Here is a 57671-nt window from a genome sequence, read left to right on the forward strand (position 1 = left end):
GAAAAGAATATCTGGTCGTCGGCATCACGCCGACACAGATCTCCCTTCTCGCCCGGCTGGAGGAGCCGCCCCTTCCGTCGGCGCCGATCGAAACAAACGCGGGGCCGCGAACATGACGCATCGGCTTCTCCTACGCGCCGGGATTGTATGCGCCCTCTTTGTGATCTGTGTCGTGGCGCCGGTTTCAGCGGCGGAGACCCCCAACGGGGCTCCCTCCTTGACGATCAACCTGGGAGACGGCACACCCCAGCAGATGTCGGTGGTCGTTCAGATTCTCCTCCTCCTGACGGTCCTCTCTCTGGCCCCGGCCCTGATCATGATGGTCACCTCGTTTACGCGGATCGTGGTCGTCCTCTCCTTTTTGCGGCATGCACTGGGAACGCAGCAAAGCCCTCCCAACCAGGTCCTCATCAGCTTGGCCCTTTTTTTAACGCTCTTTGTGATGTCGCCGGTCTGGCAAAAAGTCAATGCGGAGGCGCTTCAACCCTACCTGGAGCAGAAGGCGTCGCAATCGGAGGCGCTCGAGCGGGCGGCCGACTCGGCGAGGGGTTTTATGCTCAAGCAGGTTCGCGAGAAAGACCTCGCCCTTTTCGTCGATATCGCGAAGCTGCCGGCGCCGAATACCCCCTCCGAGCTCCCGATTCACGTGGTGATTCCGGCCTTCATGATCAGCGAGCTCCGGACCGCTTTTCAGATCGGTTTCCTGATCTTCTTGCCCTTTCTCATCATCGATATCGTCGTGGCGAGCATTTTGATGTCGATGGGGATGATGATGCTTCCCCCCGTCATGGTCTCCCTTCCGTTCAAGCTGATTCTTTTTGTTTTGGCCGACGGGTGGTTTCTCGTCGTGGGGTCTCTGGTCAAGAGCTTTGCGTAACAGTCTAAAAAGGGATTTAAAAATGACGATGGAATTTGTGGTTGAGATGGGTCAGCGGACCATCGAAACGGCGCTCCTTCTGGCCGCCCCGGCGCTTCTTTTCAGCTTGGCGGCGGGATTGCTCGTGAGCCTCTTTCAGGCGGTCACCCAAATCAACGAAGCGACCTTGACGTTTCTGCCGAAGATTCTGGCGGTGGCGCTCGCTCTGTTGATCTTCTTTCCCTGGATGCTCTCGCTCCTTATCGAGTTTACGAGCCGTCTGCTGATCAATCTTCCGAATTACGTCCATTAGGAGAGCGTAATGGAGTGGGTGCAGCCTCTTTTCCGGTATGAGACCGCTTTTGTGCTGATTCTCTTTCGGGTGGCGAGCTTTCTCGCCGTGCTCCCGATCATGAGCGGGCGCAGTATTCCCGGATTGGTCAAGGTGTCGTTGGCGCTGGCGGTCTCGCTCATCCTCGTGCCGATCATCCCGATTCAGCCGGCCCCGCCGACGGTCTCCGCCTGGGTGGTCGGTCTGGCGGGAGAGATGATGATCGGGTGGGTCATCGGGCTCGGGTCCCGTCTCATTTTTGCCGCGGTGGAACTCGGCGGAGAACTCGCGGGCCTTCAGATGGGGTTCGGCATTGCCAATGTCATTGATCCGAGCTCCAATCAACCGGTTCCATTGATCGAACAGTTTTATACCCTTTTGGCGGTCCTCGTTTTCTTCGGGATCCATGCAGACCATCTGGTCCTTCGGGCGCTGGTTCAAAGCTTCACCATTCTTCCTCCGATGACCTTCAATCCCGGGGGAGCGCCGATCGGGCAACTCGTTCAAGCGGCCGGCCAGCTTTTTGTCATGGGAATGCGGATCGCGATTCCGGTCACCATCGCCCTTTTGCTGGCGAACGTCGCCCTGGGGATCATCTCGCGCGTCGTTCCACAGATGAATGTGTGGCTGATGAGTTACCCGATCACGATCAGCCTCGGTCTTCTGATCATGGGAGCGACCCTCTCTCTCTACGTCGCGTTGCTGCAGAACCAGATGGCCGGCCTGGAAGGAACGATCGGGGGGCTTTTGTTGGAGATGAAAAATCCGTAAAGAGTGAAGACATCTACTCCTCACGTCTCACGCATTTGAGTTGATAAATGGCATCGGACGATCAGGAAAAAAGCGAAAAAGCGAGTCCAAAACGGCGGGAGGAGGCCCGGAAGAAAGGGCAGGTCCCCAAAAGCCGGGAGATCCATTCCGCCGCGTTGATTCTCGGCGGCGTCCTCGGTTTTTCGATCACCGCTCCGATAGTGATGTCGCAGATGCGGAAAGTGATGGTTCAGACCTGGAGCGGCTTTTCCTCCACGCCGATGACGGAGACCTCTTTTTATCATTTGGCGATGACGCAACTTTCAGGGACGTTGTCGGTTCTTATTCCGGTCATGGGAATGCTCGGCGCGATCGTGGTCGCCGCCTCCTTCGGGCAGCATGGATGGGTTTGGTCGACGGAAGCGTTGGCCCCCGATTGGTCTCGGCTCAATCCGATGAAGGGGGCGAAGAAGTTCTTTTCGCTCCAGGCGGCCGCGGAGTTGATCAAGACGCTGATCAAATTTATCGCCGTCGGCGGACTTTCATACGTTGTCATTCGCCAAGCGATTCCGGCGATCTCCACGGCGATGCAGGCGGAGCCTTCTCAAATGCTGGCGATTGCAGGGGAGAAGATCTCCAAGTTGGCCCTGACGACCGGTCTCCTGATCGCCTTTCTCGGAGCGGCTGATTATCTCTTTCAGTGGTGGAACCTGGAGCGGAGCCTCCGGATGACGAAACAGGAGATGAAGGAGGAGATGCGGCAGAGCGAAGGGGATCCGATGATCCGGGCGCGTGTGCGGAGCGCTCAGAAGGAGATGGCCCGCAAGCGGATGATGGCCGACGTGCCGAAGGCCGACGTGGTCCTGACCAACCCGACGACCCTGGCGGTGGCCCTCCTGTATCAACACGGGAAAATGAAGGCGCCGAAAGTGGTGGCGAAAGGGGCCGGCTTTATCGCGGAGCGGATACGGGAGATCGCCCGTCAACACGGGGTTCCGGTGATCGAGAACAAACCGCTCGCCCGCGCCCTCTTCAAGGGGGTCAAAATCGGCGATCCGATCCCGTCAAAGCTCTACCGCGCCGTCGCGGAAATTTTGGCGTATGTGTATCGGTTGCGCCGAACGTAGGGGCGGTCCGATGTGACCGCCTTGGGCAGACACACCGGTCTGCCCCTACAAAGAAAATGTGATGCATCGAGTTTAGGGAGAGAATGGCGGAAGCCGTCACACAAGAAGCGCCGACCGGATCGTGGCTGAAGAACGGGGACATCGTTCTGAGCCTCGGGGTGGTGGGGATTTTAATGCTGATGATCCTCCCCTTGCCGAGGGTGCTCGTCGATCTTCTCCTCGCCTTTAATCTGAGTCTGGCGCTGATCGTTCTCTTTGTTTCGATGTATACCCTTCGGCCGATGGAGTTTTCCGCTTTCCCCTCGGTCCTCCTTCTCGTGACCCTCTTCCGCCTTGCGCTCAACATCGCCACGACGCGGCTGATCCTCCTGCACGGAAGCGAAGGGATCGACGCGGCGGGGCAGGTGATCAAGACCTTCGGAAACTTCGTCGTCGGCGGCAACTATACCGTCGGGCTCGTCGTCTTCGCCATCCTCGTCGTCATCAACTTTGTCGTCATCACGAAAGGCGCCGGACGGATCGCCGAGGTCGCCGCGCGTTTCATGTTGGATGCGATGCCGGGGAAGCAGATGAGCATCGACGCCGATCTGAACGCCGGATTGATCGATGAAAAAGAGGCGCGCCGGCGGCGGAAAGCGGTCTCACAGGAGGCCGACTTTTACGGCGCCATGGACGGGGCGAGCAAATTCGTCCGCGGCGACGCGATCGCCGCCATCTTGATCATTTTCGTCAACATCATCGGCGGATTGATCATCGGGGTTCTGCAACAGGGGATGAGCTTCATGGCGGCGGCGCAAAATTACACCTTGCTGACGATCGGCGAGGGATTGATCACGCAGATTCCGGCGCTGATCATCTCGACCTCGGCCGGTATCGTGGTCAGCCGCGCCGCGGCGGAATCGAATCTGGGAGCGGAGGTGACGCGGCAGATCTTGGTCCATCCCCGGGCGATCATGGGGGCGGCGTCGATCATCTTCCTCTTCGGTTTGATGCCGGGGCTGCCGCACCTCGCTTTTCTGACGCTTGCGGCGGGGATCGGTTATTTGGGCTATACCGCGCAAAAAGTGAAGGATGAAGCGGCCGCGGCCGAGGCCAAGCCGGCGGCGAAGGAGACCGCCGCCCCGATGATTCCTGAAAAACAGGAGTGGATCGTTCCGCTCGATTTGATGGAGTTGAACGTCGGCTACGGGCTGATCTCGTTTGTCGACGAGGCGCAGGGGGGGGAACTGCTGAAGCGGATCACGGCGATTCGAAAACAGCTTGCCTTGGAGCTCGGCTTTGTCGTTCCGCCGATTCATATCCGGGATAATCTTCAGATCAAACCGAATGAATATCTGATTTTGATCAAAGGGGTGGAGGTCGCCCGCGGCGATCTGCTGCCGGGCCATTATCTGGCGATGAACCCGAGCGGGGTCGATCGCGGAATCGGCGGGATCGAAACCAAAGAGCCTTGCTTCGGCCTGCCGGCGCTCTGGATCACGGAAAAGGAGAAGGAGCGCGCGCAGACCGCCGGTTATACCGTGGTCGATGCGCCGTCGATCGTCGCGACCCATCTGACCGAGATCCTCCGGGGCCATGCGCATGAACTCCTCGGACGCCAAGAGGTCCAGCAGCTGATCGAGCGCTTCGGGAAAGAAGCGCCGAAGGTGGTCGAGGAGTTGATCCCGACGCTCCTTCCCCTCGGCGGGGTCGTCAAAGTCCTCAGCAACCTCCTCCGGGAGCGGGTGCCGATCCGGGATCTGCGGACCATCTTGGAGACGCTGGCCGATACGGCCCCCACGACCAAAGACCCCGACCTGTTGACCGAATCGGTCCGTCAGGCGCTGGGCCGGACGATCACCCGGCAGCACCAGACCTCCGACCGGACGCTGCCGGTCATCGGGATCGATCCGCTTCTCGACCAGCGGATTGCGTCGAGCATACAGCAGACCGCTCAGGGATCGGTCCTGACGCTTGATCCTCTCTTGGCGCAGAAGATCCTCCTCCGGATCCGGCAGGCGGTCGAGCAGGTCTCGATGAAGGGAACCCCCCCCGTTGTCCTCTGCTCCCCGATGATCCGGCCGCACCTGCGCAAGCTGGTCGAGCGGTTTATTCCCAATTTGGTGATCCTTTCCTCCAGTGAAGTGGTCTCTCCGATCCGAATTCAATCGATCGAAACCGTAAAGGTGACCGATGCAGATTAAAAAGTACGAGGTGTTTGAGATCGCGGAAGCGCTCCAGGCGATCAAGAAGGAGATGGGGCCGGACGCCGTTATTTTGTCGACGCGCGAGATCCGGAAGGGGGACTTCGGCCTCCTCGGCCGTCCGGTGATCGAGGTGACCGCCGCCGTCGATCCGCCGAGCCCGATGCAGCAACAGCGGGACCGGAGGCAGACGGAAGAGCGGTCCGATCCGGTCAGGGGAGAGACGTCCCGCAGGGACGTTTCCACGGGCGAATCGAAGGCATTCGGTGATCTCTTGGAAGAAGCCGGCCGGACAGGGGGCGCCGATCCGGCCATCGGATCGCTCTTGGAAGAGCTTCGCGCGGTCAAGGAGTCGATGGAGGCTCTTCGGAAATCGAACCTGGGGATAAGAGAGGAATTATCGGCGATGAAAAGCCGATCCCGTTTTCCCATTCCGCAATCCGCGATCCGCGATCCGCAATTGAATGATCTTCATCCGACGCTGGCGTCCATTTACCGGCGGTTGGTCTTAAACGGGGTCGATCAAACGATCGCGTCCGACCTGCTCCAGATCATGAAGCGGAAACTCGGGCCGGAGGATCTCTGGAAAGAAGATTTTGTCGAGAACTATCTCAAGGAGATGATCAAGGGGATGGCTCAGGCGGCGGTGGCGATGGAGCGGCCGAAGCAAGGAGGGAAGGTCGTCGCATTGATCGGCCCGACCGGCGTCGGAAAAACCACCACCGTCGCAAAGCTGGCGGCGCATCATTTTCGAAAGAAAGGGAAGGTGACTTTGGCGACGCTCGATACCTATCGCATCGGCGCGGTGGAGCAGCTGAAGATCTACGCAAAAATCATCGGGGCGCCGGTCGTGGTTTCGGAGGACCGGCTCAAAGAGGCGGTGGCCCGCCGTCAGGAGGGAGAACTGATCCTCATCGACACCGCCGGGCGAAGCCATCTGAACGCTTCGCAGTTGGAATCGCTGGGGGTCCTCTCCCGGATCGAGGCGCCGGTCGAGACCCATCTGGTCCTCTCCTCCAACACCCGGGAGCGCGATCTGGAAGAGATCATCGATCGTTTCTCCGCCGTTCCGATCAACTATTTTCTCTTTACCAAAACGGATGAAACCCGAAACTACGGATCCCTTTTAACCGCGATGCGAAGAAAAGGAAAGCCGCTTTCGTATTTGACCATGGGACAGCGGGTTCCGGAAGATATCGAGGTCGCAACCCCCAAACGGATCGCCGATTTAGTATTGAATTGATTGTAGGGGCGGACCTGCGTGTCTGCCCCAAGGCGGTCACATCGGACCGCCCCCTACGGAAAAGGACAACAAATGGATCAAGCAAGGACGTTAAGAAAATGGGCGGAGGGTCCTTCCGGAGCGCCCCGGCAGCCGAGGGTCATCGCCGTCACGAGCGGAAAGGGAGGGGTCGGCAAGACGAACGTCGTCGCGAACCTCGCCGTGGCCTTTTCCCAACTGGGGCAACGGGTTCTGATCTTGGATGCCGATCTGGCCCTGGGAAATGTCGATGTCCTGTTCGGCATTGTGCCGCCCTACACGTTGGAGCATGTTCTTCTGGGGGAGAAGTCGATCTCGGAGATCATGGTCCAGGGGCCGGCGGGGATTCGGATCCTTCCGACCAGCTCGGGAACGGAGGAAATGACCCAATTGACCGCGGAGCAGAAGCTGATTCTCCTCTCCGCGCTCGAACGGCTCGAAGAGGAGGTCGATATCTTTTTGATCGATACCGCGGCGGGCATCTCGTCCAACGTCATTTACTTCAACACCGTCGCGCAGGAGATTGTGGTGGTGGCGACCCCCGAGCCGACGTCGATCACCGACGCCTACGCAGTGATGAAGGTATTGTCCCGGCAGCATGATGAAAAACGATTCAATCTCCTGGTCAACATGGTTCGGGGAGCGCAGGAGGGAAAAGAGATCTTCAAAAAACTCAGCAGAGTCGCCGATCAGTTCCTGGGGGTCGCCGTCGACTATGTCGGCGCCATTCCTTACGATGATTATCTCCGGATGGCGGTCTGCGAGCAGAAGACGGTCATGGAGCGATATCCGAGCGCCCGGTCGAGTCTTCGATTTTCCGAATTGGCCCGGGAGATCCTCCAGCGTCCGGTCAGCCCGATTCCGAAGGGAAACGTTCAATTTCTCTGGAAGGCATTTTTATTCCAGAACGCGGAGCGTCCGCGGGCCCCGTCCGGCGGCGGGATGAAGGAGTAGGGGAGAGGGATGCCAAATGGGCCCGGATAAAGAGGCGGCCACCCGACGCAGCCCACCCCCCTCCATCGACGCGGCGGCCGCCGAAAAGCTGATTTCGGAATTTGCGCCGATCATTCGATACCTGGCGCAACGGCTGGCGTTTCGCCTCCCTCCTTCGTTGGATGTGGAGGATTTGATTCACGCGGGAGTGATCGGGCTGATGGACGCCATCGGCAAGTATGATCCGTCGCGAGAGGCGCGCTTTCGAACCTACGCGGAGTTTCGGATCCGCGGCGCCATGCTGGATGAAATTCGATCGCTCGACTGGATGCCGCGGTCGGTCCGCGAGAAGATCGCGTTGTTTCAAAGAACCACCGAGCAGCTGTCGAAAGACCTGGGGCGCGCCCCCTCCGAGGAAGAGCTGGCCGCGGCCCTCAAGATGGATGCCGACCAGTATGAGGCGTTTCTTTTTCAGGCGAAGGGAATCAGCCTGCTTCATCTTGAAGATTTCGGGCTGGAAGCGGGAGATGAGCGGCGTTTCATCGAGTCGCTGGCCGATCTCAACGCGGAAAATCCGCTCCTCTCTCTTCTCTCGCAAGGGCTTCGAAGAAGATTGATTGAAGCGATCGATCGGCTTTCAGAGAAAGAGCGGCAGATGATTTCGCTCTATTACTTCGAGGAGCTGACGATGAAAGAGATCGGACAGATCATGAAAGTGACCGAGTCACGCATCTGTCAGCTCCACGCTCAGGCGATCGCCAAATTAAAAGGTCTGATGAAGGACCGTGAAAAAGAGTCGTTTTAAACGATAAAGAGATCAGAATTCAGGAGAGAGGAAGGGGCCGGTTTTCTTTTTGATTTTCGGATTCTGTCCTGTCGCTGTCGGTCGGGGAAGGCTGCATGGATATCGCAACCATTATCGGATTGATTTCCGCGTTTTCGCTTGTTCTTCTCGGTATTTTTTCGGGAGGGTCCCTTCTCATTTTTTGGGACGCCGCATCGATGATGATTGTCGTCGGGGGAACCATCGGAACGACCTTGATCAATTACCCGCTCCGGGACGTCTTCGGCGTGGTGATGGTGGTCAAGAATGTTTTTTTATACAAGCTGGAACCGCCGAGAGAGCTGATCACCCAGATGATCGAATTGTCGGGAAAAATGAGAAAAAACGGTGTCCTCTCGATTGAGCCGATGATTAAACAGGTTCGTAGCGCTTTCTTCGCCAAGGGATTGCAGATGCTGGTCGACGGCACCGAGGCCAAAGACATCCGAAGCGTTTTGGAGAAGGAGATGGAATATCTCGCGGAGCGGCACCGACTCGGTTCCGAAATCTTCACGACCCTCGCCACCTTCGCCCCCGCGCTCGGAATGATCGGCACCCTCATCGGACTGGTTCAAATGCTGCAGCGACTCGACGATCCGAGCAAGATCGGCCCGGCCATGGCCGTCGCCCTGATCACCACCTTTTACGGCGCATGCATCGCGAACCTCCTCTGTTTGCCGATTGCGGGGAAGCTCAAGACGAGGAGTAAACAGGAGATGCTGGTCAAGGAGATGATTTTGGAAGCGGTCCTCTCGATGTCGGCGGGCGAAAATCCGAGAACGCTGGAGCAAAAGCTGCAGGCGTTTTTATCCCCAAAAGAGCAGAAAGCAAGCCAAAAGAAATAGCCCCGCGGCGGATCGCTCCGCCGCGGGCCAGATGCGAGGTGCAGGAAGGGAGATGGCCAGAAAGACAGCGACCGAAGGGGGCTCCGCAAGCGGCGCATCCCTGGTGATGAGCGTTTCGTTAAACCTGATCCTGCTGGTCTTTTTCGTTTATATCAACACGATCGGGGTCAACGATGAGGAAAAGATCAAGAAAGCGCTCGGCTCTCTCGTCGGCAGATTCGGGATCCTCCCCGGGGGCGCTCATTTGTCGGAGGGGGACGAAACCCTTCCTCCGGGCCCACCGATCGTCTCCATTGATGAAGCCCCGGTGAACATGATGGAGCATTTCAGAAACCTGATGAAACAAGAACAACTCAGCGATACCGTTATCATCTCGGCGAAGGGCGCCGACGTGATCCTCAATCTTCCCGAGGAGCTCTTATTCCCGCCCGGGAGCGCGGATCTGCGCCCGGGCGTGACGCCGGTTCTGGTCGGTATTGCGGAGATCCTTCAAAGATCAAGCCTTCCGGTGCGGGTCGAAGGTCATACCGACGATGTCCCAATACGAACGGCCCGGTTTCCCTCCAACTGGGAGTTGTCGGCGACGCGCGCGGTCTCGGTGCTGAAAGTCCTTGAGGGACCGGGAGGAATTCCGAAGGAGCGGCTGAGCGCGATGGGTTTCGCGGAACATCGCCCGTTGGTGGAGAACGACTCGCCGGAGAAGAGGGCAAGAAACCGCCGCGTCCATCTTGTCCTGGTGGGGGAGAAGGATGGGCAAAAGAAATAAAGAGGAAGCATCCGGCCCGGATCCCAACGCCTGGATGGTGACCTTCTCGGACTTGCTGAGTCTATTATTGACCTTTTTCGTTCTCTTGTTCGCCATGAAGTCGCTTGACAAGGGAAAGTTGCGAGAGGCGCTGAGCCATTTTTCCGTGGAAGGGATCGCGATCCTCGAGTCCGGCGTGAAGATGCCGTTGGTGAAACCCAACGAGATCGAGCTGGATTTTCCCCTCGCCCATCGTCCTTTATCGCCCGCGGATTTTCGCAGGCTGTTGCAGATAGGAGAGATTGACGCGGACGTTCAGGTCTCCGCCGATAAAAGGGGGCTGGTTCTAACGCTCCCCGGCGCCGTTTTTAATTCCGGTTCGTCCGAATTGAAACCGAAGGCGAAGGCGGTTTTGGATGAAATGTCGGAGATCCTATACGAAATCGACGCCTGGATCTGGGTCGAAGGTCACACCGACGATCTTCCGATCTTCGGCGCGCGTTATCCTTCGAATTGGGATCTGTCGATCGGGAGGGCGGGGGAGGTCGTGAGATATCTGTTGGGCCGCGGGTTGCGTCCCGAGCAATTTTCGCTGACCGGCTATGCCGATACCAGGCCGATTCGGCCCAACGACACTCCGGAGAACAGGACCGCCAACAGAAGGGTTGAATTGATCCTGCACCATTGATGTCGCCGGTGCCTGCGAACGGAAAGGAAAGCGGGAGGACCCGGTTTTAGCTTTTCATGAGGAACGTTCCATGGTGAGGCCGCTGAGGGTGTTGGTTGTTGAAGATTCGGTGGAAGACACCGAGCTGTTGATCGGTGCCTTGCGCCGAGGCAACTATGACCCGACCTATGAACGTGTGGAGACGCCGGAAGCGATGGCGGCGGCGTTGGATCGGCAGAGTTGGGACATTGCTTTCGGCGATTACTCCATGCCGCACTTCAACGGGGTGGCCGCTTTGAACTTGCTGAGAAAAAAGGGGCTGGATATTCCTTTCATTTTCGTCTCCGGAACGATCGGCGAGGACGTCGCGGTGGAGGCGATGAAGAATGGGGCGAACGACTACGTCATGAAAGGAAATTTGAAACGATTGGTCCCCGCCGTCGATCGGGAGTTGCGTGAAGCGGCCGAGCGGCGGGAGCGGAGGTGGGCCGAGGCGGCGCTGCGGCAAAATGAGGACTACTTCCAGTCGCTGATCGAGCATTCGTCGGACATTATCACGGTGATCGATGTGATGGGGGGGATTCTTTACGACAGCCCCTCCGTGGAGCGGGTGCTGGGGTATCGGCAGGGAGCGTTGGTCGGACAGAACATTTTTCAGTGCGTTCATCCGGACGACATCCCCCCTCTGATGGAGGCCGTCAGAAAGGGTTCCCAGGAGCTTGAGAAGGCTTTTTTGGTTGAGTTCCGATTTCGGCACCGGGACGGCTCATGGCGCTTGCTCGAATCGATGGGAAGGGGCCACCGAAACCATTCCGGCGCCGTGATCGGCATTATCAATTCCCGCGATATTACCAGGCGCCGACGGGCGGAAGAAGAGCTACATGCCGCCCAAGCCCATCTGCTTCAGTCGGAGAAGATGGCCTCGCTCGGTCAACTGGCGGCGGGGGTGGCCCACGAGATCAACAATCCGGTCGGCTTCGTCAGCAGCAATCTGAGGACACTCGAGGAGTATATGGCCGAATTGATCCAATTGATTTCAGGTTATGGGTCGCTCCTCGCCGTGATGGAGCGGGGAGAGGGTGACGCCGTTGAAGGCGAGCGGAAGCGGGTTCGATCGCTCGAGAAAGAGGTGAATGTCGGCTTTCTCCTCGAAGACCTCTCCCGGCTGGTCGGGCAGTCCCTCGACGGGATGGAACGGATTCGTCAAATCATCAAGGACCTGAAAGAGTTCTCGCACGTCGACCAGGGGGAGCGGATGCGGATAAACCTCAACCAGGGGATCGAGAGCACCCTGAACATCGTCTGGAACGAGCTGAAGTACAAAGCCGAGGTGATCAAAGAGCTGGGGGAGATTCCGGAGATTCTCTGCTATCCGCAGCAGATCAATCAGGTTTTCATGAACCTGCTGGTGAACGCCGCGCATGCGATCAGCGAGCGGGGAAAGATCTGGATCCGCAGCCGAGTCGAAGGGGATTGGATCGTCATCGAGATCGAGGATACCGGCTGCGGGATTTCGGAAGAACATGTCAAGAAGATCTTCGATCCTTTCTTCACCACCAAGCCGGTGGGAAAGGGGACCGGGCTGGGACTGTCGGTGTCCTATCGGATCGTTCAGAAGCACAACGGAAAGATCGAGGTCGAGAGCACCGTCGGCAAGGGAACCAAATTCCGTCTTCTCCTGCCGATGACAGCGGCTTGAAACGGATGAGGAAATAAAGAGAATCCTCGGAACGGAATGGAATGGATCAACGGCGTATCGAAAAAGCGATTGCGGCGATTGTAAGAGAAATCGGAGTCGATGGCGCAGAGGCGGATCGACGAAGGGATTACTTAAAGCTGGGAGATCGCGATTTGGCGTTGCTGAAGGAGTTTCACGAACAGCAAGCGGGAAAGCAGGTCCTGGCGGATGCCTTTTACGACCACCTCCTCTCTTACGATGAGACACGCGCGCTCCTTCCTGATGCCGATACATTCATGCGCCTCAAGCAGGCATTGGCCTCGTACTTCGACCGACTCACCGCAGGCGATTACGGCGACGCTTACGTTCAAAATCGCCTTCGAATCGGGCTGACCCACCAACGCATCGGCTTGGCCCCGAAGTGGTACTTCGGCACCTACGCGCAGTATCTTTCAGAGCTTCTGCCGAAGGCCCGGCAAGCTTCCGGAGAAGATGTCCCGAAATTCATCGAGACGTATCGCGCCCTGTTGAAGGTCGTCTTCTTCGATATGGGATTGGCGATCGACGCCTACCGGCACGCCGATCAGCAAGCGATCCGCGCCGCCAAGGATCACCTCCAAAACGTCATCTCCAGCGTGCCGCTCGGAATGCTCCTGCTTTCCGGGGATCTACAAATCATTTCAGCGAATCTGGCGTTCCGAGAGATGATGGGAGATCCCGAGAAAGAGTTTCGAGGAAGGTCTCTTTTCGAGGTGTTGCCGACTTCCGATCTGGCGGAATGGGCGACGCAGGTGCTGGGAGGGGGCGTTCATCAATGCCAGACGATCGTCGATGTTAATGATCTCAAGGGCGACCGTCGGCTTCAGATGATCACGATGCGGGGTGTCCGATACACCGAGGGAGACAGGGCGAGACTTCTTCTTGTCGTTGAAGACATTACCGAGCGGCAAAAGGCGGAGCAGGCCGTTCGTGAGAGCAGAGACCTCATGCTCGATTTTCTGGAAAACGCAAACGACCTGATTCAGAGCGTGACCCCGGACGGCCGTTTCCAATATGTCAACCGCGCTTGGCTTGAAGCGCTCGGCTATGAACTGGAAGATCTTCCCCATCTCACCTTATCGGATCTCTTTCATCCCGACAACCAGACCCATTGCGAAGCGCTTTTCGAGCGGATCAAGAAAGGGGAATCGCTCCGAAGCGCGCAGATGGTTTTCGTGACGAAAAGCGGCCGGCCGATCGCCGTGGAGGGAAACATCAACTCTCGGATTGAAAATGGAAAGACGGTCATCACCCGGGCGATCTTCCGAGACGTGACGGAGCGGAAACAAGCGGAAGAGGAGTTGCGGAGCACCGAGGCGTTCCTCAACTCGATCATCGAGAACATTCCGAACATGCTTTTCGTCAAGGAGGTCCGGGAGCTTCGGTTCGTGCGGTTCAACAAGGCGGGGGAAGCGCTGCTCGGCTATCCCCGAGAAGAGCTGATCGGAAAAAACGATTATGACCTCTTCCCGGAAGCGCAGGCCGATTTCTTCACTTCCAAAGACCGGCAGGTGCTTGGCGAGGGGAAACTCCTCGATATTCCGGAGGAGCCGATCCAGACCCGGGACCGGGGGACGCGGATTCTGCATACGCGGAAGATACCGCTCTACGACAAGGAGGGGAGACCGCTTTATCTGCTCGGCATCTCGGAGGACATCACCGAGCGAAAACGGGCGGAGGATGCGCTTCGAGAAAGCAAAGAGCGGTTCCAACTTGCCACCCGCGCCACCAACGACGTCATCTGGGATTGGGATCTGATCACGAATGCCCTTTGGTGGAGCGAGAATTTCGGCCCCCTCCTCGGTTTGCGCCTCGAAGAGATTCCGCCGGGGGCCGATTCTTGGACGGACCGAATTCATCCCGACGACAAGCGGCGAATTCTCTCGGACGTTCATGAAGCGATCGACCGCGGCGGCCAGTTTTGGTCGGGCGAGTACCGCTTCCGGCGCGGCGACGGAACCTATGCAACCGTCCTCGACCGGGGTTATATCATTCGCGATGAAGCCGGCGCGCCGGTCCGAATGATCGGGGCGATGATGGACATTACCGAGCGGAGGCGCGCCGAAGAGAAGCTGCGGCAGAGCGAAGAGCGTTTCAGGCAGGTGGCCGAGAGCATCCGCGAGGTTTTCTGGATGACCTCGACCGACAAGAACGAAATGATCTACGTCAGCCCCGCCTATCAGGAGATCTGGGGAATTTCTCCCAAGAAACTTTATGAGGAGCCGCGCGCGTGGCTCGATACAATTCATCCCGAGGACCGGGCGCGGGTGATCGCGGCGTTTCCGAAGCAGGCGACCGGCGAATACGATTTGCAATATCGGATCATTCGTCCCGACGGATCGATCCGGTGGATACGGGACCGCGCCTTCCCGATTCGCAACGCGGCGGGAGCGGTGTATCGCGTCGCCGGAATTGCGGAAGACATCACCGAGCGCAAACAGGATGAAGAGGCCCTTCAGCGGGCCTATAAAGATCTGAAGGAGACCCAAGCCTACCTCCTCCAGTCGGAGAAGATGGCTTCGCTCGGGCAGATGGCGGCGGGTGTGGCGCACGAGATCAACAATCCGATCGGCTTCGTCAGTAGCAACCTCAGGACCCTGGAGGAGTACATGACCGACCTTCTAAAGTTGGTCGGCGGCTACGAGTCGCTCCTCACCGCGGTGGAGGGGGGAGAATCCGATGCGATTGAAGGGGAGAAGCGGCGGGTCCGATCCCTTTCGAAGCAGGTGAATGTCGGTTTTCTCCTCGAAGACCTCTCCCGGCTGGTCGGGCAGTCCCTCGACGGGATGGAGCGGGTCCGGCGGATCGTACAGGATCTGAAGGAGTTCTCGCACGTCGGCCGGGCGGAGCGGATGCGGATAAACCTCAACCAGGGGATCGAGAGCACCCTGAACATCGTCTGGAACGAGCTGAAGTACAAAGCCGAGGTGATCAAAGAGCTGGGGGAGATTCCGGAGATTCTCTGCTATCCGCAGCAGATCAATCAGGTTTTCATGAACCTGCTGGTGAACGCCGCGCATGCGATCAGCGAGCGGGGAAAGATCTGGATCCGCAGCCGAGTCGAAGGGGATTGGATCGTCATCGAGATCGAGGATACCGGCTGCGGGATTTCGGAAGAACATGTCAAGAAGATCTTCGATCCTTTCTTCACCACCAAGCCGGTGGGAAAGGGGACCGGGCTGGGACTGTCGGTGTCCTATCGGATCGTTCAGAAGCACAACGGAAAGATCGAGGTCGAGAGCACCGTCGGCAAGGGAACCAAATTCCGTCTTCTCCTGCCGATCGATGAATCGGCCTGAGCATCGGGATGAATTTGATGAACCAGCGGGAAAGGTCGGTATGAACCAGCCAAGCGAAGAGGGGTCCGGAGGGGGGGGAAAGCACCTTCTTCTTTTTGTCGATGACGAGGAGAATATTCTCCATGCGCTTCGCCGGCTCTTTCGAAAAGAGCCGTACGAAATTCTCACCGCCGTCAGCGCAAAAGAGGGATTGAGCCTCATCGCGTCCAAACCGGTATCGTTGATCGTCTCCGACCATCGAATGCCGGAGATGGAGGGAACGGAATTTCTCGCAAAGGTCCGTGAGAGAAACCCCGATATCATGCGAATCATGCTGACCGGGTATACCGATATGAAGGCGGCGGTCGAAGCGATCAACCAGAGTCAGGTCTACCGGTATATCTCCAAGCCGTGGAACGACGATGACTTGCGCCTGACGGTCCGAGAGGCGCTCCGTCACTATGATCTGGTCCAATCAAACCGGAATCTGAACGAATTGGTCAAGGAGCAGAACAAAGAGCTCTACGACATCAACCGGAGCCTTGAATCGAAGGTCCGGGAGCGGACCAAAGCGTTAGAGATGAAGAATCTGGAATTGGAAGCCGGCTTTCAGGACATGCTCGAGCTGTTTATGGGTTTGATGGAGATGAAAAACCCGGCGCTGGTCGGACATGCGCGACGGGCGGCCGTTTTGTCCAAAGCGATTGCCGCGCATCTTTCCCTTCCGGAAGAGGAGCAACGGATCTGCGAGGCGGCCGCGTTGCTAATGGACAGCGGCATCCTCGGTTATCCCGACTCCCTCGCGAAAAAGAAAATAGAGGAAATGGATGCCGTCGAGCAAGCGCTCTGGCAAAAGCATCCCCTTCTGGGACAGGCGACGCTCAAGCGGATTAAGCGTTTGGAGCCGGTCGGACAGATCATCCGGTCTCATCATGAACATTACGACGGCAGTGGATTCCCGGACCGCTTGAAAGGGGAGAGGATTCCCCTGCCGTCGCAAATTGTGGCGGTGTCCGACACCTTCGATCTTTTATTGAATCCTCCGGAGGCGACCGGACGCGCCTCCGTTTCGGAAGCGCTGAAAGCCTTGGAGAAAGAGCGGGGCAGACGGTTTGATCCGGCCGTGGTTCATGTTGTCGGCGAAATTATCGAAAAGGTCCAAGAGACGATTTCGTCGGATGAAGTTAAAGTATCGCTTGAAGAGTTGAAAGAGGGGATGACCCTGGCGCGGGATCTGAAAACGGCAGGCGGGATTCTATTGCTCCCCGCGCAGAGCCGCCTTCAGACGGCGCATTTAGAGAAAATACAGAACTTTCATCGGATCGATCCGATCATCGGCCAAATCACCATTTACAGGAATGTTAAAGATTTTAACTCTTCCGGCCGATGAGAAGAGGGGGAGAGAAACGAGCCACTGATTTGGGGGTTCCTCATGGATGAGCAGGAGAGCATCTTAAGAGAGTTTTTAGTGGAGTGCGCGGAAGGGATCGAGCGGCTCGATCAGGAGTTCGTCGCCTTGGAAAAAGAGCCGACGAACGGAGCCCTTCTGGCAAGCATCTTCCGGACCATTCATACCATCAAGGGAACCTGCGGGTTTCTGGGGTTGCCCAAGCTTGAGAATGTGGCGCACGGCGCCGAGAACATCCTGGTCCGGATGCGGGATAAGAAAATGATCGTCACCCCGGATGGGATCGACCTCCTGCTGGAGGCGGTCGATGCGATCAAAGAGATACTGGCCCACATCGGTTCGACCTTACAGGAGCCGGATCGGAGTTATGATGCGATACGCCAGAAGCTGGATGCCTTTCTGGTCGGAAATCCGGGCGTCGCCGCGGAACTCGCTCCACCCCAGGAGGGGGGAAAAGAAGCCTCTTCCTCTTCCAAGTCTCTTTCCGCGGCCGACTCAACGATCCGGGTCGACGTCGGGCTTCTCGATAAATTGATGAACCTCGTGAGTGAATTGGTCTTGGTTCGAAATCAGCTTCTTCAGCGAGTGCGGGAGCGGGACAATGCGGTCGACGCCGGGATCGCCCAGCGGATGAATCTGATCACGACCCAGCTCCAGGAGAGCGTCACCCGCACCCGGATGCAGCCGATTCGAAACGTCTGGAACCAGTTTCCGCGGGTCATCCGGGATTTGGCGCACGCCAATGGGAAAGAGGTGGAGCTGGTGATGGAAGGGGCCGAGACGGAGCTCGATAAAACCCTTCTGGAGGCGATTAAAGATCCCCTGACCCATATCGTCCGGAATGCAATCGATCACGGCATCGAGACCTCGGAGATCCGGAGAGCGCGCGGGAAAAATCCGAAGGGAACCCTTTTCTTAAAGGCGTATCACGAGGGGGGGCAGATCAACATCGAGATACGCGACGACGGCGGCGGGATCGACGGAGAGAAGGTCAAACGGAAGGCGATCGACAAGGGGCTGATCACGGCCGAGGCGGCGGCCGGCCTCTCCGTATCGGAAACGCTGAACCTGATTTTTCTTCCGGGGCTTTCCACCGCCGACAAGGTGACGAATGTTTCCGGGCGCGGCGTGGGAATGGACGTGGTCCGCAACAATATCGAAAAGATCAGCGGCGCCATCGAAATCGAGAGCCGGCTCGAGCAGGGAACGCTGCTGAAGCTGAGAATTCCGCTTACCCTCGCGATTATCCCCGCCCTGATGATCCGGTGCGGCCGGGAACTGTTTGCCATTCCCCAGGCGAATCTGATCGAGCTGGTCCGAGTCGATGTCGAGGCCGGCGAGCGGATTGAGATGATCCACGGCGCGGAGTTCTACCGGCTTCGCGGCGAACTTCTTCCGCTCATCCGTCTCGGTCGCGTCCTTCGATCGCAAAAGAGGCCGGCGGAGGAGAATGCCGGAGGAAGCGCCGGGACCGAGGAGACGAACGTGATCGTTTTGGGGGCGGGGGGACAATCGTTCGGGCTGGTGGTCGATGAAGTGAGCGATCGGGAAGAAATTGTCGTCAAGCCGCTCAGCCGCCACCTGAAAGGGCTGAACGTCTTTGCAGGCGCCACGATCCTCGGCGACGGAACCGTGGCGCTGATTCTGGATGCGTCGGGTATCGCCGAAGCGGGGGGGCTCCACCAACTGTCCCGCTCCGAACTCAAAGCAGAAGAAAAGGTCGAGACGGTCGAGCAGGCGACGCAGGAAACCCTTTTGCTTTTTTCTCTCTCCGGACAGGATCGATACGCCATTCCATTGGAGTTGGTGACCCGGTTGGAAGAATTTAAAACGTCGACGATCGAACAGGCCGCCGGACGGGAGGTGGTTCAATATCGGGGGGATCTGTTGCCGCTGATCCGCCTCGATCGGGTGATCGGGAACGGCTCGACCGGAGCGGGGGAGACCCTTCCGGCGATCCTCTTTTCCAGAAACAAAAAGAGCGTCGGCCTGGTGGTCGGTCAGATTTTGGATACGGTTCAGGAAGAGATCATTCTTCATCCGGCGCCGGCCGGAAAGATCGGCGTTCGCGGATCGCTGGTCATTCAAGGCCTCACCACCGATCTTCTCGACATGGAACAGATCATCGAGAGTGTGGCGCCGGGATGGTTGGAGAAGGAAGCGCATGTCTGATGGGGATCGGCCGGCGCCGCCATAGAGAAGGGAGAGCGCAATGTCCGAAGAACAATTTGATACCGGTTCGGAAGCATTCCGCCGCATCGGGCCGCGGCGAACGGTAAAAGCGGGACCGCCGGAGGGCGTCGAGCGCCGGGCCGCCAAGGCCGACCGGCGCCACGACCAAAACCGGATGTATGCCACCTTTTTTATCGAAGACCATTTCTTTGGGGTCGAGGTGGAGCGGGTCCAAGAAATTTTTGCGAGCCAGGAGATCACCCCGGTCCCCCTGGCGCCGCCGGTCATTGCCGGACTGATCAACCTTCGCGGTGAGATTGTGACGGCGCTGGAATTGCGAAACCGCCTCGGTTTTCCTCCGCGTCCGGCCGGAATGGAAGCGATGAGTGTCGTCATTCGGACGGCGGAGGGGGCGGTCAATCTCCTGGTCGATCAGATCGGCGATGTGATCGAGGTAACGCCGGCCCTCTTCGAGCCCCCTCCGGAGACGGTCGATCCGCAACTCGCTTCGGTGCTCGGCGGCGTCTATAAGCTCGACGACCGGATTTTTCTAGCCCTAAATACCGAGGAGGTCATCAAAGGGGTGGGCGCATCAACCAAGGAAATTCTGTCTAAGCAATCAACAGGAGCATAAACCGCAGCATCATGAACCGAATAGGAGGAAACATCATGGAGTGGATTCAGCCTTTAACAAAGAACAAAGTATCGGAACGGAAACGGCAAGGGGCGAAAGTGACTTGGGGGCTGTTCCTCTTCATTTCGTTGTGGATCACCGGGATCTTCTTTGTGAAAACCGCCTCCGCCGCCCAAATCGGAGAGTCCAACCTCTCCGTTTTCGGTTATCTGTCGCAGGCGTATGCCAATTCCAGCGGCGGCCAGGTCTTGGGGATTCCGGGGGATGGGACCACCGATTACCGGACGGCGGCGCTCCTCTTCCGCTACAGAATGAGCCATCAGGGGACCTTTGTTCTCCAACTCTTCCATGAACGGTTGGGGGAGAGTCCGGTCCAAGAAGATCACTCGGTGGAGATGGATTGGATTTTTTACCAGCACCAACTGCTCGATTCGCTGAGCATCAAGGTCGGTAAGATCCCCCTTCCGAATGGGATTTATAACGAAATACGGGATGTCGGGACGATTCTCCCTTTCTATCGTCCCCCTTCTCAGTTTTACGGCGAAGGGTCCTTTTCAAGCGAGGCGATCGACGGTGTGGTGTTTTCCCATTCGATCGGGATCGGAAATGGATGGGAACTCCAGACCGATGTTTACGGCGGGGAGTGGGATTTTGTTTATGTGGTCGATGGGGTGGTCACCCCCGCCCGCTCGAAGTCGGCCTTCGGGGGAGAGATTTGGCTTCAAACCCCGGTCGAAGGCCTCCGGTTCGGCATCGGCGGATACCGCTCGACCGACCATGACGTGCCGGTCGCCGCCCCCGGCGAGAAGCAGTACCAAAAAGATATACATGCCTCGTTGGACGCTGATTTCGAGCAGTTTCTTTTCCAAGCGGAGTATCGCCGAAGCGAGTCGAAGAACCACACGTTCACCGACTATTACGGGTTGGCCGGAATCAAGCTGTTCGGGAAACTCGGTCTCCATGTTCTGGCCGAGGTCGCCACCCTGGATTTGCCCACCCTGGTCATCCCCGGGTTCGACCTCAACGATATCAAATTACATAGAGACTATGCCGTCGGCCTGAACTATAAGTTTGGGTCCGACGTGGTCCTGAAAGTAGAAGGGCATCAGTTGAAGACCTTAAACAGCGAGGATCCGGTGGTTCCCATTTTTATGGATCCGATCAAGGTGAAATACTACATCGTCAGCCTTTCAACCAGCTTTTAGAGAGAGGGAGGCCGCAAGATGAAAAAAGTATTTTTTCTGATCCTGCTTTTCTGGGCTCCATTGATTGCCACATTTATTGAAGCGGGCAGCGCGTCGGTCAAAATCATTGTCCATCCGTCGAATCCCGTTTCAATGTTAAAAAAAACGCAAGTCTCCAATTTCTTTTTGAAGAAAAACACTTCCTGGGAGAGCGGCCGTAAAGTCCTGCCGGTCGATCAGAGCGAATCGTCCCCGGCGAGAATCAGGTTTACGGAAGAGATTCACGGCAAGGAGATCCATTCCGTGATCAGCTACTGGCAAAAGCAGATCTTTTCCGGACGCGGTGTGCCGCCGGTCGAGAAGAACTCCGACCGTGAGGTCATCTCCTATGTCCTGGAGAACCCGGATGCGATCGGTTATGTCTCCGAAGGGACGTCCGTCGGCGACGGGGTGAAGGTCTTGAAGGTGCTCGATTAATGTCGAGAAAGGAGGGGTTGTGTTTCGTCATCTGAAGTTTACCCACAAGATCGTTCTCATGCCGTCGTTGGCGACGGCGGCGTTTCTCCTCATTTTGTTCTTTACCCAGCTTGGCCGCAACGCCGATGAGGATCTGATGACGCAGATTGAGAACGAATACTTCCCGGCGTTGGAGTTGAGCCGCGACCTTGAGACGGTTCTTGCGAACATTCAGCGGAATCTGCAAGACGCGGTCGCCGCCGATGAGATGGAGATGGTAGAAAAAGCCGACGCCCTTCGCGATACTTTTTTGAACCGACTCCGGGGTGGAAAAGAGGGTATCCGCTCCGCCGCGGAAGCGTTTGCGGGGCTGGAGCAGGGATTCACCGGATATTACATTCTCGCCCGGGACGCGTCGATTAGGATGCTCCGTAAGGAGAAAGGAGAGAATCTCGTCCAAGTCCTGGAGCAGATGCAGGGATCGTATAAAGAGGTGAACGGGCAATTGGAGGCATTGACGGCGAAGTGGAAAAAGGAGATGAGGGAAGCGTTTGAGAAGGCGCGGGCAAATCAGAAACAGGCGGCCCGTTCCTTCGCCTTCATCTTTTTGGTCGTTTTCGTATGTATTTTTCTGCTCGGCGTGTTGTCGTTCGTCGTCATCCGCTCCGTGAAAAATCAGGTCTCGCAGGCGCTGAAGGTAACCGATCGAATCGCCCAGGGGGATCTGACCGGGCGGGTCAAGGTGGAGGTTCACGACGAAATCGGCCAGATCGGAGAGGCCCTCAACCGGGCGATTGACCGGATGGGGGAGACGGTGAAAGCCATTTCGGTCAGCTCGGATGTTCTCTCGCAATCCTCCGACAATATCGTTTCGGTCAGCCAGCAGATGAGCGGGAACGCCGAGGAGACGGCGACCCAAGCCAATGTGGTTTCGGCCACGGCGGAAGAGGTCAGCCGGAGTCTGCAGTCGATTTCCTCCTCCGTCGAAGAGATGAACAGCAGCATCAAAGAGATCTCTCAAAATGCGCGTGAGGCGGCCGAGGTCGGAACCCAGGCGGTCAATCTCGCCGAGGAGACCTACGGCACGATCGGAAAGTTGGGGGAGAGCAGCACCCAGATCGGGGATGTGATCAAAGTGATCACCGCCATCGCCCAGCAGACGAACCTCCTCTCCCTCAACGCGGCGATCGAGGCGGCCCGCGCCGGAGAGGCGGGGAAAGGTTTCGTCGTGGTCGCGAACGAGGTCAAGGACCTTGCCAGGAAGACCGGCAAGGCGACCGAAGAGATCGGCCAGAAGATCGAATCGATTCAGACCGATACCAAAGAGGCCGTGACGGCCATCAATCAGATCAGAGCCATCATCAGTCAAATGAACGGCATTCAAACTTCCATCGCGGGCTCGGTGGAGCAGCAGACCGTCACGACGACCGGGATCAGCCAGAGCGTGTCGGAAGCGGCGAAAGGAAGCGCCGAGATCGCGCAGAACACGGTCGGTATGGCGAACACGGCCAAAGGGACGTCGGAGGGAGCCGGCGGCACCCGAAAAGCGGCCGAAGATCTGGCGAGAATGGCGACCCAGCTCAAACAGATCATCGGACGGTTTCAATATGAGTAAGCACCGAGAGAGTAGATCCTTCTCGGGAAGAATGGAATGGCTCGACAACAAGGTCGATCGATGAAAACATGGACGAATGGATCGATTTCAAAAAAATTATATGTGGTGATCCTGATTTACTGTTCCATCATCGTCACGGCTTCTCTTCTCAGTTATTTCGGGATGGGCATCCTTTCGGGGGTTCGTGCTTATGTCGGCGCGGAGGGGGTCTGGTCGAGACATCAAAAAGAGGGGGCTTATTATCTTGCCCGATACGCGACCACACGGGAGGAGGTCCATTATCAGGCCTATTTGAACGCCATCGAGGTGATGCTTTCAGATAAGAAGGTGAGATTGGAACTGGAGAAACCGAATCCCGACTGGGCGCTTGCTCGTCAAGGATTCATCGGGGGAAAAGTCCACCCGGACGATATCGACATCATGATCTTCTTATTCAGACAATTTCGTCAGCTGGACTATATCGCTAAAGCAATCGAGATTTGGGCCGAGGGGGACCGTCTCATCTCCGATCTCCAAGTGTTGGGAGAGGCACTGCATCGAGAGGTTTCTTCCGGAGGAGTCGCCTCTGCCAGGGTCGACATGATAATGAAAGATCTGGATGCTCTCAATAGAGAGTTGACGAATTTGGAACAGGCATTTTCCGCGACCTTAGGCGAAGCTTCCCGATGGGTGAAAGGGTTGCTCCTAAAAGTGATATTGGGGGTGTCATTCACCTTTTTGGCGGGGGGGCTGGCGATTTCTCTCTCGCTTTCTCGCTCGATTATCGAAAAGTTAAAGCGCGTTTCAGAGATTGCCGCCCGGGTCGCCTCCGGGGATCTGACCCTTCGAAGCGAAGTCGGTCAATTGGATGAGATCGGACGTTTCGCCCAAACGTTCAACACGATGACGCAAAATCTCCGGGAAATGATTCTCCAGATCCGCGAAAAGGCGGCACAGGTGTCAGCCGCATCTGAAGAGATGTCGGCTTCAGGCCAGCAGATGGGATCGAACTCCGACCAGACGGAGAAATTGGCGAGCACCGTCTCCTCGGCGAGCGAGCAGACCAGCCGCAACGTGCAGGCGGTTGCCACCGCGGCGGAAGAGATGACCGCCACATTAAAAGAGATCTCCCAAAATGTAATGAAGGCGACCCAGATTACGTCCGAGGCGGTGCAGATGGCACAGGGGACCAATCGGACAATCAGCAAGCTCGGGGAGAGCAGCGCGGAGATCGGGAAAGTCATCAAAGTAATCACATCGATTGCCGAGCAGACGAACTTATTGGCGTTGAACGCGGCGATCGAAGCGGCGCGTGCGGGAGAAGCGGGGAAAGGCTTTGCGGTAGTGGCCAACGAAGTCAAAGATCTGGCGAAGAAGACGGCCAAAGCGACGGAGGAGATCGGGCAGAAGATCGGGGTGATCCAGACCGACACGAAAGAGGCGGTCTCCGCGATCGGAGAGATCACCGGGATCATCACCCAGATCAACGAGATCGCCACCACGATCGCGGGAGCGATCGAAGAGCAGACGGCGACGACCAACGAGATCAGCCGCTCGGTGACGGAGGCGGCGCAAGGGACGGGAGAGGTCACCGAGAGCATCGATGGGGTGGTCTTCGCGGCGAAGGGGACGGCGGAAAGGGCGACCGCTATCCTGGACGCCTCTCAAAGGCTTGCCAAAATGAGCAGCGACCTCATGTCGCTGGTCGGCAAATTCCAAGCGGATCCAACAGGGGAGAGAGGGCGAGGCGATCGGTCTCATTTTGGATCCATCCTGTGGAAGGACCCGGAACCGGTCGAGAACCGTTGATAAAGGCAAGAGAGCACCTGGAGCCGGCAGACGAACAATGAAGATCCTGTTTACGGAAGACGACAAGGACATCGGTTGTGTTGTCCATTTGGAGGGTGAGGGGAGAAGGGGATGACACCAGAAGAGAAAGTTTCGGTTCAGGTCGAAAAAATTCAGCAAAGGGCCTTGCCCCATTTCTGTGAGCAATTGAATAAAAATTATCGGGAGATCGATCGCCTTTTCGGGATGCTGATGATCTTTCAGTGGTTTGTGGGGCTTGTGTTTGCCGTTTTTGTTTTTCCCAATCAGTGGCCGAAAGAAACCCTTCAGGGGCAGCATCCGTTGCTGCTGGCTCTCTTTTTAGGGGGGATTCTCACTGGGTTTCCCGTCTTTTTGGCTTTTACCAAGCCGGGCGCTCTGTTGACACGCCATGTCATCGCGGTATCGCAGATGCTCATGGGGGCGTTGCTGATCCATCTCTCCGGGGGGAGAATCGAGACGCATTTTCATGTCTTCGGCTCTCTTGCTTTTATTGCTTTTTATCGGGACTGGTCGCTCCTTCTCTCCGGAACGGCGATCGTTGCGGCCGATCACCTGATCCGGGGGATGTTTTTCCCCCAGTCTGTGTTCGGGATGCACGATGCAAGTCAATGGCGTTGGCTGGAACACGCGGCCTGGGTGGTCTTTGAAGATGTGATCCTCGTGATGTCCTGTTTTCGCGGTCAACAGGAGATGCGGCTGGTCGCGGAAAGGCAGGCCGAGTTGGAGGAGATCATGGAGAATGTTCGGGGAGAGGTGTTGGGCCGCATGGTGGACCTGAACAAACAGTCGGAGGAGTTGGCGGCTTCGAGTCAGCAGATGGGATCGAACTCCGAGCAGACGGAGAAATTAGCGAGCACGGTCTCCTCGGCGAGCGAGCAGACCAGCCGCAACGTGCAGGCCGTCGCCACCGCGACAGAAGAAATGACGGCGACATTAAAAGAGATCTCCCAAAACGTGGTGAAAGCGACCCAGATTACGTCCGAGGCGGTGCAGGTGGCGCGGGAGACCAACCAGACGATCAGCAAGCTCGGGGAGAGCAGCGCGGAGATCGGGAAAGTCATCAAAGTGATCACATCGATTGCCGAGCAGACGAACTTATTGGCGTTGAACGCGGCGATCGAAGCGGCGCGGGCGGGAGAAGCGGGGAAAGGCTTTGCGGTAGTGGCTAACGAAGTCAAAGATCTGGCGAAGAAGACGGCGAGAGCGACGGAGGAGATCGGGCAGAAGATCGGGGTGATCCAGACCGACACGAAAGAGGCGGTCTCCGCGATTGGAGAGATCACCGGGATCATCACCCAGATCAACGAGATCGCCACCACGATCGCGGGAGCGATCGAAGAGCAGACGGCGACGACCCACGAGATCGGCCGCTCGGTGATGGAGGCGGCCCGTGGGACCGGAGAGGTCACCGAGAGCATCGATGGGGTGGTGATTGCCGCGAAGGGAACCGCCGAAGGGGCAACCACCATTTTAGACGCCTCTCAAAGGCTTGCCAAAATGAGCAGCGACCTCATGTCGCTGGTCGGCAAATTCCAAATGAAGCGAGAAGAGGCTCATCCGGAAATGGATCGGATGGGGAATCGCCCTCGTTCGCCGTCGGTGATACGGCGGACCGAAGCCGTTTTATCGCGGTCGGAAAGGAAGGCCGAGTCCCTTCAAGGGTAAAGGTCGAGATTCGGAGCGAATGATGAATAGAACAGTGAATAGGATCTTGGAATGAAGTTCAAGGTCACGATCCAAGAGCAGCTTTTGGGGCTCGGATTCCTCGGTTTGTTGCTGGCGCTTGTGATCGGAGGGTTCGGTTTCTGGGGAATCACGCGGGTGACCGAGGCGATGAACCGGATGGAGGTGAGCGCGATCGCGTTGCGCTACCACTTGACCGCCGACAGGGTGCGCGACGCGTTAAGGGCCGATGTCGAATCGGCGGCGATTGCGGCCGAGGCCGCAAACTCCGAGAAGAAGAAGGAGATCTTGGAAGAACTCTCCGGTCATGCGTCCCTCTTCCGAGAGCGGCTTAAGAACATCGAGGCGCTTCCCCTCCAAGGAGAGATTAAAGGGGAAATTCTGGAAATTCATCCCGGCCTGGACGCCTACATCAATAACGCGGAAGAGCTGGCAAGAATGATCCTCGACGGCCAACTCGTCGCGGCGGCTCCAATGGAGGAATTTGTCGCCGACTCCAAGAAATGGGAGGAGGAGATGCGGCGTTTAAGCGATCTGATCGAGCAGGACATGAGGCAGTCCCAAACGGAAGCGGGCGGGGCGAATCGGATCTCCCGGGTCATGATTATCGGCATCTCCCTCCTGGGATTCTTGATCTTATCGGTTATTTCTCTGAAGAACGCCTCCTCGATTTCCCGGGCCCTCAAGCAGGTCTCGACGGTGGCGACGGAGGTGTCGGCAGGGAATCTCACCGTCCGGAACGAAGTGAACCGCGGGGATGAGATCGGTCACCTTGCAGGAACATTCAACCGCATGGCCGAGCATCTCCGAGAATTGGTCTTTAAAATCCAAAGCGGTTCTCGGCAGATCGCCTCGACGTCGGAGGATTTGTTTGCCTCGAGTCAGCGGTTGAGCTCCAACTCTGAGGAGACCAAGCGGTTGGCGAGCACCGTCTCCTCGGCGAGCGAGCAGACCAGCCGTAACGTGCAGGCCGTCGCCACCGCGACAGAAGAAATGACGGCGACATTAAAAGAGATCTCCCAAAACGTGGTGAAAGCGACCCAGATTACGTCCGAGGCGGTGCAGGTGGCGCGGGAGACCAACCAGACGATCAGCAAGCTCGGGGAGAGCAGCGCGGAGATCGGGAAAGTCATCAAAGTGATCACATCGATTGCCGAGCAGACGAACTTATTGGCGTTGAACGCGGCGATCGAAGCGGCGCGTGCGGGAGAAGCGGGGAAAGGCTTTGCGGTGGTGGCCAACGAAGTCAAAGATCTGGCGAAGAAGACGGCCAAAGCGACCGAGGAGATCGGGCAGAAGATCGGAGTCATTCAGACCGACACGAAAGAGGCGGTCTCCGCGATTGGAGAGATCACCGGGATCATCACCCAGATCAACGAGATCGCCACCACGATCGCGGGAGCGATCGAAGAGCAGACGGCGACGACCAATGAGATCAGCCGCTCGGTGATGGAGGCGGCCCGGGGGACCGGAGAGGTCACCGAGAGCACCGAAGGGGTGGTCTCCGCAGCAAGGGGGACAACGGAAGGGGCGGAGAGTGTTTTGGTCGCCTCTCAAAAGTTGGCGGAGATGGGGGCCGATTTGATGGTCCTCGTCAGCAAGTTTCAAATTCATCCGGAGCAGAGGCGAAAACAAGAAAAGGCGCCGGCGTCCGGATCTCGGGTCAAGGGCACTGAACAGCCGACGGGGATCTGAAGGAGATTCGGTGAAAGGGTCATTTTCAGGAGCAATGGGGGGTGAAGGGGGAGTGGGAGAGGGAAAACCCGGGCGCCGTCTTTTTGGCCGCTTCGTCCTCATGCTCTTCGTTCTATCGGTCGGGTGGGAGGTTTTTGCCCAGACCAGCGGCGATCTGATGCACCGACGGAACAGCGCCGGTCCGCAGGGGCCGTTGATCCAGCTTTTTCAGAAGGCGGTTGTCGCGACGAAAGAAGGGGACTGGAAAACGATCGAAGAGCAGGTTCAGCAGATCAGCGGACGGCTGGGTGAGTACAAAAAAAATCTCGGGATCGACCTGACGTCGACAATTCAAAAAGCAGTGGCGGCGAAAAACGGCGGGGAAGTCCTCAAATATTTGGCGGAGGTGGTCTATCTGGATATGCGGATGCAATTCAAGATGATCATTGCGTCCAAGCTGGATGATTTTTTGAATGCCAAGGAGCGACTGGATCTGGCAAGGGAGTATTACGATGTCATCCTTTCCGGAAATGTGAAACGGAAAGCCCCGAACCGGCACGAGAAGATCGAATCGAGCTTTCTTGTCGCGCAGGGGGCGCTCGGGAATCCCGGCTTCTACGTCGATCTTCCATTCTCTCCTCCGAATGTGAGGGGTTTTGAAGCGGCCTCCAAAACGATTGAGACGGAGATCGCCGCCATTTACACCTACTTTAAGGGATAGTTCGGTGCAAAAGAGAAAGGAGCGTGAGTGTGAAATGATTCGGTCGATGGTTTTTCTCATTATGATGCTCGCGTTTTGTTTCACCGAGGCAACGGCGGCGCAGACCGCAAGCGAGTATCTCCGGAACAGAGGGGGGGAGTCTCAAGATTCGGAAGATCCCCTCATCGCGGCATTCATCCGAACTCTCTCCGCCTCGAAGGAGGGGAGGTGGACCGAGGTCGAAGCGAACGTTTCCGATTTGACGCCGGTGTTGAAGAAATATGCGACGCAATTTCGCGTGGATCTCGCCCCTCGGCTGAAGAAGGGGGCGGCGGCGAACGATTCCAACGAGATTGCTAAGAGTTTTGCACATGTTCTTTTTCTTGGCATGAGTGAAAATTTTCACCAAGCGATCGAAGAGCGATTCAAGAATTACGAACGCTCATCTTATCTCCTGGCAACGGCCCTCTATTATTACGAGCGAGTTTTGGCGGGCAACATCAAGCGCAAGGAGCCGTCGGTGCACGATGAGATCATGCGGCAGTTCGAGCAGGCCCAATTGGCGATCGGCAATCCAGGCTTGCTCGGCGCCGGAAAACTGGATCCCGACCCGCAGCGCTTCGCATCGGCGGCAAAGGCGATTGAAATGAACATCAAGCGGGTCTACACCTATTTCGCCAAATGAAAAGGAGACACCCATGAAACAGAACAAGACGATTATCGGCGCGTTTTTCTTCTTCCTCGCGGCGGTCTTATTATTTCCCGTGGCGGGATCTGCCGCCGAGGAAGACGAATTCACCTTCGGCGATCTTTTTGTCACCCGTAGTTCGACGGAGAAGGTGAGGTTTCACGGTTATGCCGCCTTCCAGTATTTCGACGCCGAGGGGGCGAGCCCGGGGGGAAATCGCACCTTCGATCAGCATGTCTTCGAGCCGTTCTTCGGCTATCAAGTCGCCGACCATGTTTTCGCGAAGATCATTCTGGAATTCGAACATGTCCCGGAGGAGGTCGATGACGACCAGTTCGCCGAGTTCTTCATCGAGCAGGCGGAAATCGATATCACGCCGTGGCCGGGGACGACGTTCGCCTTCGGGGCGATCCTGGTTCCCTTCGGCTTGGAGAACTATCTTCACTCCCCCTCGGACAATCGCCTGGTCAGCCGCCCTCCGATGACGAAGAGCGGCCCCAACGGAAATCCGATTCTCAACAACACCTGGACGGATGTCGGCATCCAGTTTACCCATGAAATTCCTATGGTCGGAATGGTCGATCTCTATACGATCAACGGCAGCGCCGTGCAGGACAAAGGAAGCCGGGGACGGGATACGAAAGGGGCGAGCGCAAACAGCGGGAAGTCGTACGGCACGGAGGTCCAGGTGACGAAGCTCTTGCCGGGGGTGAACGTCGGCGCTTCCTACGTCACCGGCCCGCACGATCCGGGCAGCGATCTGGACTCCTCCCGGTGGGGGGTTCATGCATTGGCCGACCTGGGGATCATTTATCTTCAAGCGGAATACATCCTGGGGACCGATGAGGGACTGGGCGCCTCGGGGGGGGATCGGGATGTCTCCGGCTATTATGCCTTGGTTTCATTCGTTCCCCCGGTGGCGTCGCTTGAGAACCGTCTCGATCTGAATGTCCGATATACCGATTGGACGGCCGACAAAGACGCCGAGAAAGACTTTACCGAAACGGCCGTCGGGATCCGTTATCGCCCCTATCAGAACACATGGGCGAAGGTGGAGTATCAGATGAATAAAGAGGAGGGGAGCAACACCGAGGTCGATAACAACGTTGCCGCGTTTCAGCTGAGCGTCTTGTTTTAAATGGGCGGAGCGGACCGGGCCTTCGTCGGAGGGCCCGGCCGTCCGAACGGATCGATTCAATGAGGAGATAAAGATGCAGGGTTTCTTTGGGACATGGGATCTTCGAAGAAGGCTCCTCACATGGTTTTTGCTGGTCGCGATGGTCCCGATGGTTCTGATCACGGCAGCGAATCTTTTCCTCTCCGCCAGGAATCTCCGGCGCGAGATGGGGGATCGGCTCGCGGCGAATCGGAAGGGAGCCGAGATCGAGCTTCAGAAAGAAGAGAAACGACTCCTCAATCAGGCAGAGCGTTATGCCGCGCAGTCGCTCCTGGTTCAGACGATCGCTTCCAGCAACCGGGAGATGATCAAACGACTCCTTGTGCAGCTTCTCGAATTTTCAGATTCGGGTTTGTTGGGGATTTATGACGCGCAAGGGACGCCGATCTCGATCGTTCAAAAGACCAAGGCGAAGCACGCCGCTTCATTGGAGCCGGTTCGGCCGAATCAAACGGAAAAAATCGGCTTGCGGCCCCCCTCTTTCGGTGTCTCCTCCGCATACGCTGAAGAGGACTTTACATTCGATATTCCTCCATCGGGAGAATCAAAAGATACTTTTACTTTTGATGGTCAGAATGGATCGGCTTCACCCTCCGTTCCGGCCGGCGTGGTAAAGGATTTGAGAGAAGGTCCCCTTCCTCCGGAAGTGATGGAGCAGCTTCAAGCGAACGACCATGCCGTTGTTCGGACCGCTCAAGAGAGCGGGGTGGAGGTCTCTGTTTATCAGGCGCTTCAATTTTCAGGGCGCCGGATCGGCATTCTGAGGGAGGGAGCGGTCCTTAATCAGGACTTCATCGATGGGATGAAACATCGGGTGGGGCTGGAAGTGGCCCTCGTCGATCGCGAAGGGCGGAAAGTCATCTCAACCCTTTCCGGACTGGACGCCGTGGTCATCAAGGAGGCGGTCGCAGCGCCGATCAGAGAGAAGATCGGAGGAGGGGAGTACCTTTATATGGCTCTTCCCTTGATCGAGAAAAATGGGGTGATGCAAGGGGGGATTGTTCTTCTGCAGCCGCTCGATTCGCTCCTGTCGAGCCAAAGGGAGATCACCGTTTTTTCGTTGATCCTCTTCGGGGGAGTCGGCATTGTCGTTGCCATGGTGAGCCTTCGGACGGCCCGATCGATCAGCCGGCCGCTTCATCAAATCATGGAGGTTTTAAAGCGGGCGGAACAACAAGGGGACCTGACACAGCGGATCGACATTAAAAGCCGCGATGAGATCGGCGAGCTGGGACGGTGGTTCAACACCTTTTCGGAAAAATTCTCAGGGATCATCTCCCGGGTGAAAGATTCGACCCGTTCCCTGGCGGTCTCATCCGAGGAGCTGTCGGCCTCGAGTCAGCAGATGGGATCGAACTCCGAGCAGACGGAGAAATTGGCGAGCACCGTCTCCTCGGCGAGCGAGCAGACCAGCCGCAACGTGCAGGCGGTTGCCACCGCGGCGGAAGAGATGACGGCGACATTAAAAGAGATCTCCCAAAATGTAATGAAGGCGACCCAGATTACGTCCGAGGCGGTGCAGATGGCACAGGGGACCAATCGGACAATCAGCAAGCTCGGGGAGAGCAGCGCGGAGATCGGGAAAGTCATCAAAGTAATCACATCGATTGCCGAGCAGACGAACTTATTGGCGTTGAACGCGGCGATCGAAGCGGCGCGTGCGGGAGAAGCGGGGAAAGGCTTTGCGGTAGTGGCCAACGAAGTCAAAGATCTGGCGAAGAAGACGGCGAGAGCGACGGAGGAGATCGGGCAGAAGATCGGGGTGATCCAGACCGACACGAAAGAGGCGGTCTCCGCGATTGGAGAGATCACCGGGATCATCACCCAGATCAACGAGATCGCCACCACGATCGCGGGAGCGATCGAAGAGCAGACGGCGACGACCAACGAGATCGGCCGCTCGGTGATGGAGGCGGCCCGTGGGACCGGAGAGGTCACCGAGAGCATCGATGGGGTGGTGATTGCCGCGAAGGGAACCGCCGAAGGGGCAACCACCATCCTCGCCGCCTCGAAGCGGCTGGCCCAGATGGGCGCCGAATTAATGGCGATGGTCAGCCAATTCCACGTTGAGGCCGACAGAATCGGCTCAGGCGATCCGAAAGATACATTCTCCGTTCAAAAAGAGAGGAAATTACCATTGATGACTCAAAAAGCCGAGCCGCTTAGTCCGAAACAGAGTGAGGTTGTTTAAGGAGGTGAATCTTGGGGTTGACGGGCGTTCGTTGTTTGCTACACTTCAGGGATGGTCTAAAAGATTTTATCCCGATCTGAAAAGATGAGACGCAACCGAATAAGGCGAGTTACTCGCTGTTCTCTCAATATGAAGGGGGCGCACCGGGTGTCGCCCTAGGAGGATCCATGAAGATACTCGTTGTCGACGACTCCGCTCCAATGCGAAGTCTCTTACGGCAGATGCTTAAAAAAATGGGGCATTCCGTGACCGAGGCGGTTAACGGCAAGGAGGGGCTGGAGCAGTTAAACGTCCATCCGGACATCGGGCTGATTCTTCTCGACTGGAATATGCCGGAGATGGATGGGATGCAATTGCTCGACGCGCTCGGGGCGAAAAGGTCGAACAAACGTCCCCGCATCATTATTGTCTCCACGGAATGCGAAGCGGGGAAGATTGTCCAGGCGATGGAGCGGGGCGCGGACGAATATATCATGAAGCCGTTTACATCAGAGATTCTCGAAGAGAAATTGTCCATTTTAGGAATTGCGCGTGGTTGAGATGTTTGAGCCGATTCGTGTCATGATCATCGACGATTCCTCCGTGGTTCGGCGCGCCGTAACCGAGGCGCTCTCTCATGATCCGGATATCTCGATTGTCGGGACCGCCTCCAACGGGAAAATCGCCCTGCAGCGGATCGTTCAATGGAGTCCGGAGGTGTTGATTCTCGATCTGGAGATGCCCGAAGCGGACGGATTTGAACTCTTGCGGGCGCTGCGGGTCGATTTTCCGAAGATCAGAACGATCATGTTCAGCAGCGCGACGCAACGCGGGGCGGTCCAAACGATCGAGGCCCTTTCTTTGGGCGCGAGCGACTATGTCGCAAAACCGACCACGACCCATCCGGGGGGGTATAGCGAGGCGGTCAGACAAGTGGCGGCGGAGCTGATCCCCAAGATCAAGCAGTTCCGACCGCATCCCGCCTGGACGAAGCCGCTCCAAAGAGGGGCGAAGCCGGTCGAGGAACTCACCGTAGAGCGGGCCCTGAAGTCGGCGCCTCAAACCATCCGGATCGTCGCCATCGGCGTTTCCACGGGAGGGCCTGCGGCGCTCTCCAAATTGATCCCCGAATTGTCGAAAGACTTTCCGGTTCCGATCGTCATCGTCCAGCATATGCCGCCGGTTTTTACCCGCATGCTGGCGGAGCGGCTCCAGCAGGGGGGGGCGATGAAGGTCGTGGAGGGGAGGGAGGGTATGATCCTGGAGCCGGGGACGGCTTATATCGCCCCGGGCAACTACCACATGGCGGTCCGTCAGAAAGAGGAAAGGGTTTTCCTGGCGTTGAATCAGGAGCCGCCGGTCAATTATTGTCGTCCTTCGGTCGATGTCCTTTTTCGGTCGGTGGCGGATGTTTACGGGGAGGAGACGCTCGGGATCATCATGACCGGGATGGGGCAGGACGGTTTAAACGGCATCCGGGCGATGAAGAGCAAGGGCGCGATCATTTTTGCGCAGGACCAGGCGAGCAGCGTGGTCTGGGGAATGCCGTCGTTCGTGGTGCGGGAAGGGCTGGCCGATTGTGTCCTCCCCCTTGATGAGATGAGGGGGGCGATCGAGGATTGCGTGATGAAGGGGATAAGACGCTGATGGTTTCGAAAGAGTCGGTCAATTTCATGATTGCCCTCTTGCACAAGGAGAGCGGTTTGGTTTTGGACAGCTCAAAGACCTATCTCATCGAGGCCCGGCTGGAGCCGATCGTCTGCGAAGCCGGGTTGTCTTCGATCGATGCGCTGTGCCTTTACCTGAAACGGCAGCCGACGAGCCCCCTCCTCCAAAAGGTCGTCGACGCCATGGCGACCAACGAGACCTCTTTTTTTAGAGATAAGGTCCCGTTCGACATTGTCCGGAATGTGCTCCTGCCGGACTTGCTCAAAGCGAACCAGAAGCGGCGGCGGATCCGGATCTGGAGCGCGGCGTGCGCGACCGGTCAGGAGCCCTATTCCCTGGCGATGCTCCTCTGCAACATCGAACCGATGCTGGCGGGATGGGAGGTCGGAATCTTGGCCACCGATCTCGTCGAGCGGGTGCTGGAGCGGGCGCGGAACGGAGTCTACACCCAGTATGAAATTCAACGGGGACTCCCGGCCCAATACATGACCCGTTTTTTCGATCAGATCGGGTCGGAGTGGAAGGTACGCCCGGATCTGAAACGCTGGATCCAATTCAAACGGCTCAATCTTCTGACCGATTTTTCTTCGTTCGGGCCGTTCGATATTATTTTCTGCCGGAATCTTCTCATCTATTTCGACAGCGCTTCGAAAAAGAAAGTCCTTGAGGGAATGGCCGCGTCTTTGACCCCGAACGGCGCCCTTTTTTTGGGGGGAGGAGAAACGCCCCTCGGCATCACCGATCGACTCGTTCGGATCGAGGTTGATCGCGGAGTCTATTACAGAAGAAACGACGCAATCCCCTCTCCCCCGCCTCCCGTACGGCGCCAAGGGACAGAGAGGGAAGGCAACGTCCGGAAAGACAAATCGGGAGAGGAACGAATATCAAGCGGAGGAGCGAGAGATGCCTGATCCAAATATGAAGATCTTGGTCGTGGACGACATGTCGTCCATGAGAAGAATCATTAAAAATACCCTCAAGCAGTTGGGGTACCCGAACACCGATGAGGCGGAAGACGGCGACAAGGCCTTGGAGATGGTCCGCAATGCGCCGTTTGATCTGGTGGTCAGCGATTGGAACATGCCGAACATGAACGGTCTGGATCTTCTCAAGGCCATTCGGCAGGATCCAAAATTGTCGGCGCTGCCGGTCTTGATGGTGACGACCGAAGCCGAAATGGACCACATCCTCGAGGCGATCCGCTCAGGCGTGAACAGCTATATCCTCAAGCCGTTCACGCCCGAGACGATGAAGGAGAAGATCGACAAGGTGTTCAAGAACGCCTGAAAATGGAATCCATCGCTGACATGGCGGGCGGCGGCTTCGCTCGCTCAAGGGATACGTAATGATCATGAAAGGAATGACCGAGATGGAATTCCACGAATCTCCGATAGAAGACAACAACATTCGAGGCCTGATCCGGGCCGCGCGCGGGATCATCGAGGGAGACCTCAAAAAGGGGGCCGACGCCAAGCTCTCCGACGAACTCGGCAAGCTTGCGAAATACCTCCAGGCGATTTCAAAGAAATTGCAAGCGGCCGAATCGGACATCGAGACGGCCTCCAGCCAGATCCCTTACGGGACCGACCAGATCTACGGCGTGACGCGGTTTACCGAAGAGGAAGTGCACCGGGTTTTGGGAATCGTGGAAAAGGTGATCGAGAGTCATGACGCGCTCGCGAACAAGTGGGAGTCGCTCAAGACCCATTCGCAGGCGGAGATGCTGCAACGCCCCACGCTGAAGCGCCAAGCCGACGAGATCGGTTCGACCCTCCGGGACGAAAAGAAAATGTTGATGGATTTGATGACGGCGCTCTCCTTTCAGGATGTCGCCGCCCAGTGGCTGAAGAAGATCTCCTCCGACATGACGAACGTGCAGTCGCGGATTAAGCGGTTGAACAGCTCGCTCAACGTAAAGGGGAACATCCCGCCGACATCGACGAAAGAGACCGATCGAGATGAGGATTTTGAAAAAACGGGGAATCGGTTCGCGGGCGCCGATAAAATGGCCCAAACCGACGTCGATCACCTTTTGAAGGAATACGGGCTGTAAGCCCTTAACGGACCGCGATGGATATTTTGACCATAATGGGGGTGGTTGTCGGACTCGCCGCGTTGATCGGCGGACAACACCTCGAAGGAGGGCATCTCTCGTCGGTCATGCAGTTTACGGCCGCGATCATCGTGTTGGGGGGAACCCTCGGGGCGGTGATGGTTCAATATTCGCTCCCCAAATTCTTGGAGGGGATCAAGCTGGGGCTCAGCACGATCAAATCGCAGCCGGATCATTCCGCCGGGTACATCAAACAATTGGTCGATTACGCGAACATCGTGCGCAAACAGGGGATTCTTGCGCTGGAGCCGAAGGTGAAGGAGGTGAAGGACCCCTTTTTTAAAAAGGGACTTCAGCTTTTAATGGACGGGACCGAGCCGAGACTTCTCCGCGAAATCCTGGAGGTCGACCTTTCGTTCAGCGAAGAACATCACGTCATGGCGGCCAAGGTCTTTGACGCCGCCGGCGGATATTGTCCCACCTTCGGGATCATCGGGGCGGTTCTGGGGCTGATCCACGTCATGGAAAATCTGGCCGATCCGAGCAAGCTGGGGAGCGGGATCGCCACCGCCTTCGTCGCCACGGTCTACGGCGTTCTTGCCGCCAACCTGATCTTCTTGCCGATCGCGTCGAAGCTGAAGATGCGCGGCCAGATGGAAGGGATTACGCGTCAGCTGATGATCGAGGGGTTGATGTCGATCGCGGCCGGAGAGAACCCCCGGCTGATCCAGGAGAAGCTGGAAGGATTTCTGACCGAAGGGGAAAAGAAAAAAATAAAGAAGGGATAGCCGAAATGAAAAAGAAAAAACATGAAGAGCATGAAAACATGGAACGATGGTTGGTTTCCTATGCCGATTTCATTACGTTGCTCTTCGCTTTTTTCGTGGTCATGTATTCGACCTCTTCCGTGCGAGAAGGAAAATTCCGGGCGGTCGCCGACTCGCTTAATTCGGCCTTTCACCCCATCATCGCTCACTCCGCCTCGAATATTCGACTCAGCTCGAAGGCCTCCGGCTCCGAAATGTTCGACATCGGCTTGCCGCTTTACAAGAAGCTGACGGCGAATATCAATACGGAGGATAATCCGGGGGGGATGAAAGTGATTCGGGACAACCGGGGCGTGGTCATCCGAATCAGTGAGAGTCTCGCGTTTGAAACCGGTCAATCGGAGCTTCTGCCCGAGTTCAGGGAAACGCTCGATCATATCGCCGGATTGATTATCGACGCTCCGAACGCGATCCTGGTGGAAGGTCACACCGACAATATCCCGATCAAAACGCCGTTTTATCCCTCGAATTGGGAGCTCTCCGCGACCCGGGCGACACAGATTGTCCGCTACTTTACAACACAACACGGGATGACTCCCGATCGATTCTCGGTCGCCGGGTATGCCGAGTTCCGGCCGATCGCCGTCAACGATACGCTAGAAGGACGCGCAAAGAATCGCCGCGTCGAGATTGTCCTTTTAAATCCGCCGGAGGAAAAAGCCGATCCGGAATTTAACCCTTTTCCCCCGCCCAGGGGTCCCGATGGATCGGGCGCCGACATGAAGAATCCGCGATCAGATTGAACCGATAACCCACACCGGTATTCGCTTTCCGGATTTCAACGATCGAAGTGTTTTATGCGTGAAGAAGAGATTTTCTTAGGACGGAATCCGATTCTGAATAAGGATGAGGAGATCGTCGCTTACGAACTCCTTTTTCACTCGGAGAGTCACCTGTCTCAGGCAGACAACGTCTTGCAGACATCGGCGAGTGTGATCGCCGGCGCGCTGACCCAATTCGGGACTGAGACGCTCTTGGGTGGAGGAAAGGGGTTTGTCGGCGTCAATGAAGAGATCCTCCTCAGCGATGCAATTGAGCTTCTCCCGAAAGAAAAAATGGTTCTTGAGGTTTTTGGGACGGCAAAGATCGAACCGCGGGTGGTCCAGAGGATGCAGGCGCTTAAAAAGAAAGGATTCAGTTTTGCTCTTCAACATTTCCGCGACGATGGGTCGCATCTCCCGCTGCTTGAGGTCATCGACGTGGTCAAAATCAATATCGCCGAGATGACGGGAGAAAAGTTATGGGCGGGGATCCAACCGTTCAAAAAGCGGTCGATCCGGCTGTTGGCTGAAAAGGTCGAACGACAAGAGGATTTTCAACGGTGCCGTCCGATGGGATTTGAACTTTTCCAGGGATATTATTTCGCCCGCCCTTCCATTTTATCTCAGAAGCGGGCCGACCCCGCCATGGTGTCGCTGATGAAGCTGAATGAAAAGGTGATGAAGGATGCGGATACAAACGAGATCGAACAGATTTTCAAGGGAAACCCCGCCCTCAGCTACAATCTGCTCCGTCTGGTCAATTCGGTGGCGATCGGGACGCGGCAAAAAATCACCGCCATCTCTCACGCCATTATCATGCTGGGGAGGCAACAGCTCAAACGTTGGGTCCAGCTCCTTCTCTTTACGCAAGGAGGCAAAGGGGGGATCCATAATCCGCTCATGCAAACGGCAACGCTGCGCGGCCGGATCATGGAGCTTCTGGTCCAATCGCGGCCCGATCTTTACCGGGGGATAGGGTATTCCGATCTGGCCTTTATGACGGGACTCCTCTCGTTGATCGACGTATTGCTTGGAACGCCGATGAAGGAAGTGGTCGAGCAACTCAATCTGACGGACGATGTGCGGCAGGCGCTGCTGGCGCATGAAGGATCCCTCGGCCTCCTTCTTTCCCTGAGTGAGCGCCAGGAAGAGGCCGATTTCAAAGGGGTGGATCGCTTGCTCAAACAGTCCGGGCTGAGACTCAGCGACCTGATGAGCGCTCAACGGGGAGCGATCTCCTGGATGAATCAGCTCAGCGCCGGTTTTTAAAACGCGGCTTGTTTCGGCGATGTCATCTTTTTGACACAGACCTGTCAAGCTCCTTGCAAACCCGCCCGTCCGATTCTGAATTTCAATTTCGTCATCCCTCCAGAAAGGAAACTTCTGCCTACCCCGATCGGCAAAAAGCGCCGATTCGACTTTTTTTCCAGGCAAATGAATCCCTCTCAGCGCGATTTCCCGTCCTGGCACATCCCTTGCTTATGATTCCACTCAGGAGTGGCGGCGCGGTCTTCTTTTCATTCGGAGTCGAAAAGCAATGGATGGAATTTATCCGGTCCTCTCGGGAGCCTTGGCGCAAGAAAAGCGTCTGGAGGTCATCACGAATAATCTGGCGAACGTCAACACCGCCGGATTCAAGAAAGATCATCCTCTCTTCGAGGGAATCGGGCTGCCGCCCGGATTGAATGCAGGGCCGAGCGGATCGATCACCCCCAGCCCGACCTTCGAGATTCTTCACCACGTTTTTACCGATTTCTCCTCCGGTCCGATCCGAATGACGGGAGAGCCGCTCGATATTGCGATTGAAGGAGAAGGTTTCTTTGCGGTCCAGACCCCGGGGGGAGTTCGTTATACCCGCGGGGGGAGCTTCACCCTTGATGCACAGGGACAGATCACCACGCACGACGGATTCCCGCTTTTGGGAACCGGCGGGCCGATCACCCTCCCGCCGGGGTCGATCCAGATCGACGCAGAGGGACGGCTCTCGGTGAAGGGGACCGAAGTCGGCGCGCAGCCGACCGAGGTCGATGCCTTGGCGCTCTACCGGTTTTCCGATCCGTCTCGATTGAAGAAGGTCGGCAACACCCTTTTTGAATCGGTCGGCGGAGGGGCGGTTCCTTTTCCGGAAGGGAGGGTGAGCCAGGGGGCCCTGGAAGGAGCGAATGTCAATCCGGTGGAAGAGATGGTCGCGATGATTACAGTGATGCGCCTGTATGAGTCGGCCCAGAAAGCGATTCAGACCGCCGATGAGGTCGCCTCCAAGGCGGCCAATGAAGTCGGGCGTCTATAATCGGGCGTCTATAAGATGAGCAAATCGGGAGGAGAGTGAGCTATGATGCGCGCGTTATCCATCGCCAGTACCGGCTTGGGATCCCAGCAGCTTTCGATCGAGGTCATCGCCAATAATTTGGCCAACGTTTCGACCGTCGGCTTCAAGAAAAGCCGGGGAGAATTCCAAGACCTGATGTATCAGACCCTGAAATCGGCGGGCACCGCCACCGCGACGGGAACGCTGCCGGTCGGGATTCAGCTTGGATCGGGGGTCATCCCGGTCTCGGTCCACCGGACATTCGCACAGGGGGACTTTCAGCAGACGCAGAATCCGCTCGATCTCGCCATCGAGGGGGACGGCTTTTTCCAGGTGACCCTTCCGGACGGCTCCACCGGCTACTCGCGCGCCGGATCGTTGAGCCTCGACAGCGAAGGAAGCATCGTGACCGCCGAAGGTTATCCGCTTCTTCCGAATATCACGATCCCCTCCGGCGCACAAACGGTGACCATCCTTCCCACCGGGGTGGTTTCCGCCGTTGTGACGACGGGGGCGGCGCCGCAGCTGGTCGGAACGCTTGAGCTGGCGCGCTTCACCAATCCGGCCGGTCTTCACAGCATTGGAAAAAACCTCTATCAGGCGACCGACGCCTCCGGAGAAGCGGTGACCGGCGCGCCGGGAGAGGAAGGATTCGGAACTGTCCAACAGGGCTCCCTTGAAGGCTCCAACGTCAACATCGCCGAGGAAATGGTGAACATGATCGTCGCGCAGCGCGCCTATGAATTGAACTCCAAAGCGATCCAGACGACCGATGAAATGCTGTCGATGGTCAATAACCTCAAACGGTAAGCAAAGGGTAAGCAAAGGATAAGGAAGATGAGCGGTTTTTTTAGAATCCTGTTTTTGATCATGCTGATCTTCGCGGGCGTCGGCGCGGTTGAGGCGGCGGATGGTTTGGAAAATGGAGCAGCCGTTCAACCGGAAACCGTTCCCGGTCCGGCGGAGAAGATCAGCACCGCCATACGCGCCTATGTGGCGGAACGTCTTCCCTCAAAAGAAAGCGACATCCGGGTTCGCCTTCTCCGTCCACCGGACGGTTCATTTGTCATGGAGGACGGATTGGAGGTCAAGGAAGGATCGCGCGGATTGCTCGGCCGGGTGGTCTTCCTCATTTCTTCGAGACCGAACGGGAAACCGGCCGCGCATCAGTGGGTCACCGCGAATGTCGAAATGATCCGATCGATCGTCGTTTCCGCTCGGCCGCTCCGCCGCGCTGAAGTGATCGGACCGGACGATGTCGAGATCCGGTCGGTCGCAGTGACCCGCGCGGGGGAATCTTATCTCTTCGATCCCGACGCGCTGATCGGAAAAAGGGTGATCCGCTCCATCGGCGCCGGCCTGCCGATCTCCGTCGAGATGGTCGAGACGGCGCCGGTGATTCGCTCGGGAGATCGGGTGACGATGATCGTTGAATTGGGCGGATTGCGGATCGCTACGATGGGCCGGGCCAAGGAAGAGGGTTTTCTCGGAAGACAGATGGCGGTGGTCAACCCCGACTCCCAGAAGACGGTCTACGGAGAGGTGATCGACGCCGCGACGGTGAAAATAACCCTTCCGAGATAAAGGATCATTTGCCATTGATCATTTTTCATTTGAGAAATGGAAAATAGAAAAAGGCAAATGACAAATGGAAAATGGAAAATGGAAAATAGAAAATTTTTGAGTCAAAAAACGGTCGCCCAGTTGCTTCTCGTGGGTTTCGCTTTCTTCGCCGGCTGTGCGGCGGTTCCGAGGGAAATGAAGCCGGAAGAGAGCCTTCCCCCGGCCTACCTTCAGCCCGCAGAACTTCATCAGTCGGAGGGCTCCCTCTGGACCTCGGATCAATCGCGGACCTTTTTCTTTCAAGATACAAAGGCGAGCCATGTGGGCGATATCGTCACCGTGCGGATTGTCGAGAATGCCAGAGGATCGAAGGATGCCCAGACCACGTCGGGCCGCTCTTCGACGATCGGCGCCAGCACGAGCGCTTTTTTGGGGATTCCGACGAATACCACTCAAAAACTCCAGGCGGATGCCACCTTTTCGGATGATTTTGACGGCTCGGGATCGACCAGCCGCAGCGGGGCGTTGACCGCCGATATCACCGCCGTGGTGACGGCCGTCTTCCCGAACGGGAATATGGTGATCGAGGGGAAGCGGGAGGTTCTTATTAATAGTGAAAAAGAGCTGATCTCCCTGGCGGGGGTGATCCGCCCCGAGGATATCGGTCCGAGGAACACGATCCTCTCGACCTTCATCTCCGACGCAAAGATTGAATACACCGGCCGCGGCGTCATCAACGATAAACAACGGCCGGGGTGGCTGATCCGGATTCTCGATTGGATATGGCCCTTCTAAATGCGAAATGCGGGGTGCGGAATGCGGAGTGAAGATCGCAAGCGAATCCAAAAGGGATTGGTTCTCCTCGTCGGGATCTTTTTTTTCGTCCTCCCGATCGACGCGGAGGCGGTTCGGATCAAGGATATCGCCGCGGTGGAAGGGGTTCGGGAGAATTCGCTCATCGGGTATGGGCTGGTGATCGGATTGAACGGAACCGGCGATAAAACCGGGACGACCTTTACGGTTCAAACCCTCTCCAGTATGTTGAAGAAGATGGGGATCGCGGTCGAGCCGAGCGCGGTGAAGGTGAAGAATGTGGCGGCGGTGATGGTGACCGCCAAGCTCCCTCCGTTCGTTAAGACGGGGAGCCGGATCGATGTCGTCGTCTCCTCTTTGGGAGACGCCACGAGCTTGCAGGGAGGAACGCTTCTATTGACCCCTTTGAAGGGGGCGGACCAGCAGGTCTATGCCGTGGCCCAGGGACCGATTTCGATCGGCGGGTTCATCGGCGGGAAAGAGGGCGATTCGGTTCAAAAGAATCATCCGACCGCCGGGAGGGTGGCCGAAGGGGCTCAGGTTGAAAAGGAGGTCGGGTTCGCCTTTTTGAATAAAGAACGATTCAATCTTCTCCTGCGCCAGCAAGATTTCACCACGGCCCTCCGGATTTCCCAGGCGATTAATGCGCAATTGGGGGGGGAAGCGGTTGCAACGGCGGTCGATTCCGGGACGATCACCCTTCAGGTTCCCGACTTCTACAAAGGCCGGCTGGTCGAGTTGTTGGCTGCGATCGAAAGTCTGGAAGTGGCCGTTGACCTGCCGGCGCGAGTCGTGGTCAACGAGCGGACCGGGACCATTGTCATGGGGGATCAGGTGCGGATCTCCGAGGTCGCCGTTTCCCACGGCAATCTGACGATCCGGGTGAAGACCGACTTTCAGGTCTCTCAGCCCCCTCCCTTCGCTCCGGAAGGATCGGAAACAGTCGTTGTCCCGCAACGGCAAACCGAGGTTCGGGAAGAAGACGCGCAGATCCTGATGCTGCGGGGGGCGACGATCGGCGAGGTGGTTCGCGGTTTAAACGCGATCGGCGTGACGCCGCGCGATTTGATCGCCATTCTCCAGGCGATCAAGGCGGCCGGGGCCCTTCAAGCCGAATTGGAGATCCTCTAATGGAAGGGGGCTGGCTTTCTGGAATCGGCGGGACGGAAGCCAATCCGTTGAAGGCGCCGGAGCAGGCCACAAGCAACCCGGAAGAGATCAAGAAGGCGGCCGAGGCGTTTGAGGCCTATTTCATTTTCTCGCTACTTAAAGAGATGCGAAAGACCGTGCCGGGGGGGGGATTCTTAGGGTCGGGACCGGGGAAGGAGATCTACGAATCGTTGCTCGACGAAACCATGGCGACGAAAATGGCGCAGAGTGAGGGTATTGGGCTGGCGAAGCTCCTCGTCAAAAAATTGGCGGATCAATCCTCAAGTTTTAAGGGATTAGACCGATAAGTCAGGTAATAAGCACCCTTACGACGAGTTAAGAGGAGAAAAAAATGCAGATACCTGGAGATGACCGAACCCGCCTTCTGGAAACCGTTTTTTTCGGCGTCAAGAAGACCGATCAGAAAGGTCCTGTCCGTTCCTCCGATCAGAAGGGGGAGGCCGCTCCGACAGACCGCGTCGAGATCTCCGGAGAGGCGAAGGAGTACCAGCAGCTCAATCAGGTGATCGGATCGCTTCCGGAAGTCCGGTCCGAGCGGGTGGCGGCCCTTCAGCAGGAAATTGAGGCGGGGACCTACCATCCACAAAGCGAAGAGATCGCGGAAAAGCTGGTCCGATCGACACTGCTGGATGCGGTTCTATAAGTTCGAAGGGGGTTCATCAATGCGGGACGTTGAATTCGGAATGAAGCGTGAAGAGCAACAGATTGATTATTCCGCGTCCCGTCCCCTGCAATCGGCGCTTCCCCTCCCCGGAACCCTGACCGTCCCGGATGCGCTGTTAATACCGCTCGTTTCGACCCTGGAGGAGATGATCCTCGTTCAACAGGAAATGCTCTCTCTCCTTCAGCGCGAGAAGAAGCTGATGATCGGTGGAGAGCTCGATGATCTTCTCCGTTGTCTTCAGGAAAAAGAAAACTTTCTGGGCCGTCTCCGCGGATTGGAGCAACGGCGCCAAGCGGAGATCGCCCCGATGGCCCGACAATGGGGGGGAGAAGATCGGCCATTGACGCTCAAACAGCTGGCTCAGCGGGTCCCCGAGCCTTTCCGGGGACGACTGACTGATTGCCATACCCGGCTTGAGGCGTTGACCGCCAGCATTCAGGAACTCAATCAGATCAACGGACTTTTAATCGACCGAATCCAAGAACGGATCACGGCGCTGGTCGGCCTTTTGCGGCACCTTTCGTCCACCGATCCGATCTACCAACCGAATGGAGCGCTTCAGCCTTTTCCATCGGGGGGAAGGGCGATCAGTCAAGGATAGGACATGTCGAGCATCTTCGGGATTTTCAATATTGGAAAGCTGGCCCTCTTCGCCAATCAGCGGGCCCTCTCCGTCACGTCCCAGAATATCGCCAACGTGAACACCCCCGGGTATACCCGACAGCAGGCGATCTTTTCGTCAACCCCGCCGATGAACAGCGCTCCCGGTCAGTTGGGAACCGGTGTCCAGATTACGGAGGTTCGACGCGTTTTTGATCAATTCATCCAGGACCAGTTGACGGCGCAGCAATCGAACCTGGGTCGTTTTGGAGTCGAACGGGGAGCGCTCGGGCGGGTGGAGGCGGTGTTCAATGATTCCGACGGGGTCGGCCTCCATCAGTCCTTGTCGGAGTTCTTTGCGGCGTTTCATGATCTTGCCAACAATCCGCAGGGACTTCCCGAACGGGTCTCCCTGATGGAGCAAGCGAGGACGCTCTCAGCGAACTTTACGCAGATGAACGATCAGCTACGGCAGATACGAAAGGATCTCAACACCGAAGTCGAGGGGGTGCTCGGAGAGGTCAATACGCTCGCGACGCAAATTGCCGATTTAAACGGCCAGATTGCTCAAGTGACGATTTCAGGACAAAATGCGAACGATCTGCGCGATCAGCGGGAGCGTCTTTTACAGGATCTCGCCGAAAAGATCAATTTCTCCTCGTTTGAAAACGACCTGGGAGAGGTCTCGATTCTCATCGGAGGAAAGCTCTTGGCCGAATCGACGGCGTCGTTTACGCTTCGGGGGGTGGTGAGCCAAGACAACGCCGGATTCGCAGACGTGGGGTATGACCCGGGAACCGGCACGATCACCGACATCACCTCCTTTATCGAAAACGGCCGCCTCAAAGGGTTGATCGATCTGCGGGATACGATTCTTCCCGGATATATCAATCAGCTTGACCAAATGGCGGCCGCGATCGTCAATGAGGTGAACCAGCAGCACCGGGCCGGCTACGGTCTCGACGGTTCCACCGGAAATGATTTCTTCTCTCCTCTGGCGCCGACCGTGACGGAATTGAGCGGCAATGCCGGATCGGGGACAATTGCCGCGACGGTGAATGATCCTTCCCTTCTGACATTGGATTCCTATCAGCTGACCTTCGCCGGGGCGAATTATACGATTCAGAATCTCAGGACAGGGAGCTCCGCCACCGCCGCTTATGTCGACCCGACGACGGTCACGTTCGAGGGGATTCAAATTGCCATGAGCGGGGCGCCGGCGAATGGAGATACCTTTGAGATCAGCGCCCATCAGGGGATGTCGGGTTCCATCGCTCTTTCCGCGATCGATCCGAATGAAATTGCCGCATCCTCTACGGCAGCCGGCGTGCCGGGGGACAACAGCAATGCTCTTCTCCTTGCGCAATTACAGGAGAAGGAAGTGACGGGGCTTGCAAATGCGACGTTTCAGGATTTCTATAGCCAATATGTCGGGGAAGTCGGGTCGAGATCGCGGTTGGCCCAACGCTCTCTCCTCGCCGAACAAGTGATCGATGAGAACCTCCTCCATCAACGGGAAGAGATTTCCGGCGTTTCTCTTGATGAGGAGACGGCCAATTTAATCAAGTTCCAGCGGGCCTTTGAAGCATCGGCGCGGTTGATCTCCGTCGCGGACGAATTGTTGCAAACGATTTTGGCGATAAAACGATAAAAGAGAAAGAAAGTAGATGCGTGTATCGGATCAAATGCTCTTTCAATCGATGATGGTGCACATGCAGCGGCAGACCGAATCGCTTCTTCATATTCAGGAGCAGGTCGCCTCCGGGAAGAGAATCAATCGACCCTCGGATGATCCGATCGGTCAACCGTTGGTTCTGAACTATGGGAAAACGCTCGCGACAACCGAGCAATATTTGCGGAACATCGATCGGAGCGAGGCGTATCTCACCAGCAACGAATCGACGTTACAGGATGTGGGGGATCAACTGCAGCGGGCCCACGAGCTGGCGCTGCAGTTGGCGAACGATTCCTATTCTTCGACCGACCGGGCCAACGCGGCGAATGAGGTGCAGGAGATTTTCAATCAACTGATTGCGATGGGAAACCGTTCCGTCGAGGGCCGATATATTTTCGCGGGAAATCAGACCCGGACCCTCCCCTTCCTCGAGCAGGGGCGCTATCTTGGAACGGCGGTGACCTTGCCGGTGACCGTCACGGCGGCGGTAAATGATCAGTTGACCCTTTCATTGGACGGGGTCTCCTCCACCCTCACCCTGCCGGCCGGAAGTTATGCGACAGGGACGGCGTTGGCCGGGATGGTCCAAACCGCAATCAACGCGGATCCGACCTTTCAGGCAGCCGGGGCTTCGGCCACCGTCACCTTCGATACCGACCATTTGGTGATCACCTCGAATTCGGAAGGAGGCACTTCCGCCGCCGTCCCCACGGCCGGGACGGCGCTGGCCGATTTGGGATTGGCCACTGGAACGAACCAGCCGTCGGGAACCTATATGGGCGACTCGGGAGAAATCTCTTTTCTGATCGGCCCCAATACACCGGTGATCATGAACCTCCCCGGAGACCGGCTCTTTAAAGGGGTCGGCGTGACAGGAGGGGTCGATCTCTTTTCGGCGGTGGGGGGGCTGCAGGCGGCTTTGGAGACGAATGACACCGCCGGAATCCAAGCAGCACTCACCAGTATCAGCGCGGCGCAGGAGCAGGTGATCGGTGAACGCGCTTTGTTGGGGGCTCGCCTGAACCGGATGGATGCGACCAAAACGGTGCTCGAGGATTTCAAGCTCTCGATCACCCGGTTCAAGTCCGATCTTGAAAATATCGATCTTACGCAGGCGATCTCCGATTTTTCGCTTCAGCAGGTCGCCTTGGAAGCCACCCGGGCCACGGCGGCCCGGTTGATTCAAAATTCGCTCCTTGACTTCCTCCGATAGCGAAGAGGGTCGGGGCGACGTCGGAATCAACACGCATCGCGCGTCTCATTTCCGCTGGTAGGGGCGTATTGCAAGACGCCCCTACACCATTTAAAGAAAGGCAGGTCGGATGCTGGTCCTGACACGGAAGTCGGGAGAGGGAATCATCATCGGGGATCAGATCCGAGTGGTGGTGATCGAAGTCCATGGAAATCAGGTCCGGCTCGGCATTGAAGCGCCGGCCGGCATCAAGATCTATCGGGAAGAGGTCTTGGCCAAAATCATGCTTGAGAACAAAAAAGCGGCCGGCGTCGATCCGAAGCAGCTGAAAGATATTTTAACCAAGGGGGTCCCTCCGCCGGAGAAAGGGAAAGGATCCAAGCCGTGAACACCGTGATTCAGAGCGCAAAATTGGGACCGGTGTCGATCGATCCCGAGCGGCTGCTCACCTTCCCGGAAGGGATTCCCGGTTTCCGAACGGTCAAGCAGTATACGTTGGTCAATAACGACAAGGGCCACCCTTTTTTTTGGCTCCAGGCGGTGGAAGATCCTGAGTTGGCCTTTGTGGTGATCGATCCGCTGGTCTTCCGGCCGGACTATCGACCGGCCCTCCCTCCGGAGGAGATGAAAGAGCTTGAAATCGAAAGCTCGGACTCCCTGGTGGTATTGACGATTTTAACCATTCCGCATGAAGACCCGCTCAAACTGACCGCAAACCTGATGGCGCCGTTGGTCATCAATTCCAAAACCCGGAAGGGCAAACAGATCGTCCTTTCCGACCTGAACTACAGCCATCGGGAACCCCTTTTCCCCGCACAGGTCTTGAGCGCTTCGGAGCAGGGCATTGCCGGCACAAAATAGTGTGAACACGCACGCGCGTCGCATGGTTCGCTTTCACTCACGATGTGAGCAGAGGCGCTTCGCGCTTCATTCCTGTGGGCACATTCCTCGCAGCTTGCTGCGGGGAGCTTCAATCAAAGGGAAGAACGATTTGTTCTCTCGTTTCCGCGTCTTCCTTCCTCGGCGGAACGCGTTTTTCCCGTCATTGAAAATGTCCCCCCTGTCAAATGATTGACACCTCCCTTTTTTAAGGTCGGGAAGCGATCCGCTTTTTGAACTATTCCTGGAAAGAGATGGCGGCAAGATTATTGCACATACCTTGAAAAGGTATTTCAGGCGAGGCGCAAACGATGATCGATCTCAACGGGAAAACAATCCTGGTCACCGGAGGAACCGGCTCCTTTGGAAAGCGTTTCGTGCGGCGGGTCCTTTCAAAGTTCCGGCCTGAAAAGCTGATCGTCTTCAGCAGAGATGAATTCAAGCAATACGAAATGCAGCGGATGATGGACGATCCCTGCCTCCGTTTCTTTATCGGAGACGTCCGGGATAAGGACCGCCTCTACCGCGCCTTCGAGGGGGTCGAATACCTGATCCACGCCGCCGCGTTGAAACAGGTTCCCTCCGCGGAATACAATCCTTTTGAAGCGATCAAAACCAATATCATCGGCGCGCAAAATATTATCGACGTGGCGATCGACATCGGGATCAAGCGGATCGTCGCTTTGAGCACGGACAAAGCGTGCAACCCGGTCAATCTCTACGGGGCGACCAAGCTCTGCTCGGACAAGCTCTTCATCGCCGGGAATTCCTATGCCGGTCGAAAGATCACCCGTTTCGGCGTGGTCCGCTACGGTAACGTCGTCGGAAGCCGGGGGAGCGTTGTTCCGCATTTCCTGCAACTGAAAAAAGGGGATTCCGTTCCGGTGACCGATGAGCGGATGACCCGCTTCTGGATTACCCTCGATCAGGGGGTCGACTTCGTCTTAAAGGCGCTCGATCAAATGCAGGGGGGGGAGATTTTTATCCCGAAGATTCCCACGGCGACGATCGTCGATATCGCCAAAGCGATTGCTCCCAAATGCAAGATTAAAATCATCGGCGTCCGTCCGGGCGAGAAACTCCATGAACTGTTGATCTCGATCGAAGATGGAAGGCGGACCCTGGAGTATCCGGAGCATTTTGTGATCCAGCCCGACTTTCCCTGGTGGTCGGACGAAAAACGAAAGAACGGCGGGGAACATGTGAGGGATGGATTCGTCTACTCCAGCGATCAGAACCCCTGGCGGCTGACGACGGGAGAGATCGAAAAGATGGTGAGGGAACTTCAGAACGGATGAAGACGATCCCCTATGGGAGACAGACCATAGACGAGGAAGACATCCAGGCGGTGGTCGATGTCCTTCGTTCCGACCGGCTGACCCAGGGGCCGGCCGTCGAGGCGTTTGAAGAGGCGCTCGCCGCCTACTGCGGCGCCCGGTATGCCGTCGCTTGTGCTTCGGGAACGGCCGCGCTTCATCTGGCTTATCAGGCCGCCGGCCTTGGACCGGGTGATCTCGTCATGACCTCTCCGAATACGTTTGCAGCCACCGGCAATGCGGCCCTCTTCCTGGGAGCAAAGCCGCTCTTCGCCGATATCGATCCGGCGACCTCCAATCTGAGTCCCTCTGAAATTGAGAAAACGATATCGGCCCTTCAAGCAGAACGGGGCCATCTGAAGGCGATCGTTCCGGTTCACTATGCAGGAACCCCCTGTGACATGGAGTCGATCGCCAAGATCGCGGAGCGACACCGGCTCCTCGTGATCGAAGACGGCTGCCACGCGCTGGGCGCCTCTTATGCCGATAAGAAGATCGGCGGTTTGTCGGATATGACCGTTTTCAGTTTTCATCCGGTGAAGACGATCACCACCGGAGAGGGGGGGGCCATTGTCACCAACCGTGAGGATTATTATCAACGGCTGAAACGGCTCCGGTCGCATGGAATTGAGCGAACCGATTTTTTGGAGCCCTCCCACGGCGCCTGGTACCACGAAATACAAGAGCTCGGATACAACTACCGGATGACCGATCTTCAAGCGGCGTTAGGACGTTCTCAACTAAAAAAAGTGGACCGGTTCGTTGCAAGGAGAAGAGAGATCGCGGCCCTTTACCACACGGCGTTCAACGGGAATCCCTATTTCGATCTCCCCGTGGAAGCCGCAGGCTCGGTCTCCTCTTACCATCTTTATCCAATCCGATTGAAAGATTCTTTCAAGACACAGAAGAAAGAAATTTTCCGCCGTCTTCGGGAACAAGGGTTGGGAATCCAAGTTCACTATCTTCCGGTTTACTGGCATCCGGTTTATCGGAAGATGGGCTACCGAAAGGGCCTCTGCCCGGCGGCGGAAAACTTTTATCAAAGAGAGATCAGCCTTCCGATCTTTCCGGCGATGACTCAACAAGAGGTGACCTATGTCATCGAAACAGTCGATCGGGTCTTCCGTGACCGCGCATAACATTCCTTCCTCTTCTTCCTTCGTCGGGGAGGAGATCCATGTGAAGTGGATCCTCGGATCTGCGAACTTCGGCTTGTCCTATGGAATCGCGAATGAACGAAAGTTGAGCCGGGAGGAGGTCTTCGGCATCCTCGCGTCGGCGCAGTCCCACGGGGTCTGGGGGATCGACACCGCCAAAGCATACGGCGACGCGGAAAAAATCATCGGGGAATATTTTAAAGCGCGGGGGAAGACCCTCCGGGTCATTACCAAACTCCCTCCGAAGGAGTATGCCGATCCGATGGAGGTGGAGAGAGAAATCACCGATTCTCTTCGCGCGATGAACGTTCCTTCGATCGATGTTCTCCTTCTCCACTCGTATGAAACGGTTCGGCGGTTCGGGAAGGTGATCCTTCCTGTTCTTCAAAAACTTTCCAAGGAAAAGGTCATCGGACGCTACGGTCTCTCCGTTTATCACCCGGAGGAAGCATTGGAAGCGGCCCGCGATTTAACGGGAACGCTTGCGATCGAGTTCCCGATCAATCTCTTTGATCGACGTTTTCAGAAGGGAAATCTCCTCGAACGGCTGAAGTCTCAGGGGGTGTTTTTGCTGGCGCGGTCTGTTTTTCTACAGGGGCTCTTTTTCATGCAGGAGGAGGCGCTGGGGGTCGACTTGAGCAAGGTGAAGAAGAAGGTGAGGAAGATTCGGGAACTTGCTGAAAGTGCTCGACTACGGCCGGAATGGCTCCCGCTGGCATTTGTCGCGACCGATCCTTGGATCGATGGGGTGGTGATGGGGGTTGATTCCGCGGATCATCTGAAGACAAACCTTCAGGCCCTCACCCATGAGAACCTCCTCCGATATCGCGCGCTCGAGGATCAACTGGCCGACCTGGAAGTCGACGACGAGGATATCCTTCTTCCTTACCGGTGGAAAAGATGAAAATCCAATTTCCCGATACGACTTCACTGACCTCCATGCAAGGGATTGAATTGAAGCAGGGGGCGCTCACGAAAGAGGGGCCGGTCCTCTTTCCACAATATCCTTGGGAGGGAATTCACGCCTATCTTTACGGTTCGGTTTTGGAGAGAAACGGACAGCTCCATATGTGGTATCAATCCTATCTCGACGGAGATGATTTCTTCGTGAACTATGCGCGATCCCGCGACGGGAAAAAATGGGAGAAGCCCCTCATCAACAAATGGCGGGTCGATGAGAGGCGGTTTTATCCCACCATCGAATCGGAGAAAGAAAGAGAAACAAAGGCGATTGCGTTCAGAAATGGAAGTCCCGGTTACTGGAAGACGAACATCGTCTCGACTTACCACATCCCGAGCGTGATCTACGATCCGGAAGATTCGAAGCGCCCCTATAAATTATTCGGCTTTACCAATGAAGGCTACCGCGTCGCATTTTCAAAGGACGGGATTCACTTCAAGGAGTATGAGGGAAACCCCGTCCTCCCGCTGATGCGATTTCCGAATCCGAAAACAAAGAAAAATTGGGTCAGCGACGTCTCCCCCGTTTTTAAGGACGATCTAAAAAAGAAGTTTATCGCCTTTGCCAAAACCTACGTCATCGATGAAGAGGGGAGGACGCGGCGATCGGTCGGTTATTCTGAAAGCGACGACTTTATCCGGTGGTCGCCGCCCGAAACGATCTGGACCCCCTCCGCGGCGGACGATCGGCTGGCCGTCGCGCGCGGATTCAAGTGGGCCGACTTCTACGGGCTTTGCGGTTTCAATTACGGCGCCGGTTACCTCGGACTTCTCTGGCTCTTTTACATGGATTATGAGTTTGCAAAAGGAACCCACGAGGGGAAGATGGAAGTCTTCCTCGCCACCAGTCCCGACGGGAAACAGTGGAGCCGCTTCTCGGATGAGCCGTTGATTCCGCTGAGCGAATCGGGATGGGACTCGGGGATGATCACCACGGCGAATCTCCCCCTCTTCAGGAAAGAGGGAATCGATCTCTACTACGGCGGGTCGAATTTCAGCCACGGCGTCGGCAACGCCCAACTTCTGTTCGACGAACAGAGCCATCGGTTCAGCGTCGGCCTGGCCACGTTGAGGAAAGATGGGTTTGTGTATGCCGCCGGCGCGAAGGGGACGATGACGACAAAACCGTTGACCTGTCTAAAAGGAACCCTCCGGATCAATGCAGACGCCACCGGGGGAAGGGTGAGGATCAATCTGTGCAAAGGGGGACAACCGGTTGAATCTTTCCGGATGGAGGGGATCGATTCTTCGGATCACCTCCTTCGAACCGGCGTAAGGGGAGAGGTGACGTTGAAAATTTCCGTCGAAGGGGCGAAGCTCTATTCTCTGGAGGTGTGTTGACATGCCGCGTGCGGTGGTGGTTCAGGCCAGAAACGGTTCCAGTCGTTATCCGCGGAAGATGCTCCATCCTTTACTTGGACGGCCGGCGATCGAATGGGTCCTGGAGCGATGCGAGAAGATCGCGATTGATCAACGGATCTTGGCCACCTCCGAGGCAAAGGAGGACGATCCTTTGGCGGAGATTGCCCAGAGGCGCGGTTGGCAGGTGGTCCGGGGGAGCGTGGAGGATGTCCTCAGCCGGTTTGCCAAGGCGGTCCGGGCCTATCGGCTCGACGCGGTGGTCCGGATCACCGGCGATTGTCTTCTCACCGACCCTCGGCTTGTCCAGCATGCGCTGGCCCAATTCGATGCGCTTAAGCCCGACTACCTGATCCTAACGAAGATCATCGACGGCTTCGACGTGGAGGTGATGTCGGGGAAGGCGATCCTGAAGGCCGACTCGGAGGCGAAGCTGCCGTCCGAGCGGGAACATGTAGGGCCGTATCTTCGACGATCAAAGCGGTTCAACACCGTCTTCCTTCCTTATGAGGAGGACCTCTCCCACATTCATCTCAGTCTCGATTACAAGGAAGATGCCGACGTTCTCGAAGCGATCCTCAAACAATTGGAAGGACGCGACTTCACCTACGCCGACGTGGCGGGTCTCGTCAAAGCGAATCCCTCATTGGTCGAAAAGACGAAACACATCGTGCCGAACGAGGGATATCGGCGCTCCTTGGAAGGGGACAAGACCGGCATTCAAGCGATGAAAGGGAAGCCGCTCCGATTCGAGAAGAGTCTCTCCCAATTCGACAAGGTGATGCGGATCATCCCGGGGGGATCGCAGACCTTCAGCAAGTCGTCCCTCCAGTTCAGCGTCGGCGCCGCGCCGCTTTTCGTGCGGGAGGGAAAGGGGGCGCTTCTGACCGATCTCGATGGAAACCGATTCATCGACTTCACGATGGGGCTGGGGGCCTGTCTTCTCGGGTATGCGTTTGAGCCGGTCAACCGAGAGATCGAGGCGACGCTGAAAAAAGGAACCGCGTATACGCTCTCTCACCACTTGGAATACGACCTGGCCGAGCTGCTCACCCGGATCATCCCCTCCGCCGAGATGGTCCGGTTCGGGAAGAACGGCTCCGATGTCACCTCCGCCGCCGTCCGTCTGGCGCGGGCCGCCACCGGGAGGGAAATCGTCGCCTGCTGCGGTTATCACGGCTGGCAGGATTGGTATATCGCCACCACGACGCGAAGCCTCGGCATTCCGGAAGAGGTCAAGAAAAAAACGGTCACGTTCCAGTACAACCGGATCGAGAGTCTTCAGGCCGTTTTCGACCGCTATCCGAATCAGATCGCCTGTGTGATCCTGGAGCCGGTCAGCCTGGAGGCGCCTCAAAAGAATTTCCTCGCCAAAGTGAAGAAGATGGCGCACGAGCAGGGAGCGATTCTGGTGTTCGACGAGGTGGTCACCGGCTTTCGGTTTGATATCGGCGGCGCGCAGGCCTATTTCGATGTGACCCCCGACCTCGCCTGTTTCGGCAAGGCGATGGCCAACGGAATGCCGGTCTCCGCGATTGTCGGAAAACGGGACATCATGAAGCTCTTCGATGAGATCTTCTTCTCATTTACTTTCGGGGGAGAGACCCTTTCGATTGCGGCGGCGATCGCGACGATCCAATACATCCTAGAAAATAAGGTGACCCCTTTCCTTTGGAAGCAAGGAGAGCGGTTGAAAAGCGGAATCGAGCAGCAGATTCGTGAGAAGGGTCTCGAAGCGACCCTTTCGATCGAAGGCTATCCGATCCGGACGGTCCTCAATTTCAAAGGGGAAGAGAAAGCGGTCCTGAAGATGAAAACCCTTTTCCAGCAAGAGTGCGTCAAGCGAGGGGTTCTCTTCACCGGAGGGCATAATGTTTCTCTCCCTCACGATCATGAAAAAATCGACCGGGTTTTGTCGGTCTACGACGAGGTGATGGAGATCCTGAAATACACCCTGGAATACAACCTGCTTGATGAAATGATCGAAGGACGGCTCCTGGAGCCGGTCTTTCGGAAGGTTTAGGGAGACGAAGATGGCGGAACTTCGACGCTGCACCCGGTGTGTTCTTCCGGAGACCCACGAAACAATCACCTTCGACACGGAAGGGGTCTGCAACATCTGCCGCCAGCAGGAGTACAAGCAGACCCAGATCGATTGGGCGGCGAAGAAAAAGGAACTCGATCTTTTGATCGCGGCGCATCGGGACAAATCCGATTACGATTGCATCATCCCTTTCAGCGGCGGCAAAGACAGCACCTGGACCCTCTACTATCTCGTCAAGGAATACGGCCTCAGGCCGTTGGTGGTCCGTTTCGATCACGGATTTCTCCGTCCGAACGTGATCGAAAACACCCGTCGGACCCTCCGGAAACTGGGGGTCGATTTCCATCACTTTACCCCGAACTGGAAAGTGGTGCAGAAGTTGATGCTTCAGACGTTTCTGGAGAAGGGGGACTTTTGCTGGCATTGCCACGCCGGGATCTTCGCCTATCCGATGTGGGTCGCTCTCCGCTACAATGTTCCGCTGGTGATGTGGGGAGAGCCTTCCTCGGAATATACGGCTTATTATAGTTACGACCAGCCGGAAGAGGTCGACGAGAAGCGCTTTAACCGTTACGTGAATTTGGGAATCACCGCACAAGATATGCTCGTTCGGCTGGAGGGGGCGGGGGAAAGTGTGGTTGACGAGCGGGATCTGAAACCGTTTACTTACCCCCCGCTCAAAGAGTTGCGGAAGATCCATTATCGATCGGTCTGCCTCGGCTCTTACATCCCTTGGGACGTCAAGCGGCAGGTGCGGATCATTCAGGAAGAGTTGGGGTGGAGCGAAGATCAGGTGGAGAATGTCCCCCCGGGTTATGGATACGAAAAGATCGAATGTTACATGCAGGGGGTCCGGGATTACATCAAATTCATCAAACGAGGATACACCCGTCCCTCCCATCTCGCCTCTCTCGATATTCGAAACCACCGGATGACCCGTGAAGAGGCGGTCGCGTTGATCCAAAAATACGAAGGGAAGCGCCCGCCCAGTCTCGATCTGTTTCTGGAGTATGTCGGCTTGAGTGAAGAAGAATTTGTTCAGATCGCCCTTAGCCACGTCGTTTCACCTTACGAGCATGATCCGTTGAAGGTTCTTCCGGGAGAGAAGCTCCACGATTTTGATCTCTGGTCGAGACAAGGCGCCATGCCTCGGAAAGAGGCGGAGGTTCAGCTCAATCGGTGGCGGCAGAGAAATGCACAAGCAGGTGTGACGAACGACAAAGGGGCTCCATGATCGGCCTCGTCGATTACGGAATGGGAAATCTCCTCTCGGTCCGTCATGCATTGGAGATGGTCGGGGCCGAAGTGACCCTTTGCCGGAATGGAGAAGATCTGAGACAGGTTGAACGGATTGTTCTCCCCGGCGTCGGCGCGTTCCGGGATTGCATGATGAATCTCAAGAAGCGGGGCCTGATCGAAGCTTTGGAAGAAGCGGTGCTTCGTTTGGGCAAGCCGATCCTGGGGATCTGTCTCGGAATGCAGGCGATGGCCCGGCGAAGCTTCGAGGGAGGGGAGCATCCCGGGCTCGGTTGGCTGGAGGCCGATGTGGTTCGACTTCATCCCGATCCGCCGGCCCTTCGCGTCCCGCAGATCGGCTGGAATGAGATCCGTTACCGGACGGGGAGTCCGTTTTTCAAAACGCTTCCTCCGTCGCCCGATTTCTACTTCGTCCACTCTTATTTCGTAAAATGCGACGATCAGGCGATCATCGAGGCCACCTGTGATTATGGCGGGCCGGTGACCGCCGCGGTCCGGAAGGGGAACATCTTCGCGACA

54 protein-coding genes (2 of these 54 running past the window's edge) are annotated in these 57671 nt (G+C 56.9%); all 54 read left to right on the plus strand.

The genetic code is table 11. From position 1 onward, the window contains the following. Positions 1–116: the final stretch of a flagellar biosynthetic protein FliO gene (gene fliO, locus MNODULE_RS20230; RefSeq protein WP_168063000.1), read on the plus strand. The gene continues 193 nt to the left of window position 1, outside the view; 116 of the gene's 309 nt are visible here — the last part of the coding sequence; its start codon lies beyond the left edge, outside the window; the stop codon is at positions 114–116. Next, positions 113–877: a flagellar type III secretion system pore protein FliP gene (fliP, locus tag MNODULE_RS20235; protein ID WP_168063001.1), complete on the plus strand. Its 765-nt coding sequence runs from the start codon at positions 113–115 to the stop codon at positions 875–877. The genes fliO and fliP overlap by 4 nt, the downstream gene beginning before the upstream one ends. Before the next feature lie 22 nt (positions 878–899). Then, a complete protein-coding gene (gene fliQ, locus MNODULE_RS20240; RefSeq protein WP_168063002.1) occupies positions 900–1169 on the plus strand; it encodes a flagellar biosynthesis protein FliQ in 270 nt (89 codons plus the stop codon). Between the two features lie 9 nt (positions 1170–1178). Then, positions 1179–1958, plus strand: a complete 780-nt coding sequence (gene fliR / locus MNODULE_RS20245) for a flagellar biosynthetic protein FliR (RefSeq protein WP_168063003.1) — start codon at positions 1179–1181, stop codon at positions 1956–1958. A 47-nt stretch (positions 1959–2005) separates the two neighbouring features. Beyond that, on the plus strand, positions 2006–3064 hold the full coding sequence (flhB, locus tag MNODULE_RS20250) for a flagellar biosynthesis protein FlhB (protein ID WP_168063004.1): 1059 nt from the start codon (positions 2006–2008) through the stop codon (positions 3062–3064). 83 nt (positions 3065–3147) lie between these two features. Beyond that, complete coding sequence (flhA, locus tag MNODULE_RS20255; RefSeq protein WP_168063005.1) at positions 3148–5247, plus strand: flagellar biosynthesis protein FlhA; 2100 nt, start codon at positions 3148–3150, stop codon at positions 5245–5247. Next, positions 5237–6490 carry a flagellar biosynthesis GTPase FlhF gene (gene flhF, locus MNODULE_RS20260; protein WP_168063006.1) on the plus strand — a complete coding sequence of 418 codons (1254 nt, stop codon included), beginning with the start codon at positions 5237–5239 and terminating at the stop codon, positions 6488–6490. The genes flhA and flhF overlap by 11 nt, the downstream gene beginning before the upstream one ends. 72 nt (positions 6491–6562) lie before the next feature. Next, entirely contained in the window at positions 6563–7462 is a 900-nt protein-coding gene (locus MNODULE_RS20265) for a MinD/ParA family protein (RefSeq protein WP_168063007.1), read from the plus strand. A gap of 16 nt (positions 7463–7478) precedes the next feature. Continuing rightward, positions 7479–8246, plus strand: a complete 768-nt coding sequence (locus MNODULE_RS20270; RefSeq protein WP_168063008.1) for a FliA/WhiG family RNA polymerase sigma factor — start codon at positions 7479–7481, stop codon at positions 8244–8246. Between the two features lie 95 nt (positions 8247–8341). Next, positions 8342–9109, plus strand: a complete 768-nt coding sequence (locus MNODULE_RS20275) for a motility protein A (RefSeq protein WP_168063009.1) — start codon at positions 8342–8344, stop codon at positions 9107–9109. Positions 9110–9161: 52 nt separating this feature from the next. Beyond that, positions 9162–9875 carry an OmpA/MotB family protein gene (locus tag MNODULE_RS20280; protein ID WP_168063010.1) on the plus strand — a complete coding sequence of 238 codons (714 nt, stop codon included), beginning with the start codon at positions 9162–9164 and terminating at the stop codon, positions 9873–9875. Then, positions 9859–10542 carry an OmpA/MotB family protein gene (locus MNODULE_RS20285; protein WP_168063011.1) on the plus strand — a complete coding sequence of 228 codons (684 nt, stop codon included), beginning with the start codon at positions 9859–9861 and terminating at the stop codon, positions 10540–10542. The genes MNODULE_RS20280 and MNODULE_RS20285 overlap by 17 nt, the downstream gene beginning before the upstream one ends. A gap of 70 nt (positions 10543–10612) precedes the next feature. Further along, the gene (locus MNODULE_RS25150) at positions 10613–12220 is read left to right on the plus strand and encodes a hybrid sensor histidine kinase/response regulator (RefSeq protein WP_168063012.1); all 1608 of its coding nucleotides are present in this window, start codon (positions 10613–10615) and stop codon (positions 12218–12220) included. Positions 12221–12261: 41 nt separating this feature from the next. Continuing rightward, on the plus strand, positions 12262–15537 hold the full coding sequence (locus MNODULE_RS20295; RefSeq protein ID WP_168063013.1) for a PAS domain S-box protein: 3276 nt from the start codon (positions 12262–12264) through the stop codon (positions 15535–15537). Between the two features lie 40 nt (positions 15538–15577). Continuing rightward, a complete protein-coding gene (nosR, locus tag MNODULE_RS20300) occupies positions 15578–16906 on the plus strand; it encodes a response regulator c-di-GMP phosphodiesterase, NosR family (protein ID WP_168063014.1) in 1329 nt (442 codons plus the stop codon). A 42-nt stretch (positions 16907–16948) separates the two neighbouring features. Continuing rightward, on the plus strand, positions 16949–19096 hold the full coding sequence (locus MNODULE_RS20305) for a chemotaxis protein CheW (RefSeq protein WP_168063015.1): 2148 nt from the start codon (positions 16949–16951) through the stop codon (positions 19094–19096). Between the two features lie 40 nt (positions 19097–19136). Then, positions 19137–19730, plus strand: coding sequence for a chemotaxis protein CheW (locus MNODULE_RS20310; protein ID WP_202882289.1), 594 nt, complete (start codon positions 19137–19139; stop codon positions 19728–19730). A 35-nt stretch (positions 19731–19765) separates the two neighbouring features. Then, entirely contained in the window at positions 19766–20935 is a 1170-nt protein-coding gene (locus tag MNODULE_RS20315) for a hypothetical protein (RefSeq protein WP_168063016.1), read from the plus strand. A gap of 18 nt (positions 20936–20953) precedes the next feature. Next, positions 20954–21391: a type 2 periplasmic-binding domain-containing protein gene (locus MNODULE_RS20320; RefSeq protein ID WP_168063017.1), complete on the plus strand. Its 438-nt coding sequence runs from the start codon at positions 20954–20956 to the stop codon at positions 21389–21391. 19 nt (positions 21392–21410) lie between these two features. Further along, the gene (locus MNODULE_RS25155) at positions 21411–22985 is read left to right on the plus strand and encodes a methyl-accepting chemotaxis protein (RefSeq protein ID WP_168063018.1); all 1575 of its coding nucleotides are present in this window, start codon (positions 21411–21413) and stop codon (positions 22983–22985) included. Positions 22986–23021: 36 nt separating this feature from the next. Further along, positions 23022–24773, plus strand: a complete 1752-nt coding sequence (locus MNODULE_RS20330; protein ID WP_168063019.1) for a methyl-accepting chemotaxis protein — start codon at positions 23022–23024, stop codon at positions 24771–24773. A gap of 111 nt (positions 24774–24884) precedes the next feature. Beyond that, entirely contained in the window at positions 24885–26459 is a 1575-nt protein-coding gene (locus MNODULE_RS20335; protein ID WP_168063020.1) for a methyl-accepting chemotaxis protein, read from the plus strand. 51 nt (positions 26460–26510) lie between these two features. Then, positions 26511–28172, plus strand: a complete 1662-nt coding sequence (locus tag MNODULE_RS20340; RefSeq protein WP_168063021.1) for a methyl-accepting chemotaxis protein — start codon at positions 26511–26513, stop codon at positions 28170–28172. A 10-nt stretch (positions 28173–28182) separates the two neighbouring features. Further along, positions 28183–28872: a hypothetical protein gene (locus tag MNODULE_RS20345; protein ID WP_168063022.1), complete on the plus strand. Its 690-nt coding sequence runs from the start codon at positions 28183–28185 to the stop codon at positions 28870–28872. A 4-nt stretch (positions 28873–28876) separates the two neighbouring features. Continuing rightward, on the plus strand, positions 28877–29536 hold the full coding sequence (locus MNODULE_RS20350; protein WP_238339669.1) for a hypothetical protein: 660 nt from the start codon (positions 28877–28879) through the stop codon (positions 29534–29536). 13 nt (positions 29537–29549) lie between these two features. Further along, on the plus strand, positions 29550–30677 hold the full coding sequence (locus MNODULE_RS20355; protein WP_168063024.1) for a porin: 1128 nt from the start codon (positions 29550–29552) through the stop codon (positions 30675–30677). A gap of 73 nt (positions 30678–30750) precedes the next feature. Continuing rightward, a complete protein-coding gene (locus MNODULE_RS24870; protein WP_168063025.1) occupies positions 30751–32907 on the plus strand; it encodes a methyl-accepting chemotaxis protein in 2157 nt (718 codons plus the stop codon). 167 nt (positions 32908–33074) lie between these two features. Further along, a complete protein-coding gene (locus tag MNODULE_RS20365; protein WP_168063026.1) occupies positions 33075–33446 on the plus strand; it encodes a response regulator in 372 nt (123 codons plus the stop codon). A 1-nt stretch (position 33447) separates the two neighbouring features. After that, positions 33448–34533 (plus strand): protein-glutamate methylesterase/protein-glutamine glutaminase, encoded by a 1086-nt coding sequence (locus MNODULE_RS20370; protein WP_168063232.1) that lies wholly within the window; start codon positions 33448–33450, stop codon positions 34531–34533. Then, complete coding sequence (locus MNODULE_RS20375; protein WP_168063027.1) at positions 34533–35465, plus strand: CheR family methyltransferase; 933 nt, start codon at positions 34533–34535, stop codon at positions 35463–35465. The genes MNODULE_RS20370 and MNODULE_RS20375 overlap by 1 nt, the downstream gene beginning before the upstream one ends. Positions 35466–35472: 7 nt before the next feature. After that, positions 35473–35841: a chemotaxis response regulator CheY gene (locus MNODULE_RS20380; protein WP_168063233.1), complete on the plus strand. Its 369-nt coding sequence runs from the start codon at positions 35473–35475 to the stop codon at positions 35839–35841. 58 nt (positions 35842–35899) lie between these two features. Then, positions 35900–36607: a protein phosphatase CheZ gene (locus MNODULE_RS20385; protein WP_168063028.1), complete on the plus strand. Its 708-nt coding sequence runs from the start codon at positions 35900–35902 to the stop codon at positions 36605–36607. A 17-nt stretch (positions 36608–36624) separates the two neighbouring features. After that, the gene (locus MNODULE_RS20390) at positions 36625–37395 is read left to right on the plus strand and encodes a flagellar motor protein (protein WP_168063029.1); all 771 of its coding nucleotides are present in this window, start codon (positions 36625–36627) and stop codon (positions 37393–37395) included. A 5-nt stretch (positions 37396–37400) separates the two neighbouring features. Continuing rightward, the gene (locus tag MNODULE_RS20395; protein ID WP_168063030.1) at positions 37401–38177 is read left to right on the plus strand and encodes a flagellar motor protein MotB; all 777 of its coding nucleotides are present in this window, start codon (positions 37401–37403) and stop codon (positions 38175–38177) included. Positions 38178–38231: 54 nt separating this feature from the next. After that, positions 38232–39464, plus strand: a complete 1233-nt coding sequence (locus tag MNODULE_RS20400; RefSeq protein WP_168063031.1) for an EAL and HDOD domain-containing protein — start codon at positions 38232–38234, stop codon at positions 39462–39464. A gap of 268 nt (positions 39465–39732) precedes the next feature. Continuing rightward, on the plus strand, positions 39733–40485 hold the full coding sequence (flgF, locus tag MNODULE_RS20405; protein WP_168063032.1) for a flagellar basal-body rod protein FlgF: 753 nt from the start codon (positions 39733–39735) through the stop codon (positions 40483–40485). Between the two features lie 42 nt (positions 40486–40527). After that, positions 40528–41313: a flagellar basal-body rod protein FlgG gene (flgG, locus tag MNODULE_RS20410; RefSeq protein WP_168063033.1), complete on the plus strand. Its 786-nt coding sequence runs from the start codon at positions 40528–40530 to the stop codon at positions 41311–41313. Positions 41314–41340: 27 nt separating this feature from the next. Beyond that, positions 41341–42087, plus strand: coding sequence for a flagellar basal body P-ring formation chaperone FlgA (flgA, locus tag MNODULE_RS20415; protein WP_168063034.1), 747 nt, complete (start codon positions 41341–41343; stop codon positions 42085–42087). Between the two features lie 78 nt (positions 42088–42165). Then, positions 42166–42861, plus strand: a complete 696-nt coding sequence (locus MNODULE_RS20420) for a flagellar basal body L-ring protein FlgH (RefSeq protein ID WP_168063035.1) — start codon at positions 42166–42168, stop codon at positions 42859–42861. A gap of 21 nt (positions 42862–42882) precedes the next feature. Next, complete coding sequence (locus MNODULE_RS20425; protein ID WP_168063036.1) at positions 42883–44010, plus strand: flagellar basal body P-ring protein FlgI; 1128 nt, start codon at positions 42883–42885, stop codon at positions 44008–44010. Next, entirely contained in the window at positions 44010–44336 is a 327-nt protein-coding gene (locus tag MNODULE_RS20430; protein ID WP_168063037.1) for a rod-binding protein, read from the plus strand. The genes MNODULE_RS20425 and MNODULE_RS20430 overlap by 1 nt, the downstream gene beginning before the upstream one ends. Positions 44337–44380: 44 nt before the next feature. Then, positions 44381–44692, plus strand: a complete 312-nt coding sequence (flgM, locus tag MNODULE_RS20435) for a flagellar biosynthesis anti-sigma factor FlgM (RefSeq protein WP_168063038.1) — start codon at positions 44381–44383, stop codon at positions 44690–44692. Positions 44693–44711: 19 nt separating this feature from the next. Beyond that, a complete protein-coding gene (locus MNODULE_RS20440; protein WP_168063039.1) occupies positions 44712–45314 on the plus strand; it encodes a flagella synthesis protein FlgN in 603 nt (200 codons plus the stop codon). Positions 45315–45317: 3 nt separating this feature from the next. Further along, the gene (gene flgK, locus MNODULE_RS20445; protein ID WP_168063040.1) at positions 45318–46964 is read left to right on the plus strand and encodes a flagellar hook-associated protein FlgK; all 1647 of its coding nucleotides are present in this window, start codon (positions 45318–45320) and stop codon (positions 46962–46964) included. Between the two features lie 16 nt (positions 46965–46980). Next, on the plus strand, positions 46981–48201 hold the full coding sequence (gene flgL, locus MNODULE_RS20450) for a flagellar hook-associated protein FlgL (RefSeq protein WP_168063041.1): 1221 nt from the start codon (positions 46981–46983) through the stop codon (positions 48199–48201). A 109-nt stretch (positions 48202–48310) separates the two neighbouring features. Then, positions 48311–48568, plus strand: a complete 258-nt coding sequence (csrA, locus tag MNODULE_RS20455; protein WP_168063042.1) for a carbon storage regulator CsrA — start codon at positions 48311–48313, stop codon at positions 48566–48568. Beyond that, positions 48565–49041, plus strand: coding sequence for a flagellar assembly protein FliW (gene fliW / locus MNODULE_RS20460; protein ID WP_168063043.1), 477 nt, complete (start codon positions 48565–48567; stop codon positions 49039–49041). The genes csrA and fliW overlap by 4 nt, the downstream gene beginning before the upstream one ends. Before the next feature lie 329 nt (positions 49042–49370). Further along, on the plus strand, positions 49371–50357 hold the full coding sequence (gene pseB / locus MNODULE_RS20465) for a UDP-N-acetylglucosamine 4,6-dehydratase (inverting) (protein WP_168063044.1): 987 nt from the start codon (positions 49371–49373) through the stop codon (positions 50355–50357). Further along, positions 50354–51514, plus strand: coding sequence for a UDP-4-amino-4,6-dideoxy-N-acetyl-beta-L-altrosamine transaminase (gene pseC / locus MNODULE_RS20470; RefSeq protein WP_168063045.1), 1161 nt, complete (start codon positions 50354–50356; stop codon positions 51512–51514). Before pseB ends, pseC begins: the two co-directional genes overlap by 4 nt. Beyond that, on the plus strand, positions 51471–52436 hold the full coding sequence (locus MNODULE_RS20475) for an aldo/keto reductase (RefSeq protein ID WP_168063046.1): 966 nt from the start codon (positions 51471–51473) through the stop codon (positions 52434–52436). Before pseC ends, MNODULE_RS20475 begins: the two co-directional genes overlap by 44 nt. Further along, positions 52433–53833, plus strand: a complete 1401-nt coding sequence (locus MNODULE_RS20480) for a glycoside hydrolase family protein (RefSeq protein WP_181071140.1) — start codon at positions 52433–52435, stop codon at positions 53831–53833. The genes MNODULE_RS20475 and MNODULE_RS20480 overlap by 4 nt, the downstream gene beginning before the upstream one ends. A 1-nt stretch (position 53834) precedes the next feature. Further along, positions 53835–55874, plus strand: coding sequence for an aminotransferase class III-fold pyridoxal phosphate-dependent enzyme (locus tag MNODULE_RS20485; RefSeq protein WP_168063047.1), 2040 nt, complete (start codon positions 53835–53837; stop codon positions 55872–55874). Between the two features lie 10 nt (positions 55875–55884). After that, positions 55885–57129, plus strand: a complete 1245-nt coding sequence (locus MNODULE_RS20490; protein ID WP_168063048.1) for an N-acetyl sugar amidotransferase — start codon at positions 55885–55887, stop codon at positions 57127–57129. Then, positions 57126–57671 carry the 5' portion of an imidazole glycerol phosphate synthase subunit HisH gene (gene hisH, locus MNODULE_RS20495; protein WP_168063049.1) on the plus strand. 72 nt of this gene lie beyond the right edge of the window, so 546 of the gene's 618 nt are visible here — the first part of the coding sequence; the start codon lies at positions 57126–57128; the stop codon falls past the right edge of the window. The genes MNODULE_RS20490 and hisH overlap by 4 nt, the downstream gene beginning before the upstream one ends.

Source organism: Candidatus Manganitrophus noduliformans, assembly GCF_012184425.1.
Classification (GTDB): domain Bacteria; phylum Nitrospirota; class Nitrospiria; order SBBL01; family Manganitrophaceae; genus Manganitrophus; species Manganitrophus noduliformans.

Excerpts from the sequence above, each read along its gene's own strand:
- fliP (WP_168063001.1), top strand. The coding sequence starts at position 113 with ATGACGCATCGGCTTCTCCTACGCGCCGGGATTGTATGCGCCCTCTTT.
- fliQ (WP_168063002.1), top strand. The coding sequence starts at position 900 with ATGACGATGGAATTTGTGGTTGAGATGGGTCAGCGGACCATCGAAACG.
- fliR (WP_168063003.1), top strand. The coding sequence starts at position 1,179 with ATGGAGTGGGTGCAGCCTCTTTTCCGGTATGAGACCGCTTTTGTGCTG.
- flhB (WP_168063004.1), top strand. The coding sequence starts at position 2,006 with ATGGCATCGGACGATCAGGAAAAAAGCGAAAAAGCGAGTCCAAAACGG.
- flhA (WP_168063005.1), top strand. The coding sequence starts at position 3,148 with ATGGCGGAAGCCGTCACACAAGAAGCGCCGACCGGATCGTGGCTGAAG.
- flhF (WP_168063006.1), top strand. The coding sequence starts at position 5,237 with ATGCAGATTAAAAAGTACGAGGTGTTTGAGATCGCGGAAGCGCTCCAG.
- MNODULE_RS20265 (WP_168063007.1), top strand. The coding sequence starts at position 6,563 with ATGGATCAAGCAAGGACGTTAAGAAAATGGGCGGAGGGTCCTTCCGGA.
- MNODULE_RS20270 (WP_168063008.1), top strand. The coding sequence starts at position 7,479 with ATGGGCCCGGATAAAGAGGCGGCCACCCGACGCAGCCCACCCCCCTCC.
- MNODULE_RS20275 (WP_168063009.1), top strand. The coding sequence starts at position 8,342 with ATGGATATCGCAACCATTATCGGATTGATTTCCGCGTTTTCGCTTGTT.
- MNODULE_RS20280 (WP_168063010.1), top strand. The coding sequence starts at position 9,162 with ATGGCCAGAAAGACAGCGACCGAAGGGGGCTCCGCAAGCGGCGCATCC.
- MNODULE_RS20285 (WP_168063011.1), top strand. The coding sequence starts at position 9,859 with ATGGGCAAAAGAAATAAAGAGGAAGCATCCGGCCCGGATCCCAACGCC.
- MNODULE_RS25150 (WP_168063012.1), top strand. The coding sequence starts at position 10,613 with ATGGTGAGGCCGCTGAGGGTGTTGGTTGTTGAAGATTCGGTGGAAGAC.
- MNODULE_RS20295 (WP_168063013.1), top strand. The coding sequence starts at position 12,262 with ATGGATCAACGGCGTATCGAAAAAGCGATTGCGGCGATTGTAAGAGAA.
- nosR (WP_168063014.1), top strand. The coding sequence starts at position 15,578 with ATGAACCAGCCAAGCGAAGAGGGGTCCGGAGGGGGGGGAAAGCACCTT.
- MNODULE_RS20305 (WP_168063015.1), top strand. The coding sequence starts at position 16,949 with ATGGATGAGCAGGAGAGCATCTTAAGAGAGTTTTTAGTGGAGTGCGCG.
- MNODULE_RS20310 (WP_202882289.1), top strand. The coding sequence starts at position 19,137 with ATGTCCGAAGAACAATTTGATACCGGTTCGGAAGCATTCCGCCGCATC.
- MNODULE_RS20315 (WP_168063016.1), top strand. The coding sequence starts at position 19,766 with ATGGAGTGGATTCAGCCTTTAACAAAGAACAAAGTATCGGAACGGAAA.
- MNODULE_RS20320 (WP_168063017.1), top strand. The coding sequence starts at position 20,954 with ATGAAAAAAGTATTTTTTCTGATCCTGCTTTTCTGGGCTCCATTGATT.
- MNODULE_RS20330 (WP_168063019.1), top strand. The coding sequence starts at position 23,022 with ATGGCTCGACAACAAGGTCGATCGATGAAAACATGGACGAATGGATCG.
- MNODULE_RS20335 (WP_168063020.1), top strand. The coding sequence starts at position 24,885 with ATGACACCAGAAGAGAAAGTTTCGGTTCAGGTCGAAAAAATTCAGCAA.
- MNODULE_RS20340 (WP_168063021.1), top strand. The coding sequence starts at position 26,511 with ATGAAGTTCAAGGTCACGATCCAAGAGCAGCTTTTGGGGCTCGGATTC.
- MNODULE_RS20355 (WP_168063024.1), top strand. The coding sequence starts at position 29,550 with ATGAAACAGAACAAGACGATTATCGGCGCGTTTTTCTTCTTCCTCGCG.
- MNODULE_RS24870 (WP_168063025.1), top strand. The coding sequence starts at position 30,751 with ATGCAGGGTTTCTTTGGGACATGGGATCTTCGAAGAAGGCTCCTCACA.
- MNODULE_RS20365 (WP_168063026.1), top strand. The coding sequence starts at position 33,075 with ATGAAGATACTCGTTGTCGACGACTCCGCTCCAATGCGAAGTCTCTTA.
- MNODULE_RS20370 (WP_168063232.1), top strand. The coding sequence starts at position 33,448 with ATGTTTGAGCCGATTCGTGTCATGATCATCGACGATTCCTCCGTGGTT.
- MNODULE_RS20375 (WP_168063027.1), top strand. The coding sequence starts at position 34,533 with ATGGTTTCGAAAGAGTCGGTCAATTTCATGATTGCCCTCTTGCACAAG.
- MNODULE_RS20380 (WP_168063233.1), top strand. The coding sequence starts at position 35,473 with ATGAAGATCTTGGTCGTGGACGACATGTCGTCCATGAGAAGAATCATT.
- MNODULE_RS20385 (WP_168063028.1), top strand. The coding sequence starts at position 35,900 with ATGATCATGAAAGGAATGACCGAGATGGAATTCCACGAATCTCCGATA.
- MNODULE_RS20390 (WP_168063029.1), top strand. The coding sequence starts at position 36,625 with ATGGATATTTTGACCATAATGGGGGTGGTTGTCGGACTCGCCGCGTTG.
- MNODULE_RS20395 (WP_168063030.1), top strand. The coding sequence starts at position 37,401 with ATGAAAAAGAAAAAACATGAAGAGCATGAAAACATGGAACGATGGTTG.
- MNODULE_RS20400 (WP_168063031.1), top strand. The coding sequence starts at position 38,232 with ATGCGTGAAGAAGAGATTTTCTTAGGACGGAATCCGATTCTGAATAAG.
- flgF (WP_168063032.1), top strand. The coding sequence starts at position 39,733 with ATGGATGGAATTTATCCGGTCCTCTCGGGAGCCTTGGCGCAAGAAAAG.
- flgG (WP_168063033.1), top strand. The coding sequence starts at position 40,528 with ATGATGCGCGCGTTATCCATCGCCAGTACCGGCTTGGGATCCCAGCAG.
- flgA (WP_168063034.1), top strand. The coding sequence starts at position 41,341 with ATGAGCGGTTTTTTTAGAATCCTGTTTTTGATCATGCTGATCTTCGCG.
- MNODULE_RS20420 (WP_168063035.1), top strand. The coding sequence starts at position 42,166 with ATGGAAAATAGAAAATTTTTGAGTCAAAAAACGGTCGCCCAGTTGCTT.
- MNODULE_RS20425 (WP_168063036.1), top strand. The coding sequence starts at position 42,883 with ATGCGGAGTGAAGATCGCAAGCGAATCCAAAAGGGATTGGTTCTCCTC.
- MNODULE_RS20430 (WP_168063037.1), top strand. The coding sequence starts at position 44,010 with ATGGAAGGGGGCTGGCTTTCTGGAATCGGCGGGACGGAAGCCAATCCG.
- flgM (WP_168063038.1), top strand. The coding sequence starts at position 44,381 with ATGCAGATACCTGGAGATGACCGAACCCGCCTTCTGGAAACCGTTTTT.
- MNODULE_RS20440 (WP_168063039.1), top strand. The coding sequence starts at position 44,712 with ATGCGGGACGTTGAATTCGGAATGAAGCGTGAAGAGCAACAGATTGAT.
- flgK (WP_168063040.1), top strand. The coding sequence starts at position 45,318 with ATGTCGAGCATCTTCGGGATTTTCAATATTGGAAAGCTGGCCCTCTTC.
- flgL (WP_168063041.1), top strand. The coding sequence starts at position 46,981 with ATGCGTGTATCGGATCAAATGCTCTTTCAATCGATGATGGTGCACATG.
- csrA (WP_168063042.1), top strand. The coding sequence starts at position 48,311 with ATGCTGGTCCTGACACGGAAGTCGGGAGAGGGAATCATCATCGGGGAT.
- pseB (WP_168063044.1), top strand. The coding sequence starts at position 49,371 with ATGATCGATCTCAACGGGAAAACAATCCTGGTCACCGGAGGAACCGGC.
- pseC (WP_168063045.1), top strand. The coding sequence starts at position 50,354 with ATGAAGACGATCCCCTATGGGAGACAGACCATAGACGAGGAAGACATC.
- MNODULE_RS20475 (WP_168063046.1), top strand. The coding sequence starts at position 51,471 with ATGTCATCGAAACAGTCGATCGGGTCTTCCGTGACCGCGCATAACATT.
- MNODULE_RS20480 (WP_181071140.1), top strand. The coding sequence starts at position 52,433 with ATGAAAATCCAATTTCCCGATACGACTTCACTGACCTCCATGCAAGGG.
- MNODULE_RS20485 (WP_168063047.1), top strand. The coding sequence starts at position 53,835 with ATGCCGCGTGCGGTGGTGGTTCAGGCCAGAAACGGTTCCAGTCGTTAT.
- MNODULE_RS20490 (WP_168063048.1), top strand. The coding sequence starts at position 55,885 with ATGGCGGAACTTCGACGCTGCACCCGGTGTGTTCTTCCGGAGACCCAC.